The sequence below is a fragment of the Intestinimonas sp. MSJ-38 genome, from assembly GCF_018917925.1.
Lineage (GTDB): Bacteria > Bacillota > Clostridia > Oscillospirales > Butyricicoccaceae > Pseudobutyricicoccus.
Genome location: NZ_JAHLPO010000004.1, coordinates 115,344 through 173,014, shown reverse-complemented (window position 1 = coordinate 173,014; position 57,671 = coordinate 115,344). Strand labels below are relative to the sequence as shown.

The window sequence follows — 57,671 nt, the reverse complement described above, 5'->3', positions numbered from 1 at the left end:
GGTGGTGCCGTCGCCGGCCACATCGTTGGTCTTTGTGGCAACTTCCTTCACCAGCTGAGCGCCCTGGTTCTCGAAGATGTCGTCCAGCTCCACTTCACGGGCGATGGTCACGCCGTCATTGGTGATCTGGGGTGTGCCGTACTTCCGGTCCAGCACCACATTGCGGCCCTTGGGGCCCATGGTCACTTTCACTGTATTGGCCAGCTGATTGATGCCCCGCTCCAGGGCCCGTCTGGCGTCTTCACCATAAAGGATTTCTTTGGACATGATGGTTTTCCTCCTCTATTACTCAACAATGGCGAGAATATCGTTTTCCTTGACAATGATGTACTCACTGCCTTCGATCTTCACTTCGGTGCCGGAGAACTTGCTGGTGATGACTTTATCGCCCACCTTCACCTGCATCTTGCTGTCCTTGACGCCAGGGCCGACAGCGATGACCTCGGCCACCTGGGGCTTCTCCTTGGCGGAGCCGGTCAGGATGATGCCGCTCTTTGTTGTTTCTTCCGCTTCTACCATTTTAATGACCACACGGTCAGCCAGCGGTTGCAGTTTCATATGGGATGACCTCCTCAATGATAATCCATTCAGAAATGGTTTAGCACTCATTACACCGGAGTGCTAACACAAGTATTATAATATGCCACCTGCGGGAGTTTTTCAAGCCCCCATTTTAAAATTTTTTGTGAATGGATGGATGTGGAAGGAAAAAATGCCATCTTGTCTTCCTTCCCTTTCCATGATAAGATGCTCTGCGGAACTCTTTGCAAAAGAAAAACGCCGGTTGGGGGAATGGAGAACCATGAATATTTTCATTGCCATCATGCTGATTCTGGCACTTCTGGGTTTGCTGGACAAAATGGCGGGGGGAAAAATGGGGTTGGGAGCCGAAATCGACCACGGCCTTGCCGCCATGGGCAATCTGGCTTTGTCCCTGGTGGGCATCTATGCCCTAGGCATCACCGCCGTACAGCACAGTGCCGGAGCCATTGCCCATCTGGAAAAACTGCTGCCCTTTGACCCTTCTCTGCTCATCGGCAGCCTGCTGGCTCCCGACCTGGGCGGCTATTCCATCGCCAAGCAGATGGCAGCCACCCCGGCCCTGGGTCTGTTTTCCGGTCTGATCGTGGCCTCCAGCCTGGGCTGCACCATCAGCTTTGTGCTGCCCATCGCCATGTCGGCCATCAAAAAGGAAGACACCCCCGCTATGATGCGGGGCATTGTGCTGGGCATCGTCACGCTGCCCACCGGAGTGGTGCTGGGCGGCCTGCTTCTCCGTCTGCCCCTGCTGACTCTGCTGCGGAACACCGCCCCCATCCTGCTCATCTGCCTGCTTCTGTGCCTGGCCCTGTCCCGTTTTCCCCAAGGCACCACCAAGGCCCTGCTCTGCATCGGCCGCGGCGTGCAGATCCTCAGCTTCACCCTGTTTGCCTTAGTGATGGCCGGGCTGTTCATCCCCGCCTGGCAGGTGGCTTCCCTGGATCTGGTGAACGAAGCACTGGCAGTGGTCATCAAGGTCACCGTCGTCATCTGCGGGGCCATGGCGCTCTCCCATCTGGCCCTCACCCGTTTCAGCCCGCCCATGCACTGGCTGGCCCGGAAGATGCGCATCAACGAACCGGCCGTGGTTGGACTGCTGCTGTGCCTGGCCACCAGTGTTTCCATGCTGCCCCTCTTTGACCGGATGGACAAGCGGGGCAAGGCGGTAAACGCCGCCTTCTCGGTAAGCGGCGCCTTTGTATTTGGCGGACAGCTGGCCTTTGTCTCCAGCCTGGAGCCCTCCCGGGTGGTGGCCATTTATATGATCTCCAAACTGGTGGGCGGCCTGTGCGCCATCGTTGCCGCTCTTCTCACCACCCCCGCCGAAGTGGAAGAATAATGCCTTCCTCTCCCCCTTTCCGCAAGATGGATTTTTCCACAAAGCAGTGCTATACTGTTTCTGTCACCGGAAGGGAATGAATGGATATGTGCGGTGGTATCATCTCCCAAAAGATTGCATAAACCCATGTAAATAGACAAAACACAGAACAATATTTACATGGGAGGACCAAAACATGAAAGAGAACAAATACGATAACGAGATCTTTTTCCAGAAATACAGCCAGATGCTCCGCTCTCAAAAGGGCTTGCAGGGTGCAGGGGAATGGTCAGAACTTGAAAAAATTCTCCCGGATTTCTGTGGAAAAACCGTTCTGGACCTGGGATGCGGCTACGGCTGGCACTGCAAATACGCCGCTGATCACAAGGCCGCATCAGTGCTGGGTACCGACATCTCTCACAGGATGCTCCAAAAGGCCCAGGAGATCAACTCCGCGCCTCAGATCCAGTACCAGTGTGCGGCCATGGAAGATTTGCAGTTTCCCCCTGAGACCTTTGACATCGTCCTCAGCTCCCTGGCTTTCCACTATGTCAAAGACTTCAGGCCATTGGCAGAAAACATTGCCCGTTGGCTGAAAAAAGGCGGTCAGCTGGTCTTTTCCGTAGAGCATCCGGTTTTCACTTCTTCCGGCCCTCAGGACTGGTACTATGATGAGAAGGGGGAAATTCTCCACTTCCCTGTGGATAACTATTACTATCAAGGCCCCCGCAAGGCCGTCTTTTTGGGAGAGCCGGTTGTCAAATACCACCGGACTTTGACCACCTATCTGAACACCTTACTTCAAAATGGACTTACCTTGCAGCATATCATCGAACCTCAACCGCCTGCTGAAATGATGGACATCCCGGGCATGAAGGATGAAATGCGCCGCCCTATGATGCTGCTTGTGTCCGCCATCAAAGACTGATTCTTATCTTTGCATACAAAATCCCGGAACCATCAGGTTCCGGGATTTTGTTATCTTTTTTAATCCACAAACAGTTCCGGTGTTTTGGGCTCCTGGAAATTGGCCTCCAGCCACATCTTAGCCTTATCCAATCCCTCGTCCTCAAAGAACTTGGCGCCCACCGGGCAGTTCTTCACACAGGCAAAGCAGGCCAGACAGCCCTCACCCACCACTTTGGGGTCCTGGGAATCGATAATCCCCATGGGACAAAGGGAGGCACACAAACCACAGCCTGTGCAGCTGTCCTTGGTCTTGGGATGGCGGGAAGCACCGGCGCCCCGCTCTTTGTAGGGATGGTTCCCCGGCACTTTCACCAGGGTTTTGTTCCCTTTCTGCCATTTCTCTGCCGCCTTTTCTCCCAGCTGCCGGGCCAGAGCCAGGTCGCTTTCATCGGGACGGCCTCCGGCCAGGGCGCTGGTGTAGGTGTGCTCTGCCACAAAGGCGCCTGCGGCAATGGGTACAAAGCCCTGCTTCTCCAGCCGCTCCACCCCTTCCAGCAGAGCGTCCTCATAGGCCCGGTTGCCGTAAACCGCCAGAACCACCGCCGGGGTGTTCTCCCCCGCCAGATGGGTCATGGTCTCCTCCAACAGAGCGGGCATCCGGCCGCCATACACCGGACAGGCCAGCACCAGTAAGTCCTCCGGACCGAAATGGTATTGGGCCGCCCGATCATCGGGGCGATTGAGGGACAGCTCACCCACAGCACAACCGGCGGAAAGGGCGATCTGCTTGCCCACTTCCATGGCGGCCTTCCGGCTGCCGCCGGTGGGGCTGAAGCTCATCACATGAACATTTCCCATTGTTCTTCCTGCTTTCTCTATTGATCCTGTTTTTCCACCCGTACCCCTTGGGGCACGATAAACTTCATCCCTTGGCGCAATACTGCCTGCAAACGAGGGGTATAGGCGATCTCTCCGTCCAGATTGACGCACAGATCCTTCCCATCCCGGCGGCGGATCTCTATTTCATGGGCGGGAACTCTTTTGATATACTGGGGATATTGATACCCCAGACCCTTTTTATAGGCCCCTACCACCTTGGCCGCCGTCATACGGCCCACTTTGCTCACCAGAAGCACATCCAGCTGCCCATCCTGAGGGTCCGCATCGGGCACAGGACAGAAGCCTCCTCCATACCACCGGCCATTGGCGGCGAAGATCATGGAATAGTCTCCATCGTAGCTCTTGCCATCGATGATGACCCGATAGCCTTCTCCCAGGCCCCGGACAATGTTTTCCGCCGCCGAGAACACATAGGGCCACTGTCCCCGGCACAGGGGCAGACGCTTGTATTTCCGCATTCCGGCCGCCACCCGGGCGTCGATGCCCACCGACAGCACATTCACTGCACCGCCGCAGTTGGTCTCCACATAATCCACCGGCAGTTCTTCCCCTTTTGTCAGCTCCGGCAGGTGGGAAAACCGGTTCATCTGCCGGCCAAACACCTTGATGAAGTCGTTGCCGGTACCGGCGGGAAAATGACCCACCGCCACATTCCACATCCCAAAGGCCCCCCGGGCCGCTTCGTTCAGGGTACCATCGCCGCCGCAGGCGTAAAACCGCAGATGTTGTCCGCCTCCTTGCAGGCAGGCCTTCCGCACCAGTTCCACCCCGTGGCCCGGGTGCTCGGTGACCAGGATCTCATATTCCAGATTCTGCTCCAGGGCGGCTTTCCGGCACACCCCGGCCAGTTCGGCCTGACGGCCCCGGCTTCCCGCCGCTGGATTGATCAAAAAGATATGTTTCATCTTCTCTTTTCCCGCCCCTCTTCCACAGCCTGTTTATAATACATAAACAGCTGGCATTTGAGCATTCCGTTGTAAAGCTTCCGCCGCTTGTCCGCCTTGGCCCCAAAATAGGTCTCGAACTCCGGATCGGAAGTGATGATATACTTTTTCAGTCCCGGCGTCTGGTGCAGCACCCGGCCCAGCCCGTCATAAAGAGCCCGGGCTTCCTCCTGGGTGGACAGCCGCTGGCCATAGGGGGGATTGGTGAGCAGCACCCCTTTCCGGCCGGTATAGGGCAGGCCCAGGGCATCGGCCCTGCGAATGGTGATCAGATCTTCCACTCCGGCCCGTCGGGCATTCTCCCGGGCCAGTTCCACCGCTTCCCCCGAAATATCGCTGGCGGTGATGGGCAGTTTCTCCCGCACTTCTTCCCCCAAGGCCCGCTGACGCTCTTCCTCCCAGCAAGCGTTATCCTCAAAGAGCCAGTCTTCCCCTTCAAAGCTCCGGCGTGCTCCCGGGGCAATACGGCAGCACACCATGGCCGCCTCGATGGCCAAAGTACCGGAACCGCAGAACGGATCGATCAGCTCTTCCCGGCCACGGTACCGGGTGATCTTCACCAGGCTGGCCGCCAGAGTCTCCCGCAAAGGGGCCTGCTGGGTAGCCAGGCGATATCCCCGTTTATAAAGGGGTGCGCCGGTGGTGTCCAGATAGATCTCTGCCTGATCTTCCAGCAGCGCAAAGCGGATCTGATATTTGACTCCGGTCTCGGGGAACCAGGACAGATTGCAGCGCTCTTTCAGACATTCCACCACTGCCTTTTTGATGATCCGCTGGCAATCGGGAACGCTGTGCAGCTGGGAGCCAACGCAATAGCCCACCACCGGAAAAATGCTGTCGCTTTGCAGATAGTCGGCCCAGGGGATGCTTTTGACCCCCTGGAACAGATCTTCAAAGGTGTAGGCCGGAAAGGAGGCCAGGCGCAAAAGTACCCGTTCTCCGCAGCGCAGACGCAGATTGGCCCGGGCACACTCCGCCATAGGGCCTTCAAAATAGACCCGGCCGTTTTCCGTCCGGACTCCCTCAAAATGCTGGTAGCGCAGCTCGTCGGCCACCAAGCCCTCCACTCCCAAAAGACAGGGAACACAAAAGGTATAGTTCATGGTTTCTCTCTTTCTCCTCTTCCCTGCGGCCTGTGCCGCATCTATTCTTTATTATCGCAGATTTTTTCCCTCCCGGCAATGGCTCCGCGGCCTTTGGAAAAACTTTTTGCGACGAGCCGCCGCTCCCATTCTTTTCTTTGCTCCGGCAGGTTGTATCCGCCCAGGAAAGAATATTTGCTTGCAGCCTCCCGCCATTGGAAAGCGCAAAAAGCGGCGGGCTCTCGCCCGCCGCTCAGACTGTCGAAAAACCTATATAACGAAAAGGGTCGTCCGCCCTACCCCTATCAATCCGCAAAAAGCCGCGACCTGTGCGTGGCTTTTTGCACTTCTCAAGGGGCAAGTGTGCGCCAAAGGCGTGCATACAGCCCCTTGCAAAAACTCGAAAAAGTGGCCTAAGCCACTTTTTCGACACGCTCAGCGGCGGGCTCTCGCCCGCCGCTTTCATGCACTATTTGGTTTATTTGCTGATGATCAGGCCATAGCCGCCGTTCTGACGCTTATAAACCACGCTGTACCGGTCATCCTCCTCGCTGTTGCGGAAGAAGAAGAACTGGTGATCCAGCAGGTTCATCTGCAAAATGGCCTCCTGAACAGTCATGGGTTTGACTTCAAATTCCTTCACCCGGATCACATCATAGATGTCCTCGGGAGCCTGATCCTCGGCCAGCATCTGCAGTTCCGCCGGTTTGTCAAAAGCACCCTGGCGCAGCCGCTTCTCCAAACGGGTCTTGTTTTTCAGAATCTGCCGCTCGATGCTGTCCACGGCGCCATCAATGGAACCATACATATCATGGCTCTGTTCCGAAGCCCGGAAGAGCATCCCGGCATGGACCACGGTGATCTCGGCGATGTACCGGCCCCGCTCCATGGAAAAAGTCACTTTGGCGCTGTTGTCTCTATCAAAGTACCGCTCGAGCTTTTCACATTTTTTGGTGGCATATTCCTTCAGCTCGTCGGAAATGGAAACCTTTCTCTCTGTAAAGGTCATCTTCATAGTCAGCACTCCTTTGTTTTTTGATGCGCTACGCTCTATTCAGTTTTCTTGGTAATATTATAGCACATATCCAGGCAAAAGCGAGGCCCTTTTGTGAATTTTTTCAAAATAAAAATCCCCGCCCGAAGCATTGCTTCCAAGCGGGGACCAAATTTATTCCAGACAGATCAAAGAGTAAACTCCTGGTGACGGGTCACATGGCAGCCGATGTTGACGGCGCAGGGCAGGCCGGCAATATGGGTGCCGAAGGCCATGACCCGCACTTTCAGCGCGGTCACAGTGCCGCCCCAGCCCTGAGGGCCGATACCCAGCTTGTTGGCCTTTTCGGTGATCTCCTTCTCCAGGTCGGCATAAAACTCGTCCTGAGCAGGAGCGTCCAGCGGTGTACACACCGCTTTTTTGGCCAGATAGGCAGCCTTTTCAAAGGTGCCGCCCAGGCCCACACCCACGATCATGGGAGGGCAGGGATTGGAACCGGCCTTGGACATGGTGTCCACGATAAAGCCCACCACATCGTCCCGTGTAGCGGCGGGAGTAAACATCTTGATGGCGCTCATATTTTCGCTGCCAAAGCCCTTGGGGGCCACGGTGATGTGGATCTGATCCCCGGGAACGATGCTGGTATGGATGATGGCAGGGGTGTTGTCATTGGTATTCACCCGGCGCATGGGATCGGAGACCACGCTCAGGCGGAGATAACCGTCCACATAACCCCGGCGGACCCCTTCATTGATGGCGGTTTCAAAGTCACCGTCCACAATGTGGCAATCCTGGCCGATCTCGGCGAAGATCACCGCCATACCGGTATCCTGGCAGACGGGAACTTCCTTTTTGGCGGCCAAGGCGGCGTTGTCCAGCATCTTATCGAAGATCTGACGGCCCAGGGGGGATTTCTCCTCCTCCTTGCCCTTTTTGAAAGACTCGATCACATCATCCGGCAGGCGGCAGTTGGCCGCGATGCAGGCTTCCTTCACCTTTTCTGTGATCAGCTTGGCAGAAATCTCACGCATAACTCACAATCGTCCTTTCCAGCCGGCATAGCCGGGTTTTACATGACAAAATATGACAAAACTTCCTATGGACAACAAGGGTCTCTCATGGTAAGATAAGGCTGTGAGAAGGAGTTCTCACACACCGTTCATATCTTTATCCCCACAACCCTATTCGGCGCGCTTTTCTCTGGAAGGCGCGCCCCTTTTTTGCCCTTTTGGGGCTCATGGGCTATTATACCATAGCGGCAAGTCCATGCAGACTTGCACGCCGCCAATGCGGTGTAAAATCGGCTTTGCCGATTTTGGCTATGGTGTAACATCAACAGCAGTTGTTTTGTGAGCAAAACGACTGAATACACAGTATCCTGCCGCACGTGTGCGGCAACTGTTGATATTATACCATGAAGCAGAAGCGGCATGGCATATTGGCCGTGTTTTCGGTTGTCCCGCTTGCGGGACGAGAAAACGGCCGCAAAAATCCGGTATAATAACCGCTTTGCGGTTATTATACCCCAAACAAAAAGAAAGCGCAACCGCTGGGGCCGCGCTTTTGGGGGACTATCTGCCTCTGCGTCTGGAGCTGCGCTTTTCGCCGAACGCGCGGGAATCGGAGATTCTGCTCTCGCTGGCCTGCATGAAATGCTTGAGCTTATCTTCAAAGGAAAGATCGCTGGTTTTCTGCAATGTGCTGCGCACTGGGGCCGGCACAGCCTGTCGGGGGCGCTGGGGCCGCTCGGGGCGTTTTTCCGGCAAGGCTTTTTTGATGGACAGATTGATCCGCCCCTGCTCGTCGATGGCGATCAATTTGACCTTGACCTCCTGGCCTTCTGTGAGGAACTGCTTGATGTCCTCCACATAGGTGTTGGCGATCTCCGAGATGTGGACCATCCCGCTTTTGCCGCCGGGCAGCGCCACGAAGGCGCCAAACTTGGTGATTCTTGTGACCTTTCCATCATAGATGGTTCCCACTGTTAACTCCATATCCGCTTTGTAACCCTCTCCGTTTTATTTGCTAGCAATGTCCACAAAGACCCGTTCGCCAGGGGAGACATAGCCCAGCTGTTCCCGGGCGATGCGGGCCACATACTGGTCGGAATCCTGGCTTTCCAAAAGAGCCTCTGTTTCGGCGTTGCGAAGCTGCTGCTCTTCCACCTGCTGTTCCAGCTGGGTCTTTTCTTCCTTCTTCTGGCTGATCTGCAGCTGAAGGGACACCATGGTAAAGGTGGCATAGACGGCAAACACCGCCACGGCGATCTTGGTGAGACCGCCCACTTTCTTTTTCTTTTTCATTGGCCATTCCTCAGTCCGGCCGGGGCAAAGGGCGCCCCGATCAATGGATGTTGCGTTCCGGCCCAGGGCCGCATGGAAAAAAGCGCATCCATCCTCCTTGGGAAGATGCACACTATAATAATAAAAAAAATTCACAAAAAAGTCAAATACTTTATTTGGATCTGCGCCGGTGTTTTCCCTGAAAATCCCCGAACTTCCCCTGGAAAAAGGCAAAAAAGCCCTGAATCTTCCCCAGTACTCTATGAACGGAGGGGGAGAACAAAACGGCATACAGCGCCCCGCCCAGGATGGCCCCCAAGGGCAGATATCCCCGGATGACGCCCCTGCTCTCCCCAAAGACCAGCAGGAAAAACCCCGCGGCCCCCATGAGACAGAAAAGCAGATCCAACAAAGCGGTGAGAAACACCCCACCGCCGCCTAAGCGGCGAAAGAAGGCCAGCACATCATACAAAAGCCCCAAAAGCAGTCCCAGCACCGCCGCATGGAGAAAGGCCTGGGTCTGCTGGGCCAGCACCACCTCCATCATTTAAAACAGCCGGGACCAGAAGCCCCGCCGGCGCAGCTGATCTTCCTCATAGACCATGGCCTCAATCTGTCCGGCGATGGCGATCTCCCCCACCTCCAGATTGAGCTTTTCCACATGAAGCTGCTGGCCGCCCACCGTGAGGATGCCCATGCTGGTCACCAGGGACACCTGGTTTTCGTCAAAGCTGATGACTTCCGATACCCCCGACACACTGAGATGCTCCCGGTTTTCCAGGATCACATTGTGCGGTGCCAGGTCCATTCTTCTGTACTCTTCGTTTTTCATATACGGCCGCCCCTTTCCAGATTCATACCACAACTATATGGAACGGAAAGGGCTTTTAGACCTTTTTTCTTTTTACTAGATCTCCTGATACAGCAGCTCGGCCTGATCCTTGCCCACATGCTCCGGCGTCTGGAGCACCTTCACCTTCAGGGTGCGCTGGCCGAAGGCCAGTTCCAGCACATCTCCCACCTTCACCTGGTAGCTGGCTTTGGCCGGCTTGCCGTTGACCATCACCCGCCCCACATCACAGGCGTCGTTGGCCACGGTGCGCCGCTTGATCAGCCGGGCCACCTTGAGATATTTATCCAAACGCATTTTTCTTTCTCCTCTCTGTGCAAAAAGGCAGCCCGGTTTCCCGTGCTGCCTTCTTTTTTGCGGGTTTCTTATTTGGCCACCTGATCCTTCAGAGCCTTGCCGGCCTTGAAAACAGGATACTTGCTGGCCGGGATCTTGATCTCTTCCCGGGTCTTGGGGTTGCGGCCCACACGGGCGGCCCGCTCCTTCACTTCGAAGGAACCAAACCCGATCAGCTGGATCTTGTCGCCCTGCACCAGAGCTTCGGTCACAGCGTCCACCATGGCGTTGAGGGCGGCTTCGGCGTCCTTTTTGGAAAGTTCGGCTTTCTCGGCAATGGCCGCGATCAATTCTGTCTTGTTCATTTTAAAACTCCTCCTTTATGCTTCCGCCTGCTGGTCGGTCTTGCAGACGGTGCTCCCTGTCTCCTGCCACAGCCGGGCCTGCTCCTGAGAAGAAAGCTGGCTCAAAGGGGCTGGAGCAATGTTTTCCAGTTCCTCAAATTTTTCCACAAACCGCCTGGCCTCATATGTCAGCGCTTCTTCGGCGGAAAGTCCCTGCTCTCCGGCCTGAAGGGCCGCCGCAAACAAAAGCCGGCCCAGGGCCTGCTCCGTTTGCTCTCCCTTCCCCAGCTGCTGCATCGCCTGCTCCATCTCCTCCATGGGGCTTTGGATGGACGCCAGGGAAAGGCCGCCTTTTCTGGCCCGGCTCTGAAGCTTCTGTGCATACATCAGGGCAGGCAGGGCCGTGGGCACTTGGCGCAGCGTGTCGGACACACTGTTCTGCCCCTTTTCCTGCCGCTTGATGGCGTCCCAGTTTTTCAGCACCTCTTGGGAAGTATTGGCCGAAACGGTGCCAAAAATGTGGGGATGGCGGCGAATCAATTTCTGACAGACCTCATCCAGCACATCCTCCAGCTCGAACAGCCCTTCCTCCCGGGCGATCTGAGCATGGAAGACCACCTGCATCATCACATCCCCCAATTCTTCCCGAAGGTTCGCTGTGTCCTTATGGTCGATGGCGTCCACCGCCTCATAGACCTCTTCGAGAAAATTGTTCCGGATGCTTTCATGGGTCTGTTCCCTGTCCCAGGGACAACCCTCCGGCGAACGGAGGATCGCCATGATCTCCACCAGATCTTCAAAGCCATAGCGATCTTTTGGATTAAAATTTATCATATTATGCCTTCCTTTGCAAGCATTATTTCCTGATTTTACTGTTTTTTTCCGATTTTGCACGGTTTTTCACAAAAATCCGATGACTGGTCTCCGGTTTATTTGAGGCGGAGAACCTTTGCCAACTTTTTCCCTCCCGGAAGCAGCAGGATGTCCTCCCTGGGCAAAGCTCCCACCGCCAACAGCATCAATCCATAAAAGGCCGCCCCTGAAAGGGTCAGGGCCGCAAATCCCCACCGGGGACCCAAAGCCCCCTCCACCGGCAGGCGGAGAAAGACCAGAAACGCCCCCATCAGCCCTGCGGCTAGTGCCGGCCGGAAAAATGCCTTATCCCAGGAAACTCCCATCCCGGCCCGGTAAAGGGCCCGCAGATTGAGCAGGGTGATCAGTCCATAACAGCACACCGTGCCCCAGGGAGCGCCGCCGATGTGGACGGTGGGTTTTCCCGTGAGCACATAGGTGACACCCAGTTTGCACAGAGCTCCGGCGGCCAGGGTATAAACCGGGGTGCGCACCCGCCCCATGGCCTGCAAAATGGCGTTGGTCATGGTGGTCATGGCCACGAAAAACACCCCAGGCCCCAGAATGACCAAAAGAGGTGCTCCCAGGGCGCAATCCTGGGGCCGGGCAAAATAGATCAGCTCCAGCAAGGGCCGCCCCAGCAGACAAAAGCCCACCCCGGCAGGCAGGGAAAGCAAGGCGGCAAATTCCAGGGCCGAGTCGGAAAGCCTGCGGGCCAGCATCCTGTTTTTCCGGGAAAGTGCTCCACTGAGGGGCGGGATCAGGCTGACTCCCAGAGCCGTGATCAGGGTCTGAGGCAGATGAAACAGGGTGGTCACCATGTTATAAGTGCCATAAAGCCCGCCGGACGCCTGCTGGGAAAAGCCGATGTCCTGCAGCCGGTTCATCACAATGGCCATATCCATCAGATTGGAAAGGCTAAGCACCAAAGAACCAGCCATCACCGGCAGGGAAATGGCCAAAAGCCGAACCAAGCACCTTCCCGCAGACAATCCCCGGCCGCCGATACCTTCCTCCTCTTCCCGAGGATGGAGAAGCAGATACAGACAGCCCAACAGACTGCCCACCGTCACGCCGCCGATGGCCCCGGCGGAGGCCTGGGCCGGAGAGCAGCCCCGGTTGAGCAAAATCACCGCCGCCCCATATCCTACCACCAACTTGCCCACAGCCTCCAGCACCTGGGACACCGCCGTGGGCACCATATCCCCCAGCCCCTGGTGATAGCCCCGGATCACCGCCGCTATGGACACCAAAAACAGGGAGGGGGCCACCGCCCGCACCGCCGGGGCGGCCTGAGGACTGCCCACCAGCGCCGCCACCTGGGGTGATGCCACCCACAACCCGGCGGAAAGGAGCAGTCCCACCAGGGAGAAGGTACCGAGGGCCACCCGAAAGATCCGTTTTCCTTCTCCCGGGCATCCCCAGCCCCTGGCTTCGGCCACCATTTTGGAGATGGCCACCGGCAGCCCGGCGGTGGACAGAAGGAACAGGGCCGAATAAATCTGATAGGCCACGGTGAAGGCCCCCATGCCGCTGCCCCCCAGGAGATTGCCCAACGGGATCTTAAAAAAAGCCCCGATAAGCCGTGTGACCACACCGGATACCCCCAGGATCAGTGCCCCTTCCACAAAGCTGCTTCTTCTTTTTGCCACAGCCACCACTCCCCCGACCACCATCAGGCCTTTTTCACCATTCATAGTCCCGGGGGCTTGTTTTTTATACCTGGCGGCCGGTCATGCGGGGCAGGGCGTAGTTTTTCATCTCGGCCATGGCCCGCTCCACATCGATGGTTTTGAATTCTCCCTTTTCATAGAGGATGCGTCCCCGCACCATGGTCAGGATGACCTCCCGCCCGGTGGCGCTATAGCACAGAGCGGACACCGGAGAGTGAACCGGCTGAGTGGCTACGCCCGACAGATCCACCAGAATCAGGTCGGCGTCCATGCCCTTTTGCAGCATACCGCATTCCTTTTCCCGGCCCTGGGCGAAAGCACCGCCCCGGGTGGCCCAGGACAGAGCCTGCTGGGCGGGCACCAGCCGGGGATCACCCTGGATGCCCTTTTGCAACAGGGCGCTCAGCTTGATCTCTTCAAACAGGTCGTGGCTGTTGTTGCTGGCCACCCCATCGGTGCCCAGGGCCACATTCACTCCTTTTTCCGCCATTCTGGCCGCCGGAGCCACGCCGCTGGCCAGTTTCAGGTTGCTCACCGGGTTATGGGCCACCGTGGCCTTTTTCTCCGCCAGAAGGTCCATATCCTCCTCTGTGATCCACACCCCATGGGCGGCGGTGACCCGGCTTTCAAACACGCCGTGATCGGCGAGAATCCGGGCCGGGGTCTTGCCCCACCGGGCGATGCACTCTTCCTGCTCCTTTTTGGTCTCCGACAGATGGAGATGGATGTTGAGCCCATGCTTCTGGGCATAGGCGGCGTTTTGCTCCCACACCGCCGGGCAGGAGGTATATTCTCCGTGGATGCCCACATCCAGCCGGATGCGGCCCTCATCGACCATGTGCCAGCTTTTCAGCATTTCCTCCATTTCCAGGGTCTCTCCGGCCTTGTGGAAGTCATAGGACGCCGGATCAAAGCACATGGCCCCATTGCATAGATTGGCCTTGACCCCGGCCTGGAAGCAGACCTCCGCCATGGCGGGCATCTTGAAATACATCTCGGTCACTGAAGTGGTGCCGAACCGGATGGATTCCGCCAGCCCCAGCATCATGCCAGCCTGGACACACCGGGCATCCAGCCGTCCTTCTGCCGGGAAGATGTGATCCTGAAGCCACTCCTGAAGGGCATAGTCGTCGGCATAACCCCGCAGCAGGGTCATGGGCAAATGGGTGTGAGCATTGACCAGCCCGGGCATGGCAGCACAGCCCTGGCCGTCCACCACCCGCCCGGCTTTCTCCTCCGGCTCCTTTTCCGAAAGCCAGCAGATCTTCCCCTGATCGATGCCGATAAAACAGTTTTCCACCACCGGATTTTGAGGGTCCATGGTGACGGCGGTAACATTTTTGATGAGCAGTTCCATTTTCCGCTTCCTCCTTCTTCCCTTTCTCTTTTACAGCCGGGGCAAGCAGGCCCGCACCAAAGCGGAGAAGCCGTCCCTGGCCCGCTCTGCCGCCTGGAGCACATCCACCCCATCCAAACGCTGATCCAGCACACCGGCGGCCATGTTGGTCACCAGGGAGAAGCCCAGCACCCGAATGCCGCAGTGGTTGGCGCAAATCACTTCGGGCACGGTGGACATTCCCGCCGCGTCTCCGCCCAGCACCCGAGCGGCCCGGATCTCTGCCGGGGTCTCAAACTGAGGACCGGGGAAATAGAAATAAACGCCCTCCTGCAAGGTCATGCCCAGCTTGTCCGCTTCCTCTTTCGCAATCTTGCGGCAGGCCGGGTCATAGGCATAGGTCATGTCGCAGAACCGTGGGCCGAACTCCGGCAGGTTGGGCCCCACCAGAGGATTGGGATCGAACAGGCGGATATGATCGGAAATGAGCATCACATCCCCCACCTGATAGCTCTTGTTGATGGCGCCGCAGGCGTTGGTAACCACCATGGTCTGCGCCCCCAGCAGCTTTGCCACCCGTACCGGGTAGGCCGCCTGGTAGGCGTCATAGCCTTCGTAGATGTGGAAGCGGCCGTCCATCACCATCACCCGGCGTCCGGCCAGCGTGCCGCACACCAGCCGTCCGGCGTGATCCGGCGCTGTGGAACGGGCAAAGTGGGGGATCTCTCCATAGGGGATGACCACGGCCCCTTCCACTTCACCGGCCAGAAAGCCCAGGCCGGAACCCAGGATCAGCAGCAGCTCCGGCTGAAAATCACCCAGCCGCTTCTGGAGAAAAGCGGCACTTTCTTGATACTGTTCGTATGTAAACATCTTTTTTCTCCTTTTTGTAGTAATATTCCCTTCCAAAACAGAAGAGCAGGGCGCCCCGGGAAGACCGGGGGAACCGGTTCTTTCCCTTCCGGGGCGTCCTGCTCTTGATTGGTTTTCCGATTACAGCCGCTGGCCGCAGAAACGGCAGAAGGCATCTTCCGGCTGGCAAGCTTTGCCGCAGGCGGGGCATCTTTTCCCCGGCCGCTGCCGTTCCAGCTCTTCCTGCAAGCAGCTGAGGCGGGCCACCTTCTCATCGATCTGGGCGATTTTGCCGTCGATCTCCTGAGGGTCCACCGCCTCACCGGTGTGAGCCATGTAAACGCTGCGTCCCACCTCTTTGTACAACGCTTCGATGTCGTTCTTCAGCTCGAAGATCTGCAAATTCACCTTGGTGGAGCTGACCAGCTCATTGGTCTTTTTGCTGGCAGCATTGGCGGCTTTGCCCATGGCCTGAGCAGCCTGGGCGGCGGTTTGGCGCATCCTTTCCAGGACATCATTGACTCTCTGATCCATAACCATCGGTCACTCCCTTCCACAAAATCGGGGGGCCTCCCCCTCTCCTTTTATCCTATTCTCAGTATACCAGAACGGTCCGTCTCTTTCAATCGGACAGCCGATCAAACTCCAGCTCCAGTTTTTGCTTTCCTTTGCAGATGGCATCGCTGTGTTCGATATACTCCTTGGGATATTTGGGGTTTGTCAGCCGGGTGATATTCCGGCCGCCGTCTGCACAGATCTTGGTGACCCCTCCAGCCCCCAAAGCTACCACCGGGCACAGTTCTTCCATCATCAGGATATTATACCGGCAGATGGTGTCCCCTTTGGCAAAGCCCACATTTTCCAGATTGCCGGCGATATACTTCTGCCGGTACAGATAATAGGGAGCGTAGCCCGCCTGTTCCAGCATGGCATAAGCGGCGTCCAGGGTCTCGGCGGGAAGCTGTCCCTGGGGGCCGAACCGAAGGGGCGAGCCCTTCTTCCGGGCCAGACAGTGGATGGTGATGTTCTCCGGCTGCAAATCAATGAGCCGTCTCACGCTTTCCAGCAGTCCCGCTTCGTCATCCCCGGGAAGACCGGCGATCAAATCCATGTTGATCTCAAAATTCCCTGCCTGCCGGGCCATGCGGTAACATTCCTCGATCTGCTGCACGGTGTGAAGTCTTCCTACATTCTGAAGCACTTCATCGTGCATACTCTGGGGATTGATGCTGATGCGTCCCACGCCGTGACGGTGGAGCACCTCCAGCTTCTCTCTGGTGATGGTCTCCGGTCTTCCGGCCTCCACGGTGAATTCCCTGGGATGGGGCAGATGCTGCTGAACCGCCGTCAGCAGACGGTCCATCTGCGGGGCCGTCAGGGTGGTGGGAGTGCCGCCTCCCATATAGATGCTGTCCAGCTTCCAGCCGTTTTGCCGGAAGCCCTCCCCGGTCGCTTCCACTTCACGGCACAGGGCATCCAAATAGGGCGGGATCAGATGGCCCCATTGGGCAGTACTGCCGCTGACAAAGGAGCAATAGACGCATTTGCTGGGGCAGAAGGGGATGCCGATATAAAGGGCCCCCGTCTGTTCCGGCAGACTGCGTTCCAGCTGCTGGGCCTTCTGGGCGCAGCGGATGGCCAGCTTGCGCCGGGATGGAGCAATGAAAAACCGCTCCTTCAAAAAGGCATCGGCCGCTTCTTCCTCGATCCCCTGGGGGAAGGCCTGGCGCAAAGGCTTGGCCGGCTTGACGCCGCTCATGGCGCCCCACACAGGAGGCTGGGGCAAAAAGCCCACCACCGCCCGATAGACGGCAGTTTTCACCGCCCGGGTCTCCACTCGCTTTTGCTCCAGCGGGCTGTCCCCTTCCGGCGGCAGACGGCATTCTTCCGTTCTTTCCTCGCCGCCCCGCACAGCCTGTACCCGGCAAAGGAAGTCTCCCCCCTCCCGTGTGAGAGAGACGGTGACCGTTCCCCCCTCGGCACAGTCTTCCGCAAGGCCGTGGCGCTCTTCGGGAAGCAGACAGACCAAAGTTTCATGCACCGCCGTCTCCAAAGCGGTGCCCTGTAAGATCATTTGCATCGTTTCATCGCATAGGTCATGACCGGATTGGTCTGGCGTTCGTGTTCCAGGGTGGTGGCCTCCTCATGGCCGGGGAAGACCCGGAAGTCCCCCTCCAAGGCCGCCAGGCGGCGGAGGCTGTCATACATCTGATCGGCGTCGCCGCCGTCCAGATCCCACCGGCCGCAGCCGCCGCAGAACAGAGTGTCCCCGGCAAACATGGCGTCCTCGCACAGATAGACGCAGGAGCCCTGGGTGTGACCGGGAGTGAGCATCACCCGTACCGTCAGATTGCCCACCTGCACGGTGTCCCCATCTTCCAGCATCCGGTCGGCCAGAGCCTGCCGGTAACCCCGGGCCGCCAGGGCCTTCCAGGTGCTCTGATATTCTTCGGTGAGCATGGGGGCGTCGTTTTTGTGGATGCAGATTTCAGCACCGGTCTTGTCCTTCACATCCCGCAAAGCCATCACATGGTCAAAATGGCCGTGAGTCAGCAGGATCTTGGTGCATTTCATGCCGAACTCCTCCAGAGCCGGGAAGATCTTCCGCTCGGCCTGAGCGCCGGGATCGATGATGGCGCACTCCCCTGTCTTCTCGTCCCCCAGCAGATAGCAGTTGGTAGCCAGCGGCCCCACCGGGATCACTTGTATCTTCATGGGTATCCCCTCTCTTATTTTTTCTTCATCATCTGGTCGGTGTCCATGATGATGGTCACCGGCCCGTCGTTCACATGGTCGATCTGCATATCGGCGCCAAAGACACCGCTTTCCAAAGGCACCTCCAGCCGCCGCAGCTCCTGGAGGAAAAATTCATACAGCGGCTCCGACTGGGACGGCTTGGCCGCCGCCAGGAAATCCGGTCTTCTGCCGTGGGAACAATCGGCATAGAGGGTAAAGTTGGACACCACCAACATCTGCCCGCCCACATCTTTCAGCGACAGGTTGAGCTTTCCATTTTCATCCTCAAAGATCCGCAATCCTGCGCACTTCTCTGCAAGATATGTGGCTTCCTTCTCCCCGTCTGTCTGGGTCACGCCCAGAAGTACCACCAGCCCCCGGCCGATGCGGGCATGATCCTGCCCGTTCACCCGCAAACTGGCTCCGCTTGTTCGGATAACAACCGCTCGCATGGTTTCCTCCTCTGTTCTTTGCTCAGTTTTTCTCCGCCATGGTGCGGCTCACATCGATGACGCCGCTGACCTTGCGGATCCGATTCATAATATTTTCCAGCTGCTCCCGGTCAGAGACCTCCAGGGTACAAAAATAATTGCCCTGGCCCTGGCTGTCCCGCACATTCATTTCGGTGACATTGATCTTCATCACGCTGCACACCTGGAGAATGTCCGCCAGAATACCCACCCGGGCCTTGGCCCGGATCTGGATACCGGTGCTGAATTTGAACTTGGTATAGGGGTCCCAGGCCACCCGTACCCAGCGGCCATATTCCTCGGTGTTCTCCATACCCTTGGCCACATTGCGGCACTCGGTGCGGTGGATGGACACGCCATAGCCCCGGGTGACAAAACCCACGATGTTGTCGCCGGGAATGGGAGTACAGCACTTGGAGAACTTCACCAGGCAGTTGTCCACCCCTTCCACAATGACACCGCTGTCGCTGGTGGCCCGCTTCCGCTGCAAAGGCATCTTGTTGGGGTCGTTCTTATTTTTCTGCCGGTTGATGTGCTCCACTTCTTCCTGCACCTTGGTGAGGATCTTGGCGCAGCTGACGCCGCCATAGCCGATGCTGGCATAGAGGTCGTCCTTTGCGGCAAAATTGAACCGGCGAAGCACTGGGCCGTACACTTCTTCCCGCTGGAAATCGTTGTAGAGCAGAGTCAGTTTCAGCTCCCGGTCCAGCGCGGCCTGGCCCTGCTGGATGTTCTCTTCCCGCCGCTCTTTTTTGAACCACTGCTTGATCTTGTTGCGGGCCTCAGCGGTTTTGGCGATCTGGAGCCAGTCCCGCTTGGGACCGGCGGTCTCCTTGGAGGTGACCGCTTCCACGATCTCGCCGTTTTTCAGCTCGTAGTCGATGGGCACCAGCCGGCCATTGACTTTGGCTCCCACCATCCGGTTGCCCACCGCCGAATGGATGGCATAGGCAAAATCGATGGGGGTGGCCCCGGCCGGCAGATTGATTACATCCCCCTTGGGGGTAAAGACAAAGACCTCGTCGCTGAACAGATCCACTTTGATGTTCTGGATAAAGTCCTCGGCCTGGGTGTCCTGCTGAGATTCCAGCAGCTGACGGATCCAGGCAAAGGTCTCTTCGTTCTGCTTGCCCTTCAGCCCATCTTTGTATTTCCAGTGGGCGGCCACGCCGTATTCGGCCGTGCGGTCCATCTCCCGAGTGCGGATCTGCACCTCAAAGGGGATGCCTTCCCGGCCGATGACCACGGTGTGCAGCGACTGGTAACCATTGGGCTTGGGGGTGCTGATATAATCCTTGAAGCGCCCCGGCACCGGGCGGTACAGGTCGTGGATGAACCCCAGCACATTATAGCAGTCGGCCAGCTCTTCCACAATGACCCGAACGGCGCAGATATCGTAAATTTCCGAAAGATTCAGATTCTGGGTGTACATCTTCCGGTAAATGCTGTACACATGCTTGACCCGGGCCTTCATCTCACAGGGGATGCCCATGCTCAGCAATTTTTCGCTGATGCGCTTTTTCACCCCTTGGAGGAAGTCCTCATACTGCTGGCCATTGTCGGCCATCTGGCTCATGATCTCCCCATAGCCCACCGGGTCCAGGTACTTGATGGAAATGTCCTCCAGTTCCCACTTGATGTTCTGGATGCCCAGGCGGTGGGCCAGAGGGGCGTAGATCTCCATGGTCTCCAGCGCCTTGTCCCGCTGCTTCTGCTCAGGAAGATATTGGAATGTACGGGCATTGTGGAGGCGGTCGGCCAGCTTGATGATGATGACCCGGATGTCCCGGGCCATGGCGATGAACATCTTCCGCAGGTCCTCCATCTGGGCCTCTTCCTTGCTGCTGTAAACGATCTTGCCCAGGCGGGTGACGCCGTTGACCAGATCGGCCACCGAGCGGCCAAACTCCTTTTCCAGCGTGGTATATGTGGCGCTGGTATCCTCCAGACAGTCATGGAGCAGACCGGCCACGATGGAATCGGTGTCCATGCCCAGCTCGGCCAGGATGCCCGCCACGGTCACCGGATGGATGAAATAGGGCTCGCCACTGCGGCGCTTCTGCCCCTCGTGGGCCTTCTCGGAAAAATGATAGGCCTTTGTGATCTTCTCCATATCGGAAAGGGGCGAGTGCTCCTTCACCTTTTTCAGCAGGGTCTCCAAGCTATAATCCACCTGGCCCAGCGGCTCCTGGCCGCCTTCCAGTTCGCTTTGAAACGGGGCAAAGCCCCCGTTGTTCCGATCCATTTCACTCATATTGCAACCACCTGCTCTATCCCTGGGATTTGCTGGCTTCGGCCAGCCGTTTCAGTATACGGGAGCCGTTGATATCGGCTTTGTCCTTGCGCTCCAGCACCCGGATGTCCACCTGTTCATCTCCACGGGTGCAGGAGAAAATGTCAAATTCTTGGAACACATCCAGGCAGATGAGCAGCTTACCCAAATTCATCCCCCGGCAAGCCTCATAACGCACCTGACGGTACAATGTGCGGGGAGAGCAGCTCAACCCCTGCTCCCCGGCGTGGGCCTTCACATGGCGGAACACTGCCACCAGATCCTGACGGGTGGGGATCAGCCCCAGCGCCTGGCGCGGCTCCAGTGCTCCCCCTTCCTGAAAGGTGCGGTACACCTCCCAGAAATCCCGGTCGGCCCGGTCCTCTTCTCCGGACCAAAGGAGATCCCGCAGCACCAGCTGCACACTCTCCCGTCCCCGGTACCGGTTGATCTCCACCGAAAAGGCGCCGTCCACCTGATCCCCGCAGACAAAGGGACAGTTGGCGCTGCCCATGCCGAACAAAAAGGCACAGAAGCTCTTTCCATCCCGGCCCAGCTGAAGCTTGGTATGCCGGTCCTGGCTGATGGGGGTGATCTCTTCAATTGTCAGCCCCCGCATACAGAACATGGGCTGGGGATTGCCCATGCCGAAAGGCTCCAGCACTTCCAGGGATTCCACCGCCGGAATCGTCAGATCCCCCGGCTCCACCAGACAGTCCACCGGCAAAACAGGCTGCACCTGGTTTTGTTCCATCTGCCGGGCGGCGTAGGCCTCAAACCGGCTTTTGAACTCGTCCAGATGGGCGCGCTGTACCGTCAGTCCCACGGCCAGCTCATGGCCGCCGTATTTTTCCAGCAGGTCGCCGCACTCTTCCAGCCCTCCATAGAGATGAAAGCCGGGAACGCTGCGCCCGGAGCCCTTGCCAGTATCCCCATCCAGAGAAATCAGGATGGCAGGCACGCCGTACCGGTCGGCCAGGCGGGAGGCCACGATGCCCACCACGCCATTGTGCCAGTTTTCGCCCCACAAAACGATGGACTTGTCCCGCTGCGGGTCAAACTGGCTGGAAAGCCGTCCCAGAATCTCCTGGAAGATCTGATTCTCCTCCTGCTGCCGCTGCCGGTTCAGCTGGCACAGCTCCCCGGCCAGTTCTCCGGCCACCCGGCAGGAATCGGTCAAAAACAGCTCCACCGCCTTGTCCGCCCCGCCCATTCTTCCGGCGGCATTGATCCGGGGAGCCATGGTGAAGCTGATGGCCCCGGCGGTCACTCCCTTTTCTTCCACCCCCAGCTTCTGCATCAGGGCGCGCAGGCCAGGGTTCTTGGTGTTTTGCAGATATTGCAGGCCCCAATGGACGATGCTCCGGTTTTCCCCCACCAGGGGCATCACATCGGCCACCGTTCCCACCGCCACCAGATCGGCGTATTGCTTCATCAGCTCTTCCAGGGGACGGCCCTTTTCCATGGTGCAGATCAGCTTGAAGGCCACGCCCACGCCGGCCAGCTCCCGGAAAGGATAAGGGGAATCGCTGCGCCGGGGATTGACCACAGCCAGCGCCTCTGGCAAAACCTCTTTGCATTCGTGATGGTCGGTGATGACCACTCCCATCCCCAGGCTCTGGGCCAGAAGGGTTTCCTCCACGGCGGTGATGCCCGAGTCCACCGTCACCATCAGGCGGCAGCCATCCTCCGCCAACTTGCGGATGGCCCCGGTGTTCAGGCCGTAGCCCTCGTTCATCCGGTCGGGGATATAATACTGACACTCCGCTCCCCGGGAGCGAAGGTACCGGATCAGAATGGCGGTGGCAGTGACGCCGTCCACATCGTAGTCCCCATAGACCGCGATCTTCTCTCCCCGCCCGATGGCTTCCTCCAAAGCGGCCACGGCCTTGTCCATATCAGGCAGCAAAAACGGATCTCCCAACCGATCCAGAGAAGAGTCCAGAAACCGGGCAGCATCCTCTCCACAAAGTCCCCGGGCAGCCAACACCTGAGCTGCCAGATGAGAAAGCCCCAACTGCGTTTCCAGGCGCCGGGCCTCCTCCGGGCAGGGCGGGGCGATATTCCATTGTTTTCTTCTCATAGCCGCTCCCCCTTTTGAATTTTTATTAAAGAGTATTATAACAATTTTAGATGCTGCTTACAACATATCCATGGCAAAATCATGTAAAAAACCGGTTTTCACCGGTAAAAACCGGTTTTTTCCTTACAAAAGAAAAAATTGCGGCGCGGAATGCCGCGCCGCCTGGTTTTTCACACTTCATCCTCTAGGAAGCCGGTTTGTCCCCTTCCTACTCCAGCCCCGGTTCCCGGTGCCCCATCACCTCAGAAAAGACGATCTGGGTCTGGGTCTTGCCGAACTTCTGCACTCTGGCCACAAAAGCATCCAGCTGCTGGGTGTCGGGAAAGCAAACTTTGAGCAGCATGGAAAAAGCCCCTGCCACATGGTAGCACTCCACCACGCCCGGACAGGAACGGACACAGGCATAAAAATCCTCCTGCCGCTCCGGCGGCAGCACCACATTGACAAATGCGGTGATGTGATAGCCCAGCTTTTCCTGGGCCACGGTGACCCGGTAGCCGGTGATGATGCCGCTGCTTTCCATCCGCTCGATGCGGGCCGAAACGGCCGGCGGCGACAAAAACACCTGCTCGGCAATCTTCTTCAAAGGAATCCGGGCATTCTGCCCCAAAAGAGATAAGATTTTTTTATCGATAGCGTCCATAACTCGCTCCCGTTGCCTATGGTTTGGGAAAGTCCTTCCCTTTTGCAACAGTATATCAGTTTCGCCTAATAAAATAAAGTCTCATTTTTGTTTTGCTTTGCAAAATGAAGCCCAGGGGCTAATTTTTTCGATTTCTTCCGTATTTTCTCCCCCCCCCTTTACCCCGGGGGGCAAATCGTGTATCCTTGTGCCCGAAAAGAAAAGCCGCTCCGGCGGCCAATGAATAAAGTGAGGGTCTTTTTTATGAACACAAGAGTCGAAGCCGATTCCATCGGTACCCTGGAAGTGCCTGTTGACGCTTACTATGGCGTCCAGTCCTTGCGCGGCCATCAGAACTTCCCCATCACCGGCCATCCCATGCATGAGCTGCTGATCGTCAGCCTGGCTCAGATCAAGAAGGCCTCTGCCATGGCCAACAAGCATGCCGGCACTCTGGATGCCAAGATCGCCGACGCCATCATCGCCGCCAGCGACGAAGTCATCAACGGCAAGCTCCATGACCAGTTCATCGTCGACGCCATCCAGGGCGGCGCCGGCACCTCTGCCAATATGAACGCCAACGAGGTCATTGCCAACCGGGCCATCGAGATCCTGGGCGGCCAGAAGGGCGATTATTCCATCGTCCATCCCAATGATCATGTGAACATGGCTCAGTCCACCAACGATGTGTATCCCTCCGCCGGCAAGCTGGCCATCCTGGCTCTGCTGCCCGATGCTCTCCATCAGCTGAACCGTCTGTATGAGGCTCTGGAGATCAAGGCCAAGGAATTTGACGATGTGGTCAAGATGGGCCGTACCCAGCTGCAGGACGCCGTGCCCATCCGTCTGGGCCAGTCCTTCCACGCCTATGCCAGCGCCATCCAGCGCGACATCAAGCGTCTGCACAAGGCTTCCAAGGATATGTGCGTTGTGAACATGGGCGCCACCGCCATCGGCACCGCCATCAATGTTTCCGCCGACTACCTGGATCACATTGTGGACGATCTGCGTGAAGTGACCAAGTTCCCCCTGATCCAGTCCGAAGACCTGATCGACGGCACCCAGAACCTGGACGGCTTTGTGAATGTGTCCGGCATCATCAAAACCTGCGCCGTCACCCTGTCCAAGATGTCCAACGACCTGCGGCTGATGTCCAGCGGCCCCCGTACTGGCCTGGCTGAAATCAACCTGCCTCCCAAGCAGAACGGCTCTTCCATCATGCCGGGTAAGGTCAACCCTGTTATCCCCGAAGTGATGAGCCAGGTGGCCTTCAACATCATCGGCAACGATATGTGCATCACCATGGCTGCCGAAGCCGGTCAGCTGGAGCTGAACGCCTTCGAGCCCGTGCTGTTCTACAACCTGTTCGAATCCATCGAGACCCTCACCGGCGGCGTGCGTACCCTGATCGACAACTGCATCCTGGGCATCACCGCCAACAAGGAGCACTGCCTGGAGCTGCTGGAGCACAGCGTGGGCATGATCACCGCCCTCTGCCCCTTCATCGGCTACAAGCGGGCCAGCGAGATCGCTAAGGAATCCCTGAAGACCGGCGTGCCTGTGCGTAAGCTGGTGGTTCAGAAGGGCATCGTCTCCGCCGACGAAGTGGATGAGATCCTCAACCCCTTCAAGCTGACCTTCTCCGAGAAGGAGCGGGAAGAGCTGGAGCAGTTCACAAAGAAGCACCAGAACAAGTAAGTAACCGCTGCAAAAGCTATCAAAGCCCGGAAGCCATGTGCTTCCGGGCTTTCAGACTGTCGAAAAACCTATATAACGAAAAAGGTCGTCCGCCCTACCCCTATAAATCCGCAAAAAGCCGCGACCTGTGCGTGGCTTTTTGCACTTCTCAAGGGGCAAGTGTGCGCCAAAGGCGTGCATACAGCCCCTTGCAAAAACTCGAAAAAGTGGCCTAAGCCACTTTTTCGACACGCTCAAAGCCCGGAAGCCATGTGCTTCCGGGCTTTCTTTTTGCCTGCATCAAAAAAGCACAAAAAGGGGCCGGGAGAACATTCTCCCGGCCCCTTTTTTCACTATGATACTTGCCCGAACTTATTCTTCGGTATCCACGAACTTGCTTTCTTCGATGACCTTCTGCTGTACCGCAGGAGGAGCTTCCTCGTAGCGCTCAAACTTGTAAGTAAACCAGCCCCGGCCCTGGGTGATGGAGCGGAGGGTAATGGCATAGGAACCAACTTCCGCCATGGGCACTTCGGCCACCACTTCCTGCTCGCCGCCTTCGGTGGGGTTCATGCCCAGGATACGGCCGCGGCGCTTGTTCAGATCGCCGATCACATCGCCCATGCAGCTGTCGGGCACATAGACCTTCATCATGCCCATGGGCTCCAGGATGCAGGGATTGGCCTGAGGAATACCGGCCTTGTAAGCCAGACGGGCCGCCATCTTAAAGGAAAGCTCGTTGCTGTCCACATCGTGGTAGGAACCATCGGTGAGGATGGCATGGAGTCCCACCAGGGGATACCCGGCCAGAACGCCGTGCTCCATGGCTTCCTTGATGCCCTTATCCACAGCGGGATGGAAATTCTTCGGCACGCTGCCGCCGAAGGTGCGCTCTTCAAAGAGGTAATCGCCCTCAGCATAAGGCTCAAAGGTCATCTTGACATGACCATACTGGCCATGGCCGCCGGACTGTTTCTTATGCTTGCCTTCCACGCTCACAGACTTACGGATCTTCTCACGATAAGGCACCTTGGGATCCTGGAGGTCCACTTCCACGCCGAACTTACTCTTCAGCTTGGAGCAGATCACATCCAGATGGATATCGCCGGCGCCGGAAATGACCATCTGATGGGTCTCGGTGTTGTTCTGCACAATAAAGGCCGGGTCTTCGTCACGCAGCTTGTTCAGGCCAGCGGCCAGCTTATCTTCGGTGCCCTTCACCTTGGGGGTGATGGCCTGGGAATAGCAGGGTTCGGCAAAATCAATGCCGTCCAGTGTGATATTCACCGAAGGATCGGCCAGAGTGTCGCCGGTCTTGGTGTCAACCAGTTTGGAAACCGCCGCGAAATCGCCGCAGCAGACTTCCTTCACTTCGGTATTCTTCTTGCCGTTGACGGTATAGATATGGCCCATCTTTTCCATGGTGCCGGTGCGCTGGTTCTTCAGCTGCATATCGGCTGTGATCTTGCCGGAGACCACTTTGAAGAAGGAGAAGCGGCCATACTGATCGGCAATGGTCTTAAAGACGATGGCCAGAGGCTTGCCGTTTTCGTCGAACTTCACTTCGGTCTCTTCGCCGTTTTCGTCCACGCCGTGCTCGGTCAGGCCCTCGTAGGGGATGGGAGCGTAGTCGATCAGGGTCTTGATCAGCTGCAAAGAGCCCACGCCGGTGAACGCACTGCCGCAGCACACCGGGGTGATGGCGCCTTCCAGCACGCCCTGATGCAGGCCGTGGATCAGCTCTTCTTCGGTGAACTCCTCACCGGCGAAGTATTTTTCCATCATCTCTTCGGAATTGGTGGCAACGCTTTCCACCAGGGAATCACGGAGACGGTCCACTTTGTCCATCTTTTCCTTGGGCAGCTGGACTTCCACGATCTTGCCGTTTTCCGCTTTATAGGCCTTGCGGGTAACGATATTGATAACGCCTGCGGGACGGTTGCCCTCTTCAAAGAAGGGGAACACAAAGGGAGCGACGCTGTTGCCGAACTGGCCGCGCAGGTTCTCGTATACATTGTCGAAGTTGGCGTTTTCCTCGTCGATCTTGGACACATAGAAGAAGCTGGGCAGCTTCTTGCCGCGAACCATACGCCAGGCTTTTTCGGTGCCCACATTGACGCCGTCCTTGGCGGAGACCACGATCAGGCCGCAGCCGGCCACGCGGAGGGCCTGGGCCACTTCTCCGGCGAAGTCGAAATAGCCCGGGGTGTCCAGAATGTTCAGTTTATAGCCCTGGGTCTCCAGAGTGACCAGTGTGGTCTGAATGGAGATCTTCCGCTTTATCTCTTCCGGGTCGTAATCGCACACCGTGGTGCCGTCGGCGATCTTGCCCAGACGGTCGGTGTTCCCGGTCATATACAACAGGCTCTCCACCAAGGAGGTTTTGCCATCCCCGCCGTGTCCCAGCAGGCAGATATTCCTGATTTTTTCAGTTGTGTAGGCCATGATTGAATCTCTCCTTTATGTGAATATGAACTGCTTCTGTTAGTCATTATACAGTATATTTAACATGTTTACAATGAATTTCTTTGGGCATTTTCACATAAAAATAGAGCGATTTTTTTAATATCTGGACAAAAGGGAGCTGTAGAGCCACACAGGGATATACCACAAAATCAGGTACAAAAGCACATTCCAGGGCCCTGCGGCATGAAGATTGCCTGTGCTGGACAGATAATACATCAGTGCGATGCCGATGACGGAGCACAGAAGAGACACCGTCAGATTGAACCGGACGGCCCGATGGAGACGCCGAGCTCCTGTAACACATTCGCAAAAACTCAGCATGGTATTTCGTGACAGCAGCGCCAGGGGTTTTCCCTTGCCCCGTCCCTCCTCCTGGGCCAGGGCCACCCTCTCCTCCACATCGGGAAAATCGGTGCGGCCGGGGCGGAGGTCAAATTTGTCCTCCACCATCAAAGGAGTCACATTGAAATCCCGGGTGGCCAGCAGCGGACGCAGCCGCCCCACCCGCAGCACCCGGAAGGCGGAATAGCTCTGGGGCGGAGTGCTATACTTCAAAGCAAACACTCCGGCAAAGGCCCCATTCACCGCCACAAAGACGCCGCTTTTGATGCTGCGGCCTTCGCTGACATGGATGCCCATGCGCATCAGGAAGCTGGCCGTGCCACACAAAACGCTGTCCGGGCCGATCTGGGCCGAGATGCCTCCGGTCTCAAAATACTGCACCCGGGCCGGTTCCGGCACAAAGATATATTGCTGTTTGGCAAACTCCAGGAAGGCATGGCTGACGCCGCCTCCCACGGCCCGCAGAGCACCGGCGGCAAAGGCCACCACCTTTTCCATGCTCATGCTCCGGGCGATTTTCATGCCGCTGATGGCCACGCTGCCCGGCGGGAAAATATCGCTGTCGGTGATCACGGCCAGCTCGCCCCAGGCCAGCTCTCTGGCGCTGCGGGCGCTGAGCAAGGCGGAACCGCCGGTGAACAGCTTTTTGGAAATACGCACTCCCGGTGTTGCAGTGGACAAAAGCAGTCCCATGGGAGCCAGCATAGCGGTGATCGCCGCCAAAGCAGGGAAAAACTGCTGCGGCGCTCCGGTGCCGAAGGAGGCCATCACCGAAAGGGCCAGAACGGCCACGATGGCCAGCGGGGCATAGATGCGGGAAAAGGCCATGGTGGCATCAGGGGATTCCACTTGGGACAGGTCGGCCTCCTTGGCCCCTTTGGCCTTATAAACCAAAGTACGCTCTTTCCGGTTTTCCTTGGTGCACACGGCGGCCGGATCGGTGCTCAGGCTGGCAGCCTTATAGGTGCGGCGCAGCATCAAAAGCCGTCCCCGTTTGCTGAGGATGGCAAAAAACAGCGCTCCCTGCGCCACGCAGATATAGGGCATGGCAGCATCTTTTTGCCCGATGCTCCATAGGCCATGGGCCAGGGCCGCCAGGGCCGAAAGCAGCACCGCCGAGTCCAATGTGGGACGCAGACGGCACAGCCGATAGAGTCCGGCAAAGACCACATCCCCGGCGGATGCCATGGAAAAGACCAGCAGCACACACAGGGCGATAAAATAAAAATGAGGTACCGTAGCAAAAGAATAGGCTTCCGGGATGGGAAGGGCCAGATCGGGCAACGCGGTGACGCCCAGTCCCAACATCCAGAAAAAGAAGGCCAGCACTGACCGCAGCCGCAGCCGGCGCAGTTTTTTCCCCAGATTGGTCAGGGTCTTGGGCAGATCCTCCAGATCGGCAGCAAAGAGGAAGTCATAAGGGATCGGCTCTTTGGGCTCCTCTTCTTCGTATTCGTAATCTTCGTAATCCTCATATTCCGGATACTCCGGCTCTTCCACCGGCTTTTTCCTCCGGCCTTTGAAGAAAGAAGGCTTTTCCTTGCCTTTTTCCGGCGGTACATGCTGTTCTTCCGCCGGAACATCCTTCTCCCGGTGCTGAGGCTTTTTCTTTTTTGCCGCTTCCGGCGGCTCTTCCATTTGGTGCGCCGGAGGGCCGGAGGGCTTTCTCCCTCCAGAGCGCGAAGCCTTCCCGCTCTTTTCCTCCTGCTGCACCTTGGCCGCCACCCGGCTGGTGATGTCGATCACCCGGCTCTCTCCCGGCTGAAGCGGTGGAATCGCTGGAGCTTTTTTCTCCGGCTCCTCCTTCGCTTCCTCCTGGACGGTCCCGGCCTCTTCCTTTTCCTCCGGCTCCGGCTCTTGTTCTTTCTCCTCCCGGCTCTCCTCTTCGGTGGGCTCCGGCTGGAGTTTCTTCTCCCGACGGGGCATGGGGATGGGGGCCGGGACCGGCTCTTCCGGCGGCGTAAGCTCATCAAATACAGGGGCGTCCGCTTCCCGCTCCTCTGGCTCCCGCAGCTGGGCATTTTTAAATTCGGCGATGATCTCATCTACCGAATATTCTTCATCTTCCGGCTTCCAGCTCACACTTCGCTCCTTGTCTGCTCCATCCGCTGCCGCACCGCTTCATACAGCAAAATTGCGGCGGCGTTGGAGGCATTGAGGGATGAGATCCGCCCTTTCTGGGGGATCCGCACCACATAATCACATTCTTTTTTCACCAGGGCGGAAATACCTTCCCCCTCGCTGCCAATGACAATGGCCGCAGGCCCTTTCCAATCGGCTTCATACAGCGTCCGATCCCCGTCCATATCGGCGGCAAAGAGGAAAATCCCCTCTTCCTTCAGCCGGGAGATCACCGAAGGCAGGTTGTTGACCTTGGCCACCGGCAAATACTCCAGCGCCCCGGCGGCCGCTTTGGCACAAGCACTGTTCAATGTGGCGCTGCGCCGACGGGGGATGATGACTCCATGGGCCCCGGCCACCTCGGCGGTACGGATGATCGCTCCCAGATTGTGAGGATCGGTAATGCCATCGCACAGCACCAGCAGCGGGTCCTCCCCCCGCTCCCGGGCCAGAGCCAGCATATCCTCCACGCTGCGATAGGGCACAGCGGCACACAGGGCGATGATGCCCTGATGGGAGCCGGTGATGCTCATGGCATCCAGCTTCCGGCGATCGATTTCCTGGGCGGTGATGCCCTGCTTCCGGGCCTGGGCCACCAGATGGCCCAGAGTGCCGATGGCTCCTTGGGCAAAATAGATCTTGTCGATTTCCCGGCCGCTGCGCAGGGCCTCGGTGACGGCGTTGCGCCCCTCCAGCATATTCTCATCGGAGGCGCCGGCGGGGGCTTTCGGCCCTCCACGGAAGGGACGGCCTTTGTTTCCTCCCTTGCCGCGCCAGGCGGGGGCTCCCCGTCCATCCTGCCCTTTGCGTCCTTCCGGCTGTTTGTTCATGCCTCTTTCCTCCATCGTTTCTTCTAATTTATTCCACTTCTCGAGGATTCTTTCCCCGGTATCCCTCATTATAACAGAAAGACCGAAAAAAAATAACCGTTTGCCCTGGGAATTTCGACAAATTTCACATTTTCTTTTTGTCCCAGGATAAAAAAAGCCCCGGAAAGGACGAATCTTTCCGGGGACGAACTATGATAGCTGCTGAAATCTCTGTGAAAAGTTCCTGCAAAAGTTTACCGAAAGAAATCATGCGGTTCCCTTGCAAACCGGCCCGGAACGGGCCAACACGACGGTCCGGGCACCGGACTCAGCGGGCCATGCCGTCCTTCTCTCCGAAAAATTTGTCATGTAGTGCCTGCATGGTTTCCCCATGGGAGGCAACCTCCCCTGGGGGCCCCGATTTGAATAGATCCCTCCGGCAAAGCCGAAGGGATCATACGCCCAACGGGCGCGGGCCCGAGGGCCCGTCAGCGGGCCATGCCGTCCTTCTCTCCGAAAAATTTGTCATGTAGTGCCTGCATGGCCCGCTGAGTATCCTGGCTTTTGATGATCACCGACACCTTGATCTCGCTGGTGGCGATGAACATAATATTGATCCCCGCTTCATACAAAGCCTGGAACATATCGGAAGCCACGCCGCTGCTGCCGGCCATACCGGCTCCCACGATAGAGATCTTGCTCACCTCCGGGTCCATGGACAGGCTGGCATATTCCACATCCTTCTGCTCCCGGATGATGGCCAGCGCCCGCTCTCCCTGACGCTTCTGCACGGTGAAGCAAATATGTTTGCATCCGTTTTCTCCGGCGGACTGGACGATCATATCCACGCTGATCTTTTCCTTGGCCAGCCGGTCAAAAATCTGATAAGCAATGCCGGGCACATCGGCGGTACCGGTCAAACTGATGACCGCCACATCCAGATCCCGGGCAATGCCGCTGACTGTTTTCCGTTCCATGGTCTCCTCCCTCACTGCCGTTCCCGGCGCATCGGTAAAGCTGGAGCGCACCTCCAGGGGCACGCCGTGGCGTTTGGCCATTTCCACCGACCGGTTGTGGAGCACCTGGGCTCCCATGGACGCCAGTTCCAGCATCTCGTCATAAGTGATGTCATCCAGTTTCCGGGCCCCTTCCACCATCCGGGGGTCGGCGGTATAGACCCCATCCACATCGGTATAAATGATGCATTTTTCCCCCCCCAATGCAGCGGCCAGCGCTACCGCCGTGGTGTCCGAGCCGCCCCGGCCGATGGTGGTGATATCCTCTTGTTCATCCAGACCCTGGAAACCGGCCACCACCACGATCTTTCCCTTTTCCAGCTCCTCTTTCAGCCGGGCGTTTTCCACAAAGCGCACCCGGGCCACGGTATGCTGGCTGTCGGTGCGCACCCCGGCCTGCCAGCCGGTGAGGGACACCGCCGGGCATCCCAGCTGATGAAGGGCCATGGCGAGCAGGGCAATGGAAATCTGCTCTCCGGTGGAAAGGAGCATATCCATCTCCCGCAGCGGCAGATCGCTGCCGATCTCCGCTGCTTTTTCCAGCAGTTCATCAGTGGTGTCTCCTTGGGCGGAGACCACTACCACCACCTGATGGCCCTGCTGCCAATTCTTTTTCGCAATGGCGGCCACATGGAACAGGCGCTCTTTGTTCCCCACCGAGGTGCCGCCGAATTTCAATACCATCAAAGACACGCTATCGTCCTCCAATATCTGAGGCGCGGGCCAGAGCCTATGCTCCGGCCTGCTGATTCATTACCAGTATATGAGCCCCCGTGCCAAAGGGCTGCTCTTCCTCTCCACATTTTAAAGGGGCTTCCTGTTTTTTTAAAGGGCAATGTTACATAATATTTTTAAAGCGGTCTGGGCGACTTTTTCCCATTGTCCCGCAAAAGGAGTGAAACCCTGTGCATCTGCATGAAAACCCATCCATTGACCTGCTGCTCAAACTGATCTATCTCTTGCTCATCGCCGGAGGGGTATGGCTGTTTTTCCACTATATCTTCGGCTGGGTGCTGCCGCTGATCATTGCCTACCTGCTTTCCCGTCTGATCCAGAAGCCGGTGGCCTTCCTGCAGCAAAAATGCCGGCTTCCCCGGAATATGGCCGCCTTCCTTTGCACCATCCTCACCGTGGGACTTCTGAGCTGGGTGGTTTACTTTGTGCTGTCCCGCCTTTTCACAGAGGCCTTCGCCCTTTTCCAGGCCCTGCCCGCCTATCTGGACGACCTGCCTCAAAAACTGGACCGTGCCAATCTGGCCTTACGGCAATGGGCCGCCCGATGGCACCTGTCTTTTATCGACCCGGCCCTTTTATCCTTTGAAACTCTTCTGGCCCAGATCAAGCCGCCTTCGGTGGATGTGACCCAGATTCTGAGCACCCTGGGATCGGCGGCCACCGGTCTGCCTTCGGTGCTCCTCACCCTGGCCTTCATCCTGCTGGGCACCTACTTCATGAGCGGAGAACAAAGCAAGATCTCCGGTTTTCTGGCCCAATGCCTGGGGGAAAAGGGCACCCAGCTGGGCCGCCAGCTGCGGGCCTTTCTCTATGAAAGCGTGGGAAAGTGGCTGCGGGCCCAGTGCATCCTCATCTGCATCACCTTCTGCGAGCTTTCGGTGGGCTTTTTTCTGTTAAAGCTGCCCTATGCCGGGCTTCTGGCCCTGCTCATCGCCTTCATCGATGCCTTACCCATTTTGGGAGCGGGCGCCGTGCTGCTGCCCTGGGCTTTGTTTTCCTTTCTCCTGGGGCAAAAGGGCCTGGCCCTGGGGCTGGGGCTGCTTTATGCCGTGATGCTTCTGGTGCGCAGCCTGCTGGAGCCCCGCATCGTGGGAGCCCAGTTGGGGCTGGATCCCTTTGTCACGCTGCTGTGCATCTATTTTGGCTTCCGGATCGCAGGTTTTGCCGGAATGTTCATTCTGCCGGTAGTGGTGCTCACCACATTCAAACTGCGGGAATGGGGCTATGTATCCCTGGAAAGAAACACCGGCTCTTCCCAGGGAAAAGAATAAAGAAAGCCCCTTTCGCCCTGGCGACACCGGACCCGTAGTAACCTGCGCTTTCTGCAGGTGGGTCCGCTCTTCGCTGTTTCAGCGCTTCCAACTTCCGACTCTCCGAAGAGGGCGGGAGGCCTGCAATCCGCAGCGAAATACGCGGTCCCGTTTCGTTACTTTGTGGGTTAAAATAGATCCGGCGCCGCCAGCGCGAAAGGGGCGGCAAACCTTATGATATGGAGAGGAAAAGATCAATATCCCTCTTTCCGGGCTTCTTCTTCCTCTTGTTCTTCGTAATAATCCTCCAGGCGCTGGGAGAAGATCTCAAACACCTTTTCCAGCAGCTCCTCATCTTCCACGGTGGCCAGGATCTCTTCTCCTGTCTGCTCATCGGGCTCCACCCGCAGAATCATCAGTTCGTATTCATCGGACAGGGACATCTCGGCTGGAATGAAGGCCATGTAGGTCTCCCCTTCGTATTCCAGGGTGTCCAGGTGTTCCAGCTCCAGCTGATTGCCCTCGTCATCGGTGAGAGTGAGGAAATCGTTGCCGTAGCCGTCTTGGTTTTGGCTCAGTGTGCTCATAAAGCATCTATCCTGCCGGAAGAGCCGGCTTTTCCTTTCGGTTTCGTTTTTACTATTATACCACAATCGGGGCAAAGAAAAAGAGTTGACACAAAAAGATTTCGCTGGTATACTATCTTTGGTAAAACAAAGCAGGGCTGACCGCCCTCACCCTCATGGCTGACAGAAAGGGTCAAGACTGGGTTTCTCTTTCCTTTTTGGGGAAAGAGCGGTTTTTGTAGCTTAGGCGGTCGCTTTGCGCCTGAGCTTTTTTCATTTTCAAGGAGGTGCTTTTACATTAGCATCATGGAACATCAAATCAACGAGGAAATCCGGGAAAAGGAAGTCCGGCTGATCGACAGCGAGGGCCAGCAGCTGGGGATCATGTCCCTTCAGAAGGCGCTGGATGCCGCCGAAGAAAAGGGACTCGACCTGGTGAACATCTCCCCCAAGGCCAATCCCCCCGTCTGCAAGATCATGGACTATGGCAAGTTCCGCTTTGAGCAGGCTAAAAAAGAGAAGGAAGCCAAGAAAAATCAGCGCATTGTGGAAGTCAAAGAGATCCGCTTTTCTCCGAAGATCGATGTGCATGATTTTGAGGTAAAAGCCCGCAACGCCACCAAGTTCCTCACCGGCGGCGACAAGGTGAAGGTCACCGTCCGCTTCCGCGGCCGGGAAATGGCTCACACCCAGATCGGTATGGATCTGCTGAAGAAGTTCGCCGAAACCTGCAAGGAAGTGGGCAATGTGGAAAAAGAGCCCAAGCTGGAGGGCCGCCAGATGATCATGTTCCTGGCCCCCGTCAAGAAAAAACCATAACGGCTGTGCCGTTTGTTTTAAGAGAGGAGTTTCAAAAGCTATGCCGAAGATCAAAACTCATACAGGCGCCAAAAAAAGATTTAAGCTGACCAAGTCCGGCAAAATCAAGCACGGTTCCATCAACAGACGCCATTTCAACAATGGCCATGGCTACACCGCCAAGAGAAGACGCCAGCTGCGCAAGGCCGACTATGTGGATTCCACCAAGGCCGCCCAGATCAAGCGTCTGCTGCCCTACAACTAATCAAAAGCATACACAGGAGGCTGAAATACAATGGCTAGAGTAAAAGGCGCGATGATGACGCGCAAAAGAAGAAAAAAGACCCTCAAGCTGGCAAAAGGCTATTGGGGCAATAAAAGGAACCATTACAAGGTTGCCAATCAGCAGGTGATGAAGTCTCTGAAGTATGCCTATGTGGGCAGAAAGCTGAAAAAGCGCGACTTCAGAAGACTGTGGATCACCCGTATCTCTGCGGCTTGCGCCCAGAACGACATCAACTATTCCCGTTTCATGAACGGCCTGAAGAAGGCGGGCATCGGCCTGAACCGGAAGATGCTGGCCGAGCTGGCTGTGTCCGACATGGCTGCTTTCACCTCCCTGGTGGAAAAGGCCAAGGCCGCTCTGTAAATTTTATCTTTTCCAAAAAAGCGAGACAAGCGTCTCGCTTTTTTCTTTTGCAAAAACGGGAACTTTTCCCTGAGGCCTTCGTCTAAAGAGGGCATGAAACCCAATGAGACCGAAAGGAGACTGTAACCCATGAACAAAAAGCATTACCTGGCCCGGCCTGCGGCTGCGGCCCTTTCCCTTACCATGCTGTGGAGCGCCGTTGCTGCCGCCCCTCTCAGCGACATCCAGGGCCACTGGGCCGAGAAGAACATCACCCGCTGGGTGGAAGCCGGCAAACTGGGCGGCTATGAGGACGGCACCTTCCGTCCCGACAACAACATCACCCGGGCGGAATTTGCCAACATTCTGGCAAACCTGCTCTCCCAGCCGGCAGAAACTCCCGAAAGCCCCTTCTCCGATGTGAAGGAAGGCGATTGGTATTATTCTGCTGTCACTAAACTGCTGGCCTATGGCGTCGTCTCGGAAGATGAAACCTTCCGCCCCTCCCAGAACATCACCCGCCAGGATGCCATGACCATGGCCGGGCGCGCTTTCTGCATCACCTCGGCCAATGACGAAGTGTTGAATAAGTTCTCTGACGGCGATCAGGTAGCCGCTTATGCCCAGGCTTCTGTGGCCGGCTTTGTGGAAAAAGGCTATCTGGGCGGCTATCCCGACGGTACCCTCCGTCCTCTGGCCAACATCACCCGGGCCGAAAGCGTCAAGCTGCTGGATTCCCTGGGCCTGGTCCACGATGCCGATTCTCTGGAAGGAATCATTGAGCGCACCTATGCCGGTCTGGAAGATCCCGATGTGATCCCCATGGTAACCACCACCCGCATCACCGCTGAGACCGCCGAATACTATCTGGGCCTGAAGGATCTGTCCCAGGTGGAAGAAGCAGTGGCTTCGGAAGCGGCCATCGGCTCCATACCTCACTCGGTGTGCCTGGTGCGGGCCAAGGGCGGCGTGGATGTGGAAGCTCTGAAAGAGAAGATCCGCACCTCGGTGAATCCCCGGAAGTGGATCTGCGTGGGCGTGGAGCGCGAGGACATCGTCATGGCCAGCCAGGGCAATCTGATTCTGATGGTCATCAATCCCGATATTCCTCAGCAGATTGCCGACAGCTTCATGAAGCTGGACCTTTCCCCCAAACTCATCCCGGATGCCGATGGCCTGATCCAGTATGAGGGCTATTACATGGACGACATCGGCACCCTGCGGCCCGATTCGGTGAAAAAATTTGCCGCGAAGATCGAAAACCTGGCTGCCGATCAGCTGAAAAAAGCGGCCAACCTGTACTATTCCGTCATCCCCAGCAAGTCCTATTTTGTCAATGACAAGCTGGAGACCTCCTTTGACTACGGCCAGATGAAGTCCATTCTGGGGGAGAATGTGAAGAGCGCTCAGTACATCGACCTGTTCGGCGCACTCCAGCTGGAGGACTACTACAAGACCGATCCCCACTGGCGCCAGGAATGCCTGCAGGATGTGGTCGATACACTGGGAAAGACCATGGGCTTCTCCGTTGATCTGTCCACCTTCACAGCCAACACCACCACCGAAGGCATCACCGGCCAGCACGGCCAGGGCAAGAAGGGCTTCCCCACTGAGACCCTGACCTATCTCACCTCTGCCGCCATGAAGCAGGTCAAGGTGAACAACTGGGACCAGACCGCTCCCGCTGCCATTTATGATGTGGCTGCTCTGGAAGGAGACTCCCCCTATGATGTGTTCCTCTCCGGCCCCACTCCCCTGGTGACTCTGGAAAACCCCAACGCCACCTCGGGCAAGGAGCTGGTGATCTTCCGGGATTCCTATTCCTGCAGCCTGGCTCCCCTGCTGGTGGAGCAGTACAAGACCGTCACACTGGTGGATCTCCGCTACATGATGAGCAGCCTGCTGCCTCAGTATGTGGACTTTGCCGGGAAGGATGTGCTCTTCCTGTATAACGAGCAGGTGGTCAACCACAGCGAAATGCTGAAGTAAACACCAAAGATACCATATTTCTCTCCCGCCGGGCCTTGGGGCCTGGCGGGAAAACTGCACCGGGGAAAAAAATTTTTCCCCGGTGTTTTTTTGTAAAGTTCCTGCAAAAACAGTGGATATCCCTTGAAAAAGTTTCGAAAATCAAACAACTGGATTTTCCCCGTTTTTGCCCCCCTTGCGGCGGTGCAAGAGGGTATGTTAGTATGGGAGCAAGGGAGCCATTCGCTCCCCTATTAAAAAGGGAAGGATTGGGAAGATGGACAAAAAGCAAGTCAATCGGGATATTTTCAAAATGGTGCTGCCGATCATCATTGAGAATATGCTCCAGATGTCCGCCGGGCTGGTGACCACAGCCATGATCGGACGGCTGATGGCCGATGACATCGCCGCGCAAGGCGTGGGCAACCGGATCATCAACACCTTTTGGGCGCTTTTCAAAGGCATTGGCATCGGCGCCACGGTCATCGTGGCTTTGCGCTATGGCCAGCAAAAATGGGATCAGTGCCGGCGTACGGTGGAGCAGGCCTATGTGACGGTCATCCCTGTGGCCCTTCTCTGTGTGCTGGGCACGCTGATTTTCCTGGACCCGATCCTTCATCTGTTCACCCAGGATCAGGCCTTGCTGGATACCGCCCGTGGCTTTGCACGCATCGCCATTTTCGCCGTGCCCTTTATGGCTCTGTCCAGCCTGAACGCCGCCGCTTTCAACGGCCACGGCAATACCAAAACCCCTATGTACATCGCCTTTTTGATGAACGGGGTCAATATTGTCCTGGGCTTTTTGCTGATCTTCGGCCTCGGCCCGCTGCCGGCCCTGGGACTCACCGGCGCTGCCATCAGCACCGTTTGCTCCTGGATGACAGGAGGGCTCACCGGCCTGTTCCTTCTCTACGCCCCCAAGGGCTATTTCAGCCATGAGATCCACAACCAGCCCTTTTTCTCTCTGGACAAAAGTGTGCTGTCGGAAGTATACAAAACCGGCATCCCGGCCGCTTGTGAAAATGTGTTCTGGCAGCTTTCGGCCATTGTGCTGAGCAATGTGATCCTGGGCTATGGCAGCGCCGCTTTCGCCGCTTATAACCTGGGGCTCCAGGCTGAGACCATCTGCGAAATGCCGGGCATTGGCTTTGTCACCGCCTCCACCTCTTTGGCGGCCCGGGCCATCGGCATGAACGATGACTCCCTGTACCGGCTGTACTTCAAACAGATGCGGAAGTTCTCCTTCTTCACCGGCGTCCTTGCCAGCGTGGCCCTCTTCACCTTTGCCGGCGGCTTTATGACATTGCTCACCGACAAGGCAGAGATCCAGGCCCTGGGCCGGGTGTATGTGTTCATCATGGGCTTTGCCCAGATCCCTCAGGACCTGGCCAAGGTCTATAACGGCACCATTCGCTCGGCAGGTTACCGGAATGTGCCTATGACGGTGTCCTTTGTGGGCATCTGGTGTGTCCGCGTGCCCATGTCGGTGATCTGCGGCAAACTCCTTCACCTGGATCTGTCCTTTATCTGGGTGGCCATTGCCCTGGATCAGATCGTGCGTATTCTGATCAACATGGCTATTTTCCAGAAAAAGCGAGTGATCGATGTGATCTCCGATGGGCGGGCCGCTCGCCTTCAGGGAGAAAAAACCTCTGCATAATGATTGCATAAAAAGCCCTGGCCGCATGGGCAATGTCAGCTTAACTTACTGACATTGCCCATGCGGCCAGGGCTTTTTATATGTTATCCTTTGCCTTCCCGGCGCAGTTTGTCCAGTATCACCTGATCGGCCGGACAGAAGGCATAATTTTCGATTTCTTGCGGGGTGATCCACCGAAGGTCCTGATGCTCCAGCTTTTGGGGGATTCCCCGAACAATGGAAGCGTGAAACAAGGTGAGATGCACCGTGAGGTCGGTATATTCGTGGGTTACCTCCAAAAAGACATCCCCCACCTGAATCTCCACATCCAACTCTTCCCGGCACTCCCGGATCAGAGCCTGCTCCTTGCTTTCCCCCGGTTCGGTCTTTCCGCCTACAAACTCCCACAAAAGTCCCCGGGCCTTGTGCTCCGACCTCTGGCCGATGAGAAACCGGTCGCCTTCCCAGATGAGCGCTGCCACCACCTCTGTCATGTTGTGCTCCTTTCTTTTTACCAAAAAGGGCTTCCCGGTTTGCAGGAAGCCCTTTTTGCTACTTATTTACCCAGCTGCTTGTTCTTCTCCGCAGACCCGGCCACGGCCTGGATACAGGCGCTGCGCAGGCCGCCTTCCTCCAGCTTGGAGATGCCCACGATGGTGGAGCCCCCGGGGGAACAAACGGCGTCCTTCAGCGCACCAGGATGCTGACCGCTTTCCAGCACCAGGGAAGCGGCGCCCAGCACGGCCTGGGCCACATAGGTCATGGCCTTCTGACGGGGCACACCGGCCATAACGGCGCCATCGGCCAGGCCTTCCATAAAGAGGTAGGCAAAGGCGGGTACACAGCCGGAAGCCGCACCGGCAGCATCGGCCAGATTCTCCCCGATCCGGTCAAACCGGCCCGACTGGGCCATAATGGTTTCGAATTCATCCACCAGCTCCGGCTTGCAGCACTCCGGATGGATCAAAGTCATCCCCTTGCCGATGGCCGCGGGGGTGTTGGGCATGATGCGCAGCACAGGCACCCGGTCGGGAAGGTTCAGATGCTGATAAATGCTCTCCATGCTGACTCCGGCGGCCATGGAAACCAGGATCTTTTCTTCTCCCTGGTCGGTGCATTCCTTCACCACCGGGGCGATCTGGCGCAGTACTTCCGGCAGGATGTGAGGCTTGACCCCCAACATGATGAATTTGCTCTGGCGCACCACCTCTTCATTGGTGAGCACCACCTGGCAGCCCACTTCCTTGGCCAGAGCCTGGGCCTTGGCCGGGGTGTGATTGGTCACCACCACCTGCTGAGGGCCGATGCCCTTGCAGGCCGCCCGCACCAGGGCCGCGCCCATGTTTCCTGTACCGATGAATCCTATTGTATACTGGAACATTTGCTTTTTTCCTTTCTTTCCTCTTCCTGCTGCCGGATGGCGCTTTGGGGCACATAGCTGTGGTCATAGAGCACCCGGGCCCGGTTGTGCATCAGGACAGTGTCTTCATAATTTCCTGTTTTTTTGTCCACTTTCCGGCGATAGATGGTGTTATGGCGGTAAAGCTCCGCCCCTTCTTTTTCAAAATACTCGTCCTCCACCCGGATATGCCAGCAATAAGGCAGAGGTTCCTGGCACCGCAGCTGGCCGTGGAGATACTCCCCGTCAATAAAGGTTTTCAGCTGAAAAACCTGCTGGGTGTCATTTCTCACTCGGTAATCCAGGTAATTATAGGCAATGGAGGTTCCCACCCCGAAGGGCACCTGACGGCCAAAATCGGGGAACAGATCCATGCTGTCATGATGGTGATGCTCCAGGATGGTCAAGGGGCTGTGAAGTACCATGAAATGGATGAGGTTTGTAAATTGGCACATTCCGCCGCCCACACCCTGGCCTACCTGTCCCTTGCCGATGGTCATACCCGTCTGATAGCCTTTGCGTCGGGTGCACCGGCCCACCAGATGCCAAAAGGAAAAGGTCTCTCCGGGATAGATCAGAATCCCATCCACCCGTGGAGCGGCCAGGGTCAGATTCACCCTTTTGTTTTGCTGCAAAGCCATATCCACATCCCCCAACCGGCGAAGGATGAGGGATTTGTGGTCATAGATCAGCTGAGGCAATGGTTCTTTCTGGAATGTCTTGACAAAGGGGCCCTGGGAAAGATCTTTCATCTTCCGGCGGAGAATCTCCTTTTCCTGGGAGATGCGATAGGCCCAAGGTCCCCACTGGCAAAAGAGCTTTCTGGCCATAGGCGCCTCCTATTTCTTTTCCCGCACCTCGTATACATCCTCCCGACGGGCGGAAAGCAGCGGCAGCTGCTGGCGCACCTGCTGTACCTGCTCCATGTCCAGCTCCACCACCTGGAAAGTTTCTTCCGCCCCGGCCCGCCACAGCACCTCTCCCCAAGGGGAGACGACAATGGAATTGCCATAGGACACATAACAGCCCTTTTCGTCCCGGGCCGGAGCCACACCCACAGTGTAGCACTGGCCATCCACCGCCCGCTGGCGGAAAAGGAGTTCCCAATGAGCCGGGCCTGTGGTCATGTTGAAGGCCGCGGGCACCACCAGCACCTGGGCCCCTTTGAGTACCATCAGCCGGGAAAGCTCGGGGAAGCGGAAGTCAAAGCAGATGCAAAGGCCGATTTTTCCCCAAGGGGTGTCAAAGACCGTCACCTCATCTCCGGCGGTAAAGGTGTCCGACTCCTTGAAGCTCTGGCCGCCCTTAACATCGATGTCAAACAAATGCATTTTCCGGTGGCGGGCCACCTGGTTTCCCTCCGGATCAAACACAAAGGAAGTGTTGTAAACCTTCCCCGCTTCATCGATCTCCGGGATGGAGCCGCCCACCAGCCACAGCTGATTGTCCTTCGCCATATGAGACAGAGCCTGCCAGCTCTTTTCTTTTGCAGGCTCGGCATACGGACGGAAATAATCGTTGGAATAAGGGCCGTTGAAAATTTCCGGGAGCACGGCGATATCGGCTCCATTCTCTTTGCATTTCTTTACGAATTCTGCCGCACGACAAAGGTTTTTGTCCTTGTCCATTCCGGCTCCCATTTGGATCGATCCGATTTTCATGCTGTCCCTCCCTTGCCCTTTTGTGCCCGGCGCCCGGACAACATGCCCGGGCGCCGGAAAACAGGCTTTTCTCCTCTTTTTATTTCTTTTTGACGATCGCGCCGTCGCAGACTCCCTCCAGGCCGGTGAGAGCCAGGAGCATCAGCAGAGAATGGGCCGGACCGGGGTAATTGGGATCGGGCCGGTACCATTCCTCCGGGTTGTGGCAGTTGCCGCCGGTGCCGCCGTAACCCAGCACAGCAGCGGGAACACCCAGGCTCACCGGCACATTGCAGTCGGTGCTGCCGGCCTCAGAAATGTGCATGGTCTTGCCCATGGCCTCCATCACCTGGGAGAATGTCTCCGCCATGATGCCATCATGGGGCTGAGAACCAGCCGGACGGTCGCCGATCTTCTCAATGATCACATTCACATGATCCTCATGCTTCCAATGATCGGTCTCCTCCTGGGCGGCCTTGCGGGCCATGTCCAGAATGGTGTTCTCCAGCTTCTCCAGCTCCTGGGCGCTGTTGGAGCGGATATCCACCAGCATATGGGTCTCACAGGGGATGGAGTTGATGGAAGTGCCGCCGGAGACCACGCCCACATTAAAGGTGGTCTTGGGCTCTTTCAAGCCGTGAAGCTCCGAAATAGCGGCAATGGCCCGGCCCATGGCATGGATGGGATTGGGCTTGCCGAAAGCGCCGAAGCTGTGGCCGCCTTCGGCGGTATAGGTGATCTTGTACCGCTTGCTGCCGGTGGCATCCAGCAAAATCTCCTCCACACCCCAGTGATCCAGGGACACAAAGGCATCGATGGGCAGAGTGCGGAACAGCTCCTTGGTGCCCCGCAGATCGCCCAGGCCCTCTTCGCCCACATTGCCGCAGAGCAGCAAATTGGCTTTGGGTTTCAGACCGGTCTCCTTGAAGGCCCGGGCCAGGCTGAGCACTTCGGCCAAAGCACGGGTGTCGTCACAGATGCCGGGGCAGTGGTAAACGCCGTCCTTCTCCTTCACTTCCAAAGGCAGAGTGCGGGGGAAAACGGTGTCCAGATGCCCAGCCGCCATCACAGTGGGAGCTTCCGGATCGGCGCCGGGGATTTTGGCATACACATTGCCCACTTTGTCGATGACGGGCTCATAGCCCATTTCCCGCAGACGGCGGGCAAAATCCTCCGTCCGCTCCCCTTCGTCATTGGAGGGGGCCGGGATGGTGACGATCTCCAGCTGTTCTTTCAGGATATTGCCTGCATCCTGTTTCAGATAATCCAGAGCCTTCTGGACCTTTTCCTCCCCCAGGAGTTTCTGCACATTGTTCATGTTTCTTTCTCCCCTTTCCATAGTCTGCACAGCCCGCCGGGGCGGACTGTTTCTTCCTTGACGCAGTTTTTATGCTTTCCTTTTAGATGTAGTTCTGGGCACACAGCAGCTCGGCCAGCAGCACAGCGCCGCCTGCTGCGCCCCGCAGGGTGTTGTGGGACAGGCAGACAAACTTATAGTCATACTGGCAGTCGGGGCGCAGACGGCCTACCGAAACCGCCATGCCATGTTCCAGCAGCCGGTCCAGACGAGGCTGAGGACGATCGGGCTCTGTGAAATAGTGGATGAACTGCTTGGGGGCCGAAGGCAGCTCCAGCCGCTGGGGCTCACCGGCAAAGTTCTTCCAATCCTCCAGAATCTGCTCCATGGTGGGCTTATTCTCAAAACGGACGAACACCGCGGCCAGGTGGCCGTCGGACACCGGCACCCGGATACACTGGGAAGTGATGGAGGGAGAGGTAGCGTTGACAATTTTGTCCCCATCCACCTTGCCCCAGATCTTGAGAGGCTCCTGTTCGCTCTTTCCCTCTTCCCCGCCGATGTAGGGATTCACATTGTCCAACATCTCCGGCCAGGTCTCAAAGGTCTTGCCAGCGCCGGAAATGGCCTGATAGGTGCAGGCCAGCACATCCTTCACCCCATACTTCATCAGGGGATGGATGGCGGGCACATAGCTTTGCAAAGAGCAGTTGGACTTCACCGCCACAAAGCCCCGCTGGGTGCCCAGACGGCGGCGCTGGGCATGGATGATCTCAGTATGCTCCGGATTGATCTCCGGGATGACCATGGGCACATCCGGGGTGCCCCGGTGTGCGCTGTTGTTGGACACCACCGGCACTTCGGCCTTGGCATAGGCCTCCTCCAGCGCCCGGATCTCTTCCTTCTTCATGTCCACGGCACAAAAGACGAAATCTACTTCCGCCTTCATGCCTTCCACATCCTGGGCGTCTTTCACGATGATATCCCGCATATTGGCAGGCACAGGGGTATCCATAAACCACCGGCCTTCCACCGCCTGGGCATAGGTCTTTCCCGCGCTGCGGCCAGAGGCGGCAATAGCGGTTACATGGAACCAAGGATGATTTTCCAGCAGTGTGGCAAAGCGCTGGCCCACCATACCGGTGCCGCCTACAATACCCACCCGATAGCTTTTGTTCACAGTCGATCCACTCCTTTATTGCATCTTGGCTAAGTGCTCATGCTTCACATACTATATGCGTCCTCCCCGGGACGCGACCCCTTTCCGGGGGATTTTTCCCTTCTTCTTTCTCGTTTCAGTATAGCATAGCACCCCCTTGCTTTCAAGCGCCGCAGGGTTTTGCTTTGCTTCCCGGAATTTCGACAAAAAATTTGGAGTTTATCCTATTTACTCTAAAACTTTTTTATTATTAGTGAAAATATATGAAATATTTTTATACTCTTCCCTCTTTTTCCCACATCTGCAATCTTTTCATTCTGAAAGCCATACAGTATAATATTTGCAGTTGGAAACACCGGGGCGAAGGAGGCCTTCACACCCGGTTTTTGGGAGGAAGAAGCCTATGGATCAGCACATCGATCATCAGGAGCTTTTGGACATCGCGACCCGGGTGGGAGTTTCCCTTCTGCAAAACGGAGCGGAGATCTACCGGGTGGAAGATTCCATCCAGCGGATCGTGGCGGCCTATGGGGTCAAAGAGGTGGATGTTTTCGCCGTCCCCACCACCATCATCGTCACCATCAATCCTCCCGGAGGCAAAACGCTCACCAAAACCAAGCGGATCTACAGCCGCTCCACCGATCTGGACCGGATCTACCGGCTCAATGACCTGTCTTTTGACATTGTGGAGGAACGGCCCACCTTTGAGGAGATCGAACAGCGGCTGAAAGCCATTGCATCCCAGCCGGTCTATCCTCTGCCTGTCCAGGTTTTTGCCTGCGCCCTGGCCGCCTTCGGCTTCACTTTGTTTTTCGGCGGCAATCTGATGGACGCCATTTGCTCCCTCACTTTGGGCGCGGCCATCCGGCTCATCGGCTACGGCATGGATCTGTTCCACACCAACGGCTTTTTTATCAACACCATCTCCAGCGCCGTCACCGCTTTTCTGGCGGTGTTCTGGGTGGAAATCGGCGTGGCCGATCACATCGACAAGATGGTCATCGGCGCCATTATGAACCTGGTGCCCGGCGTAGCCATCACCAACTCCATGCGGGATATCATCGCCGGCGATCTGCTGGCCGGTCAGGCCAAACTGGTGGAGGCCCTTTTCATTGCCACCGCCATTGCTCTTGGCGCCGGTATGGTGCTCTCCCTCCATCGGCTGTTTTTCTAACCAAAAGAAAGGAGCCTTCTTATGCCCATTCATGAAATATTGCTGGCTTTCCTGTATGCCTATGTGGCCTGCCTGGCCTTTACCCTGATTTACAACATGCGGGGCAAATTCATTTTCCTGGCCCCTTTGGGCGGGTCCATTTGCTGGATCGCCTATAACCTTCTGAATTTCACCGGCAACGATATTCTGCAAAACTTTGTGGCCACCATGGCCGTGGCCCTTTATTCTGAGATTCTGGCCCGCATTTACAAAGCCCCGGTGCCCATGTTCCTCATCGTGGGCATCCTACCTCTGGTCCCTGGCGCTGGCATCTACTACACCATGGAATATTGTGTGTCGGGCAATCAGATCGCCTTCGGCCAATCGCTGGTGCACACTCTGGCCGTGGCCGGTGCTCTGGCCCTGGGCATTGTGCTCATTTCCTCTCTGTTCCGCTTCTGCATGCTCTTCTGGTACCACCGGAAAAAGAAGAAACAGTGCAAAAAAGCCTGACAGCAAAGCCGCCTTCCCAAGTGGAAGGCGGCTTTTTTGCACCCTTCCCCACATTCCACATAGAATAGAGGGAAAAGGAGGAATGAACAGTGGCCTATTCGGACAGGGAGCTTTTGGCCCGATTGGTCCAGTGCGAAGCAGGAGGCGAAGGGGAAAACGGCATGAAAGCAGTGGCTTCGGTGGTGATGAACCGGGTCCACACTCCCGGCGGAGAATATGCCCGGGTAGGCCAAGGCAGCCTGCGGAACATTATTTTTCAGCCCGGCCAGTTCGTCTGTGCCTCTGAAACGGAAAATGGCCAATACAACTCCCAAAACATCTACAATATGCGCCCGGAGGCCATTCATTATGAGATCGCCGACTGGGCCATGGCGGGCAACCGTCTCTCCCCATTGGGTCAGGCGCTGTGGTTTTATAACCCCTATTCCCCTCTCTGCCGGGAGAACTTCCCCAGTGAAGTGGGAATTTTCACCCATCGCATCGGTGACCACTGCTTCTATGACCCGCTGGATGCCTATTTTCAAACATAACAACGGAAACACGGGAGGTACTTACTATGTTTTATGACACATCCTATGGCGGCACAACTTCCCAAGGGCTGCATATGGACCCGGACGAACCGATGAATCAGGTACTGGACCCCCAGTCCAACGCCGATGTGACCCGAGGCTCCATGCTTCAGGACCTGGCCGACAACCTGGGCTATTATGTGGAGATCGACTTTCTCATCGGCACCCAGAATATCGTCACCCGTGGCGGCATCCTCTATGCCGTGGGCAACAACTATGTGACATTGTATCAGGATCTGGAGGACCGGTATGTGGTGTGCGATCTCTATTCCATCAAGTTCGTCACCTTTTACAATACCCGCTCCACCCCTCGTGGCCGGGGCACCATCAACGCTCCGACCGGCAATGCCGGCTCCCGCTCCATGTAACAGATTGCAAGGAAAAAGCCGTCCCCAGGGACGGCTTTTTCTATGAAATCGTTTATTTTTTCCAGCTGATATTTTCGATGCGCAAATCACCGGCATCGTTAATCGTAACGCCTTCCAGATCCGCATTAAAAGCCCGCAGACTGATGGTCTGATATAGCGGCGCCTGGGAGCAGATCTGATTGAGCATGGCAGCACACTGGGTGGTCAGAGCTTCCCGCTCCTCCTTATCAATGGTCTTACTGGCCTGATCGATCAAAGCATCAATCTCTGGATTATTCATCCGAGATTTATTGGAAGCATTGATGGATTTGCTGTGGAACACACCGTTAAAATAGGAAATGGTATCGCTCATGCCATAACCACCGATGGCTGCCACAAAATCTCCTTCGGCCGTGGCACTGAGATAGGTGGCCAAGTCCATGGATTCCAAAGTACATTCAATCCCGATCTCCTTCAAATTGGCCTGCACCACTTCACCAGCCCGCTTTTTGGTATCATCGGAGCAAATAATGGAGAATTTGATCTCTGCCGGGTCCACTCCGGATTTTTCCAACCACTCTTTGGCTTTTTCCACATCATACTGGTCCGCATTTTCTTCTGTCACACCTGGGATATTGGTGGGCATCTGCGCCAAGGCCGGCTTACCCAACCCATTCAGAGCTACCGTGACCACACTTTCTTTGTCGATGGCACAGTTGATTGCATGGCGGATATTCTCGTTATCCATAAACTGCTTTTCATTGTTAAGCATAACCCATGTTACGCTGGTGGGCATATATTGAATGGTGGCCAGCTTGTCATTTTCCTGGATGCGTTCTACATCCATCGCTTCCACCTCAATCACCAGATCCACTTCTCCGGCTTCCAGCGCAATGGTACGGGAAGAACCTTCCGGGATAATCTTCCAGGTTACATGTTTAATAGAAGGCTCACCCAGATAGTAGTCTTCAAAAGCTTCAAACTCCACTTGATCACCGCGAGTCCAGCTGACAAACTTATAAGGACCGGTGCCAATGGGCTGAGTATTAAAATCATGGCCTTCGTCAATCAGCTTTTTGGGGACGATGGCATTACCGTGTTGTGTCAGATTGAACAGCAACACCGGAGAGGGAGTGGGGGTGGTGATGCGTACGGTGTAATCATCCACCACTTCCACCGACTGAATATTATCGTTATACAGGGAAACCTCGGCAAAGCCCTTGGCCCATTCCAGCGATGCTTTGACATCTTCTGCTTTCATAGAAGTGCCATCGTGAAATTTTACATCCTGACGCAGCTTAAACTCCCATTCCGTATCGCTGATTGCTTCATAACTTTCTGCCAGATCAGGCACTGGATTCAGATCCTCATCCAGACGCATGAGACAAGTGAAGTTCATCAAATTCATGTAATAACCCGCAGTGGCATTGTGCTCCACCGGGCTGAGAGTAGGAGTTTCTGCCATGGTGGCTACCACCAGAGTGTCCTTCGTCCCGCTGAAGTTTTTCCCCTGGGAACCTCCATCCTTGCCGCATCCGGCCACCAGGCCCAGACACAGCATTCCCGCCATCAAAAGTGCTGTCAATCGTTTTGTTGGCTTCTTCACAATTCTTCTCCTCCTGTCTCAATAGAATGACTTCATTCTATTCCTCTGGTTTTTCCTTGTCAATAGCGTCAGCAAGAATGTGCAGCCCGGGAATCTGTGCAGTACAAAGAACATTTTGTTTTTTCTTTGTATGAAAAACAACACTCCTGCTGTTGTTTTCCCCTGAAATACACCCTGCTGAAAACAGGAGCAATTTTATTTATTCTGCTTATTTTTTTGGCCAAACTGACTTTTCCCTATTTTTGTTTCATTTTGTGTTATCCAAATGCAACCATTTTCCCAATAAGAAATCCCAGGAAATATACTTCCTGGGATTTCTTGTTGATCCTGATTTCATTTGATCATTCTATTTTTACTTTTCACGATCTTTTGCGCCTATTCTTTGTGTTTCTTTACAATTTACTGTGGACACTGCCTTGGAAAGCGGCCCCCATGGCCGCAGCCCAGGGCCCCAGACTTCCCAGCTCCACCCGGGTGGGAATGGGAGTCAACACCCCCACCACTGCCCGGATATCCGGCAGCACCGGCTTCATATACTGGGCCACGATACCGCCGATGACCACCACCTCCGGGTTGAGCATGCTGGCAATATTGGCAATCACCCGGGCCAGATCCCGGATAAAATAGGTCACCGCTCCCCGTGCCGGCTCCTTCCCCTGCACATAGGCCTGGAACATCTGCTCCAGATTCAATCCACAGCTGGTGAGAGTACTCCAGATCTTCCGTTCCATTACTCCCGGCTCGCCCAGCACATTCCGGTTGCTCATCTCCTGATCGATCTCACCCAACAGATAACCGATCTCTCCGGCCCGGCAGGCCGCGCCATAAATCAGCTCGCCATCGCAAATAATCGCACTGCCTACCCCCCGGCCGATGGCAATGTAGCAAAGATCGTCCGCTCGAGCGCCGGTACCCTTCCAGCGCTCTCCCAATGCGGCACAGTTGGCCTCGTTGTTGATCTCCACCGGAAAGGGCAGCAGCCGTCCCAGTTCTTCTGCCAAAGAATAATTCTGCCACCCCAGGCTGTTGGCCCGGATAACCCGTCCCCGCCGATCCACCGTTCCCGGCAGGCTGACGCCCAGGCCGATGGTTTTTTCCTGGGTCATCCCCGCCTTTTCCACGCACTTGCGGGCCAGGGCCGCCATGGGCTCAGGAGAAGGGTCCATGGCGGTTTCGGTACGATAGAGGACCCGGCCATCCAGATCGGTGACCACGGCCAATGCGTGATCCGGGTGAATATCGATGCCCACGCCGCAGGCCGAAAGGGGATTGAATCCCAGCATTTTGGACGGGCGTCCACTTCCCTTTTCCGGCCCTTTCTCCCCCAGATCGATGACCATCCGGCTGCGCAGCAGCTCGTCACAAATGGCGCTGACGGTGGTTTTGCTCAAAGAAAGCTCCCGGGCAATGCGGGCACGGCTGATGGGCTGCTGGCTTTTAATGGTCTCCAGCACCAGCTGTCGATTGATCTTTTTGATCATCTCCAGGCTGCCGGTTCTGCTTTTCATAACGGTCTCTCCTTTATTTTGCTGAAAAAACGCCTGGGAGGCAGAAAATTGTCCTCCCAACAGGGAATTTCGTTTGACACTGACCATCTTACCATATATCATGTAGATAGGGCAAATCTCTTTTCGGGAAAAAGCCCCAATTTTGAAAGAAACGCAGGTGGACACCTTGAAACTGAACAAAAATCTCACCATGCTCACCGATTTTTACGAATTTACCATGGCCAATGGCTATTACAAAAAGGGCATGGGAGATACTATCGCCTATTTTGATATGTTCTACCGGAATGTGCCTGACAATGCCGGCTATTCCATCATGGCCGGCGTGGAGCAGCTGGTGGACTATTTGAAAAACCTCCACTTTACCCAGGAGGATCTGGAATATCTTCACAGCAAAGGCTGCTTCTGCCCGGAATTTCTGGACTATCTGAAAAACTTCAAATTTGCCTGTGATGTATGGTGCATCGCCGAAGGCACTCCCATTTTCCCCGGCGAACCCATCGTCACCGTGCGTGGCCCGGTGGCCCAGGCCCAGTTTATCGAAACCATGGTGCTGCTCACCATCAACCACCAGAGCCTGATCGCCACCAAAGCCAACCGGATGGTGCGGGCGGCTCAGGGGCGGACGGTGCTGGAATTCGGCTCCCGCCGTGCCCAGGGCGGCGATGGCGCCGTTTTGGGCGCCAGAGCGGCCTATATCGGCGGCTGTGCCGGCACGGCCTGCGTCATGACCGACCGGGATTACGGCGTACCGGCGGCAGGCACCATGGCCCATAGCTGGGTGCAGATGTTCCCCACGGAATACGACGCCTTCAAGGCCTATGCGGAGATCTATCCCCGGGACTGCACTCTGCTCATCGACACATACAGCGTCATGAAATACGGCCTTCCCAATGCCATCCGCATCGCCAAGGAAGTGCTGGAGCCCCAGGGCTGCCGGCTGAAAGGCGTGCGCATCGACAGCGGCGACATCGCCTATGTGAGCAAGAAGATCCGGGCCAAGCTGGATGAGGAAGGGCTGACCGATTGCAAGATCGTGGTTTCCAATTCCATGGACGAAGTGCTCATCCGTGACCTGATCATGCAGGGGGCCCAGATCGACACCTTCGGCATCGGCGAGCGGCTGATCACCTCCCGCAGCGCACCGATCTTCGGCGGCGTCTATAAGCTGGCCGCCATCGAGGACAATGACGGCCACATCATCCCCAAGATCAAGATCAGTGAGAATGTGGAAAAAATCACCACACCTCATTTCAAGCAGATATGGCGTTTTTACGACAAAGAAACCGGCCTGGCCTCTGCCGATGTGGTGGCCCTCCATGAGGAGGAAATGCCTCAGGGCGAGCCCTACACCATTTTCGACCCCACTTATACCTGGAAGAAAAAGACCCTCACCGATTACACTGCGGTGCCCCTGCTGCAGCCCATCTTCCAAAAGGGCAAATGCGTCTATGAAAAACGCCCCATCCAGGAGATCCAGGCGTTCTGCCGTCAGCAAGTGGGAACGCTGTGGCCCGAGGTCAAGCGGTTCGAAAATCCCCATTCCTATATCGTGGATCTCTCCCCCAAACTGTGGAAGATCAAACAGGATCTGCTGGAACAATATTAAACCTTTCCAAAGCCGCCGGAAAACCGGCGGCTTTGTTATTTTGTTGCAAAACCTTGAAAAAATGGCCGGTTAATGTTATAATTACATTACATATCGGAACCACCATGACCCAGGAGGGGATACCCATGAATCACAAAAAATCCACCATACGCCTTTGCGCTTTGAGCCTTTCGGCGGTAATGCTGCTGGGGCTGTTCGGCTGCAACAAGCAGGAAGAGCCTTCCAAGGCGGAAAAAGAAGCGCAGCAGACGGAAAACACCACAGATACCCCGGACAACACAGAAAAGCAGGAAGAAACTCCCCTGCCCGATGTGACCCAGCCGCTGAGCGAAGAGGAATATCTGACCGTTTGCCAGCAATATTATGACGAGCTGATGATGGCCAGCAACGAGGCCTCCCGCAAGCTGGACGAAGCCATGAGTGCGACCGCCAAAACCGAGGCAGAAAAAAAGGCCCAGCAGAACAAAATCGATGTGGCTATGGGTCTGATCAGCAATATGCGGCCCATGTACGAGCGTTTTGCCGAGCTGCAGGCGCCGGAAAGCTATGCGGAAGCCCATGAGCTGGTGAAAACCGGAGCCACGGCCTCCAGCGAAGTGCTGCGGCTGACGGTGGAGATCGCCGAGGCCGCCAAAAAGGAGGACGGTGCTGCGGAAGCTCTGGTGCTCCAGGCGGAAATGGAGGAATATACCTCCGATGCCCAGAATTTTTCCAAGGGTTTGGAGATGGTGCTGGGCGATGTGGTGGGCACCGGCACTGAAACGGGATCAACACAGCCGTAACTCCTTGGCAGCGTGACGCTGCCCAGGCACTGGGCCTTGACACAAAGGGAAATCTTGCAGTATAATAAAGACAGAAAAGGGCGCTGCCGGTAAGTCGGTTAGTCCCCCTGATTTGGTGTAAGAAGTAACCGCATCAGTTGGGCCTGGGGCGGTTACTTCTTTTTATTACCGGCCTGGATGACCAGACTAATAACGCCTATGATCACAAGGCAGAAAGTGAGCAAATCACTTAATGTCACATATGTAACCATGGTCATCCCCCCGAGCCAGAATCCTCGCTGCGGCGAGGATCACAAAGACCCCACGGAAAATTCCGTGGGGTCTTTGCATTGGCGGCGCGTTATTTCGGCGCATAGCCGAAATAACCAGCATCCCGCTAAGCGACGCCGCCGCTGGCTCTCGGGGACAAACTAGTTTTTCCCCGACCCTTTTCCAGCCTCCCGGCGGGGTCCCCATCGGTTCCAAGTGGACACGACCAGCGGCCTATGCTATAATGAAGAAAAAAGACGAAAACAGCACAAAGGAAGATGACAATGTACCAAAAGCGGATCAACGAATATGGAATCACAGTGGGCAGCCTGCCCCGGGGCCAGCGGAACAAGATCACCGATGTGGAAGGTGTTCAGGTGGGGCACTGCACCATTGACAACGGGGAAAACAAAACCGGCGTGACGGTGATCCTCCCCGGGCCGGGGAACCTGTTTGCCCAGAAGCTGCCCGCGGCCAGCTTTGTCTGGAACGGCTTCGGCAAGACAGCGGGCCTTTTGCAGGTGGATGAGCTGGGCACCCTGGAGACCCCCATCGCCCTGACCAACACCCTGAATGTGGGCTTGGTGCACGACGCCCTGGTGGAATACACTTTGGAACAGTGCGAAAAGGACGGCGTGGAAATGCGGAGCCTGAACCCGGTGGTGGGCGAATGCAACGACAGCAGGATCAACCGCATCGGTCATCGGGCCGTGGGGAAAAAGGAAGTCTTTGCCGCCATCGAAAATGCGTCGCTGGATTTTGACGAAGGGGATGTGGGGGCCGGAAAGGGCACCATCTGCCATGGGCTGAAGGGCGGCATCGGTTCGGCCTCCCGGCGGATCTTGCTGGACGGCAAAAGTTACACCCTGGGGGTGCTGGTGCAGAGCAACCACGGCAAGCTGGAAGACCTGACGGTGGACGGCATCTGCCTGGGGGGAGGGCTTGCGGTGCGCAGCCTGGGGGACACCCCGGTGGATCAAGGGAGCATCATGATGGTGGTTGCCACCGACCTGCCCTGCTCCACCCGGCAGCTGAAGCGCATCCTCAAGCGGTGCAGCGTGGGCCTGGCCCGGCTGGGCAGCTTTGTGGGCCACGGCAGCGGCGAAATCATGATCGGCTTTTCCACCGCCCGGCGCATCCCCCACGCCCCCACCCAGGACATTCTGGATCGCCAGGAGATCAGCGAAGAGCGGCTGGACCTTTGCTTCCGCGCAGTGGCGGAGGCCACGGAAGAGGCTGTGCTGAACAGCATGGTGTGCGCCAGCCCCAGCCAGCGGCTGGACGGTCAGGTCGTCCACAGCCTGCGGGAATTCCTCTAACCTAAGAAAACCGAACAGAGCAAAAGCCCCGGAAACATTTCCGGGGCTTTTCTTCTGTCCAACCGAGGGCAAAGGATAGAAAAAGGGACGGCCGAAGCCGTCCCTTTTGTTTAGCTTTCGCTATTCACTGTAATTCCGGTGAGGGAAATTACTGAGCCAGGTTAGCAATATCGTTGCCGTTGACTTCAACAACCACGATCTTCGCAGTGTTCACATTGTCAACCACATCACACAGAACGATGGCATTCTTGTAGGTGCTCTCAGAAGCCTTAGCCATGGAGCCATCTTTAGCCACAGAAGCATTAGCAGTTGTGTTAGTCTTAGTGATGTAGATGTACTTAGTATTGCTGTTCACAGTGTAGAACACTTTGTCAGAAGTGGCAGTACCATAGATAGTAGTGTCGTTGTAATCCTCCACAGTGATAGCAGTCCACTGGTCATCAGTCTGGGCCGCAGTATTCGTCACCGGAGTCAAGGCATTCTTGGAAACATACTCGCCAGACAGCTTGTAGGAAACCAGCTTATTTCTATTGGCATTCAGAGTATCCATGACCTTCATAGCATCGGTCTTGCCGATCTTAAAGGTCAGTTCGCTCACATCGACACCAGCAACAGGCAGAGTCACCTTATAGTTGTTGCTATCGATATCACCAACGATGCTGGCAGTGCCAGTCACGACAGCATACTTCTCGCCAGAAGCAGCATTGGGCAGATCAGCTGCACCAAAGTCCAGAACACCAAATACCATTACAGGCATACCAGTAGCTTCGCTATAGGCATACTGCTTACCATTCATATTGGTATTGCCGCTAGTACCATTGACACCATAGGTCAGCTCGCTGCCCTTGAGAGCAACATACTTGACAGTAGAAGTAGTAGCATCTGTGTACTTCACGAAATACAGAGAATCCGCAGAGTTCATTGCCTTCACGGTATCGATCTTGACCTGCTTATTAGCCTTGTCATACTCCAAGGCAGCAGTAGCAGTGCCAGTAACGGTCTTGCCGGAGTTGGCCAGCTCCTTCAGATACACATTCTCGCCGTCCATGACATACTCATAGACCGTATCCTTAGCAGAATCCAAGTCGCTAGTTGTCTTAGCACCGGAAGGCAGATCAGCTTCAGCAACATAAGACAAAGTCTTAACGCCATCAGCAGTCAGAACCTTAACCTTACCATTCTGCCAAACATCAGACCTATTAACATCAATCAGATAAGCCAGATTGGTGGAGAAGGTAGAAGCTTTACCAGTAGCATAGATAACATACTTGCCATCGGTGTAGAAGTTCTTTGCCTCGTGCAGATTAACATCATCTTCATCGCTGGCCTTGTAGCCCTTCATCACAGTCTCGTTGTTAGCATTGATAGCACCAACCTTGTAGCTTGTGCCACCAACTGTGATCTCGGCATAGTGATAATAATCTTTAGAAGTAGGAGCAGTAACGTTGTACTTGTCGCCAACCTTGTAGCCGCTCACAGTACCAGTGAAGGAGTCAGCCTTGACAACATCAAAAACAACATTGCCAGAGGTATAATTGGGGGTGATGCGAACAACATCATCCACAGCCAGATCTTTAGCCAGGTTCAGATACTTCCAATTTTCAGCACTGCTGCTGTTGAATGTCAGATCAGCAGTACCGGTGCTACCGTTGGAAACAGTGCCATCCTTCTGCAGGAACATATTGTTCCTAGCAGCGTCCTTCAGGGTCAGCTTAGTCTTTGCAACATCGATACCCTTAACGATAGCAAAGGTGCTCTTAGTGACAAAGGCAGAATCGATAAAGCCGTCGTTGTTCACATCGACCAGCTTCACAGCACTATTGTTGTTAGTACCAAAGCCGATATTCTTCAGCTCAGTAGCAGAAGTGATCTCAACAGATGTAGTAGCGTTTTTCACGAAGTTCTCGTAAACAGTGATGGTCTTCTTACCGTAATCCTTCTCAGCATAGCCTTCGAAAGAAATCTTTGTACCATCAACCTTCACATCGCCCAGTGTGGTGTTGTACACAGCGGAACGAGCGGGGAGAACAGCATAGATCTTGTCAGCAGTTGTGGTGCTAGCAGGTGTGCTACCCTTCTTGTAGTACACATTAACAATCTCACCCAGCAGATTAGCAGAGACATCAAAGTCCACATCGCCAGCTTCAGTATTTGTAACACCAGAAACAGCAGCAATCTTAGCGACATTATCGCTATTGGTGCCCTTCACAATATTAGTAGCACTAGTATCATCGTACTTCATGGTCTTGGTCTCAGTCAGCTGGCCCATGGCAATTTCCAGGCCCAGATACTGCTTACCATAGCTCATAGTAGAGTCGTTAGCGTTGCCGAACTGCAACTCACCTCTGTTGTAAGAAACATAGGGAGCGTTGATGGCGTTGGTCATCAGGCGGGCAGTCCACTGACGGGGAGTGGCAGCGTAGACAGAAGGCTTAAATTCAACGGACAGGCCGGAAGTAGCGGCGTCGACCAGAACTTTGGTCTGCCAGCCGTTGCCGGTGTAGCCCTGCACATCAGCCTTGTAGCCGATCATGCACAGCAGCATCTTCATCAGCTCAACGCCGGTGACATTGCCGTTGGGATCGAACTTCTGCACATTGCCTTCCTTCCAGCCACCCATGTAGCCCAGGTTGGTGCAGTAGTTGATGTAGCCCTCAGCCCAGTGGCCAACGGGAACATCGGCATACTTGGATACGCCCTGGAAAGCAACAGCGCCGTCATCGACACCGTTGTTCTTCAGAACATAGATCATCTTGGCAGCTTCAGACCGCTTCACATTGACTGTGGGGTTGAAGTTACCATTCTCGTCGCCCTTGAAGACGCCGAGAGCTGTCAGCAGCTGGATGTCGTTGGTCAGAGCAGAATCAATCTTGTTCTGATCCTTGAACGCAGCACCAGCCATCATGGTGAAAGCCATGGCAAACACCAGGGACAGCGCAAGAACTTTTTTCAGAGTTCTCATGTGGTTCATTCCTCCTATAAAATTTTTGGGCACATCGTACCCTTCGTAATGCATGATACCAAAAGCCGATTTTTTTTGCAAGACTTTGCAGGGGATTGTAACATAAGTGTAACACTGTCGCCAGAATACCTGCTGCGGCAGGGCGGCGAGCCGCCGCTCCCATACTGTGCTCCCGCACCCGGTCATGCAGCCTGGCTAACTGGTGCGCTGGG

The 57,671-nt window shown here is 56.2% G+C and carries 54 protein-coding genes and 1 other RNA gene (1 of these 55 only partly in view); 16 read left to right on the top strand and 39 right to left on the bottom strand.

Features of this window, described 5'->3' with window-relative positions; all coding sequences use genetic code 11:
- Nucleotides 1-267, bottom strand: the beginning of a protein-coding gene (gene groL, locus KQI26_RS04380) for a chaperonin GroEL (RefSeq protein WP_216503367.1). 1,356 nt of this gene lie to the left of the window's left edge; the window shows 267 of its 1,623 coding nt (coding positions 1-267); it begins with the start codon at nt 265-267; the stop codon falls past the left edge of the window.
- Nucleotides 268-285: 18 nt separating this feature from the next.
- Nucleotides 286-558, bottom strand: coding sequence for a co-chaperone GroES (groES, locus tag KQI26_RS04375; protein ID WP_216503366.1), 273 nt, complete (start codon nt 556-558; stop codon nt 286-288).
- Between the two features lie 244 nt (nt 559-802).
- Here groES and eutH point away from each other — a divergent pair, with 244 nt between their 5' ends.
- Nucleotides 803-1,879, top strand: coding sequence for an ethanolamine utilization protein EutH (gene eutH / locus KQI26_RS04370; RefSeq protein ID WP_216503365.1), 1,077 nt, complete (start codon nt 803-805; stop codon nt 1,877-1,879).
- A gap of 175 nt (nt 1,880-2,054) precedes the next feature.
- Nucleotides 2,055-2,786 (top strand): bifunctional 2-polyprenyl-6-hydroxyphenol methylase/3-demethylubiquinol 3-O-methyltransferase UbiG, encoded by a 732-nt coding sequence (locus tag KQI26_RS04365; protein WP_216503364.1) that lies wholly within the window; start codon nt 2,055-2,057, stop codon nt 2,784-2,786.
- Nucleotides 2,787-2,845: 59 nt separating this feature from the next.
- On the opposite strand, the gene KQI26_RS04360 is transcribed toward KQI26_RS04365, so the two are convergent.
- The 22 genes from KQI26_RS04360 to KQI26_RS04255 all read right to left on the bottom strand — a co-directional run bounded on the left by KQI26_RS04360 (nt 2,846) and on the right by KQI26_RS04255 (nt 23,356).
- On the bottom strand, nt 2,846-3,625 hold the full coding sequence (locus KQI26_RS04360) for a 4Fe-4S dicluster domain-containing protein (RefSeq protein WP_216503363.1): 780 nt from the start codon (nt 3,623-3,625) through the stop codon (nt 2,846-2,848).
- Nucleotides 3,626-3,642: 17 nt separating this feature from the next.
- Complete coding sequence (locus KQI26_RS04355) at nt 3,643-4,572, bottom strand: diacylglycerol kinase family protein (protein WP_216503362.1); 930 nt, start codon at nt 4,570-4,572, stop codon at nt 3,643-3,645.
- A complete protein-coding gene (locus KQI26_RS04350) occupies nt 4,569-5,714 on the bottom strand; it encodes a class I SAM-dependent RNA methyltransferase (RefSeq protein ID WP_118747190.1) in 1,146 nt (381 codons plus the stop codon). Before KQI26_RS04350 ends, KQI26_RS04355 begins: the two co-directional genes overlap by 4 nt.
- Before the next feature lie 457 nt (nt 5,715-6,171).
- A complete protein-coding gene (hpf, locus tag KQI26_RS04345) occupies nt 6,172-6,708 on the bottom strand; it encodes a ribosome hibernation-promoting factor, HPF/YfiA family (protein ID WP_118747191.1) in 537 nt (178 codons plus the stop codon).
- A gap of 167 nt (nt 6,709-6,875) precedes the next feature.
- Entirely contained in the window at nt 6,876-7,718 is an 843-nt protein-coding gene (locus tag KQI26_RS04340; protein WP_118427782.1) for a fumarate hydratase, read from the bottom strand.
- Between the two features lie 540 nt (nt 7,719-8,258).
- Nucleotides 8,259-8,681 carry a S1 RNA-binding domain-containing protein gene (locus tag KQI26_RS04335; RefSeq protein ID WP_216503361.1) on the bottom strand — a complete coding sequence of 141 codons (423 nt, stop codon included), beginning with the start codon at nt 8,679-8,681 and terminating at the stop codon, nt 8,259-8,261.
- Between the two features lie 24 nt (nt 8,682-8,705).
- A complete protein-coding gene (locus tag KQI26_RS04330) occupies nt 8,706-8,990 on the bottom strand; it encodes a septum formation initiator family protein (RefSeq protein ID WP_177613965.1) in 285 nt (94 codons plus the stop codon).
- A 151-nt stretch (nt 8,991-9,141) separates the two neighbouring features.
- Nucleotides 9,142-9,516: a spore cortex biosynthesis protein YabQ gene (gene yabQ / locus KQI26_RS04325; protein ID WP_216503360.1), complete on the bottom strand. Its 375-nt coding sequence runs from the start codon at nt 9,514-9,516 to the stop codon at nt 9,142-9,144.
- Nucleotides 9,517-9,801, bottom strand: coding sequence for a sporulation protein YabP (gene yabP / locus KQI26_RS04320; RefSeq protein WP_118427778.1), 285 nt, complete (start codon nt 9,799-9,801; stop codon nt 9,517-9,519).
- 75 nt (nt 9,802-9,876) lie between these two features.
- Complete coding sequence (locus KQI26_RS04315) at nt 9,877-10,116, bottom strand: RNA-binding S4 domain-containing protein (protein WP_216503359.1); 240 nt, start codon at nt 10,114-10,116, stop codon at nt 9,877-9,879.
- 68 nt (nt 10,117-10,184) lie between these two features.
- Nucleotides 10,185-10,460 carry an HU family DNA-binding protein gene (locus KQI26_RS04310; protein WP_118427776.1) on the bottom strand — a complete coding sequence of 92 codons (276 nt, stop codon included), beginning with the start codon at nt 10,458-10,460 and terminating at the stop codon, nt 10,185-10,187.
- Nucleotides 10,461-10,475: 15 nt separating this feature from the next.
- Nucleotides 10,476-11,273, bottom strand: a complete 798-nt coding sequence (gene mazG / locus KQI26_RS04305; protein ID WP_216503358.1) for a nucleoside triphosphate pyrophosphohydrolase — start codon at nt 11,271-11,273, stop codon at nt 10,476-10,478.
- 95 nt (nt 11,274-11,368) lie between these two features.
- Nucleotides 11,369-12,943, bottom strand: coding sequence for a polysaccharide biosynthesis protein (locus KQI26_RS04300; protein WP_216503357.1), 1,575 nt, complete (start codon nt 12,941-12,943; stop codon nt 11,369-11,371).
- A 64-nt stretch (nt 12,944-13,007) separates the two neighbouring features.
- Complete coding sequence (locus KQI26_RS04295; RefSeq protein WP_216503356.1) at nt 13,008-14,321, bottom strand: amidohydrolase family protein; 1,314 nt, start codon at nt 14,319-14,321, stop codon at nt 13,008-13,010.
- 30 nt (nt 14,322-14,351) lie between these two features.
- Nucleotides 14,352-15,173 carry a purine-nucleoside phosphorylase gene (locus KQI26_RS04290; protein ID WP_216503355.1) on the bottom strand — a complete coding sequence of 274 codons (822 nt, stop codon included), beginning with the start codon at nt 15,171-15,173 and terminating at the stop codon, nt 14,352-14,354.
- A gap of 120 nt (nt 15,174-15,293) precedes the next feature.
- Nucleotides 15,294-15,686 (bottom strand): zinc ribbon domain-containing protein, encoded by a 393-nt coding sequence (locus KQI26_RS04285; RefSeq protein WP_216503354.1) that lies wholly within the window; start codon nt 15,684-15,686, stop codon nt 15,294-15,296.
- Nucleotides 15,687-15,774: 88 nt separating this feature from the next.
- Nucleotides 15,775-17,232, bottom strand: coding sequence for a coproporphyrinogen dehydrogenase HemZ (gene hemZ, locus KQI26_RS04280; protein ID WP_216503353.1), 1,458 nt, complete (start codon nt 17,230-17,232; stop codon nt 15,775-15,777).
- The gene (locus KQI26_RS04275; protein ID WP_118747202.1) at nt 17,223-17,867 is read right to left on the bottom strand and encodes an MBL fold metallo-hydrolase; all 645 of its coding nucleotides are present in this window, start codon (nt 17,865-17,867) and stop codon (nt 17,223-17,225) included. The genes hemZ and KQI26_RS04275 overlap by 10 nt, the downstream gene beginning before the upstream one ends.
- 14 nt (nt 17,868-17,881) lie before the next feature.
- Nucleotides 17,882-18,340 (bottom strand): D-aminoacyl-tRNA deacylase, encoded by a 459-nt coding sequence (dtd, locus tag KQI26_RS04270; RefSeq protein ID WP_118427768.1) that lies wholly within the window; start codon nt 18,338-18,340, stop codon nt 17,882-17,884.
- Between the two features lie 22 nt (nt 18,341-18,362).
- Complete coding sequence (locus KQI26_RS04265) at nt 18,363-20,471, bottom strand: bifunctional (p)ppGpp synthetase/guanosine-3',5'-bis(diphosphate) 3'-pyrophosphohydrolase (RefSeq protein WP_253292673.1); 2,109 nt, start codon at nt 20,469-20,471, stop codon at nt 18,363-18,365.
- Nucleotides 20,472-20,628: 157 nt separating this feature from the next.
- A complete protein-coding gene (gene recJ / locus KQI26_RS04260; protein WP_216503352.1) occupies nt 20,629-22,713 on the bottom strand; it encodes a single-stranded-DNA-specific exonuclease RecJ in 2,085 nt (694 codons plus the stop codon).
- Between the two features lie 208 nt (nt 22,714-22,921).
- Nucleotides 22,922-23,356, bottom strand: a complete 435-nt coding sequence (locus KQI26_RS04255; protein WP_118427766.1) for an Lrp/AsnC family transcriptional regulator — start codon at nt 23,354-23,356, stop codon at nt 22,922-22,924.
- A 243-nt stretch (nt 23,357-23,599) separates the two neighbouring features.
- On the opposite strand from KQI26_RS04255, the gene KQI26_RS04250 reads away from it, so the two are divergent.
- On the top strand, nt 23,600-25,033 hold the full coding sequence (locus KQI26_RS04250) for an aspartate ammonia-lyase (RefSeq protein ID WP_216503351.1): 1,434 nt from the start codon (nt 23,600-23,602) through the stop codon (nt 25,031-25,033).
- Between the two features lie 351 nt (nt 25,034-25,384).
- On the opposite strand, the gene KQI26_RS04245 is transcribed toward KQI26_RS04250, so the two are convergent.
- From KQI26_RS04245 to KQI26_RS04230, 4 genes are all read right to left on the bottom strand, one after another.
- Nucleotides 25,385-27,457 (bottom strand): translation factor GTPase family protein, encoded by a 2,073-nt coding sequence (locus tag KQI26_RS04245; RefSeq protein WP_216503350.1) that lies wholly within the window; start codon nt 27,455-27,457, stop codon nt 25,385-25,387.
- A gap of 117 nt (nt 27,458-27,574) precedes the next feature.
- Nucleotides 27,575-29,902 carry a hypothetical protein gene (locus tag KQI26_RS04240; RefSeq protein WP_216503349.1) on the bottom strand — a complete coding sequence of 776 codons (2,328 nt, stop codon included), beginning with the start codon at nt 29,900-29,902 and terminating at the stop codon, nt 27,575-27,577.
- Nucleotides 29,899-30,771, bottom strand: coding sequence for a 23S rRNA (guanosine(2251)-2'-O)-methyltransferase RlmB (rlmB, locus tag KQI26_RS04235; protein ID WP_118427762.1), 873 nt, complete (start codon nt 30,769-30,771; stop codon nt 29,899-29,901). The genes KQI26_RS04240 and rlmB overlap by 4 nt, the downstream gene beginning before the upstream one ends.
- A gap of 467 nt (nt 30,772-31,238) precedes the next feature.
- Nucleotides 31,239-32,459 carry an aspartate kinase gene (locus KQI26_RS04230; RefSeq protein WP_216503348.1) on the bottom strand — a complete coding sequence of 407 codons (1,221 nt, stop codon included), beginning with the start codon at nt 32,457-32,459 and terminating at the stop codon, nt 31,239-31,241.
- Nucleotides 32,460-32,671: 212 nt separating this feature from the next.
- Here KQI26_RS04230 and ytvI point away from each other — a divergent pair, with 212 nt between their 5' ends.
- Complete coding sequence (ytvI, locus tag KQI26_RS04225) at nt 32,672-33,772, top strand: sporulation integral membrane protein YtvI (protein ID WP_216503347.1); 1,101 nt, start codon at nt 32,672-32,674, stop codon at nt 33,770-33,772.
- Here the strand turns inward: ytvI and ssrS are convergent.
- Nucleotides 33,773-33,979: non-coding RNA, 6S RNA (gene ssrS / locus KQI26_RS04220), on the bottom strand. It abuts the gene before it with no gap.
- A gap of 26 nt (nt 33,980-34,005) precedes the next feature.
- Entirely contained in the window at nt 34,006-34,338 is a 333-nt protein-coding gene (locus KQI26_RS04215) for a DUF1292 domain-containing protein (RefSeq protein WP_118427759.1), read from the bottom strand.
- 285 nt (nt 34,339-34,623) lie between these two features.
- On the opposite strand from KQI26_RS04215, the gene infC reads away from it, so the two are divergent.
- The 5 genes from infC to KQI26_RS04190 all read left to right on the top strand — a co-directional run bounded on the left by infC (nt 34,624) and on the right by KQI26_RS04190 (nt 39,371).
- Complete coding sequence (gene infC / locus KQI26_RS04210) at nt 34,624-35,136, top strand: translation initiation factor IF-3 (RefSeq protein WP_118427758.1); 513 nt, start codon at nt 34,624-34,626, stop codon at nt 35,134-35,136.
- 40 nt (nt 35,137-35,176) lie between these two features.
- On the top strand, nt 35,177-35,380 hold the full coding sequence (gene rpmI / locus KQI26_RS04205; protein ID WP_118427757.1) for a 50S ribosomal protein L35: 204 nt from the start codon (nt 35,177-35,179) through the stop codon (nt 35,378-35,380).
- Between the two features lie 30 nt (nt 35,381-35,410).
- The gene (gene rplT / locus KQI26_RS04200; protein ID WP_216503346.1) at nt 35,411-35,764 is read left to right on the top strand and encodes a 50S ribosomal protein L20; all 354 of its coding nucleotides are present in this window, start codon (nt 35,411-35,413) and stop codon (nt 35,762-35,764) included.
- Nucleotides 35,765-35,893: 129 nt separating this feature from the next.
- Nucleotides 35,894-37,732: a DHHW family protein gene (locus KQI26_RS04195; RefSeq protein ID WP_216503345.1), complete on the top strand. Its 1,839-nt coding sequence runs from the start codon at nt 35,894-35,896 to the stop codon at nt 37,730-37,732.
- A gap of 256 nt (nt 37,733-37,988) precedes the next feature.
- Nucleotides 37,989-39,371 carry an MATE family efflux transporter gene (locus tag KQI26_RS04190; RefSeq protein WP_216503344.1) on the top strand — a complete coding sequence of 461 codons (1,383 nt, stop codon included), beginning with the start codon at nt 37,989-37,991 and terminating at the stop codon, nt 39,369-39,371.
- Nucleotides 39,372-39,454: 83 nt separating this feature from the next.
- Here KQI26_RS04190 and KQI26_RS04185 read toward each other — a convergent pair whose 3' ends face one another.
- The 6 genes from KQI26_RS04185 to asd form a co-directional block, all read right to left on the bottom strand.
- Nucleotides 39,455-39,844, bottom strand: a complete 390-nt coding sequence (locus tag KQI26_RS04185; protein ID WP_216503385.1) for a (deoxy)nucleoside triphosphate pyrophosphohydrolase — start codon at nt 39,842-39,844, stop codon at nt 39,455-39,457.
- 62 nt (nt 39,845-39,906) lie between these two features.
- Complete coding sequence (gene proC / locus KQI26_RS04180) at nt 39,907-40,731, bottom strand: pyrroline-5-carboxylate reductase (protein ID WP_216503343.1); 825 nt, start codon at nt 40,729-40,731, stop codon at nt 39,907-39,909.
- On the bottom strand, nt 40,713-41,579 hold the full coding sequence (locus KQI26_RS04175) for a VanW family protein (protein ID WP_216503342.1): 867 nt from the start codon (nt 41,577-41,579) through the stop codon (nt 40,713-40,715). Before KQI26_RS04175 ends, proC begins: the two co-directional genes overlap by 19 nt.
- Before the next feature lie 9 nt (nt 41,580-41,588).
- A complete protein-coding gene (locus tag KQI26_RS04170) occupies nt 41,589-42,410 on the bottom strand; it encodes a carbon-nitrogen hydrolase family protein (protein WP_216503341.1) in 822 nt (273 codons plus the stop codon).
- Between the two features lie 79 nt (nt 42,411-42,489).
- Nucleotides 42,490-43,707: a M20/M25/M40 family metallo-hydrolase gene (locus KQI26_RS04165; RefSeq protein WP_216503340.1), complete on the bottom strand. Its 1,218-nt coding sequence runs from the start codon at nt 43,705-43,707 to the stop codon at nt 42,490-42,492.
- A gap of 82 nt (nt 43,708-43,789) precedes the next feature.
- Nucleotides 43,790-44,866, bottom strand: a complete 1,077-nt coding sequence (asd, locus tag KQI26_RS04160) for an aspartate-semialdehyde dehydrogenase (protein WP_371744077.1) — start codon at nt 44,864-44,866, stop codon at nt 43,790-43,792.
- A gap of 382 nt (nt 44,867-45,248) precedes the next feature.
- On the opposite strand from asd, the gene KQI26_RS04155 reads away from it, so the two are divergent.
- From KQI26_RS04155 to KQI26_RS04140, 4 genes are all read left to right on the top strand, one after another.
- Nucleotides 45,249-46,019, top strand: a complete 771-nt coding sequence (locus tag KQI26_RS04155; RefSeq protein ID WP_216503339.1) for a threonine/serine exporter family protein — start codon at nt 45,249-45,251, stop codon at nt 46,017-46,019.
- Between the two features lie 21 nt (nt 46,020-46,040).
- Nucleotides 46,041-46,511, top strand: a complete 471-nt coding sequence (locus KQI26_RS04150) for a threonine/serine exporter family protein (RefSeq protein ID WP_216503338.1) — start codon at nt 46,041-46,043, stop codon at nt 46,509-46,511.
- 89 nt (nt 46,512-46,600) lie between these two features.
- Nucleotides 46,601-47,041 carry a cell wall hydrolase gene (locus KQI26_RS04145; protein WP_216503337.1) on the top strand — a complete coding sequence of 147 codons (441 nt, stop codon included), beginning with the start codon at nt 46,601-46,603 and terminating at the stop codon, nt 47,039-47,041.
- Nucleotides 47,042-47,067: 26 nt separating this feature from the next.
- The gene (locus tag KQI26_RS04140) at nt 47,068-47,448 is read left to right on the top strand and encodes a hypothetical protein (protein WP_216503336.1); all 381 of its coding nucleotides are present in this window, start codon (nt 47,068-47,070) and stop codon (nt 47,446-47,448) included.
- 52 nt (nt 47,449-47,500) lie between these two features.
- Here KQI26_RS04140 and KQI26_RS04135 read toward each other — a convergent pair whose 3' ends face one another.
- A complete protein-coding gene (locus tag KQI26_RS04135; RefSeq protein ID WP_216503335.1) occupies nt 47,501-49,033 on the bottom strand; it encodes an ABC transporter substrate-binding protein in 1,533 nt (510 codons plus the stop codon).
- A gap of 392 nt (nt 49,034-49,425) precedes the next feature.
- Nucleotides 49,426-50,541: an ROK family transcriptional regulator gene (locus KQI26_RS04130; protein ID WP_216503334.1), complete on the bottom strand. Its 1,116-nt coding sequence runs from the start codon at nt 50,539-50,541 to the stop codon at nt 49,426-49,428.
- 166 nt (nt 50,542-50,707) lie between these two features.
- On the opposite strand from KQI26_RS04130, the gene KQI26_RS04125 reads away from it, so the two are divergent.
- The 3 genes from KQI26_RS04125 (at nt 50,708) to KQI26_RS04115 (ending at nt 54,497) form a co-directional block, all read left to right on the top strand.
- Nucleotides 50,708-52,147: a nicotinate phosphoribosyltransferase gene (locus KQI26_RS04125; protein ID WP_371744076.1), complete on the top strand. Its 1,440-nt coding sequence runs from the start codon at nt 50,708-50,710 to the stop codon at nt 52,145-52,147.
- A 125-nt stretch (nt 52,148-52,272) separates the two neighbouring features.
- Complete coding sequence (locus KQI26_RS04120; protein ID WP_216503333.1) at nt 52,273-52,929, top strand: hypothetical protein; 657 nt, start codon at nt 52,273-52,275, stop codon at nt 52,927-52,929.
- A gap of 533 nt (nt 52,930-53,462) precedes the next feature.
- Entirely contained in the window at nt 53,463-54,497 is a 1,035-nt protein-coding gene (locus KQI26_RS04115) for a P1 family peptidase (protein ID WP_216503332.1), read from the top strand.
- A 148-nt stretch (nt 54,498-54,645) separates the two neighbouring features.
- Here the strand turns inward: KQI26_RS04115 and KQI26_RS04110 are convergent, their stop codons facing one another.
- Complete coding sequence (locus KQI26_RS04110) at nt 54,646-57,459, bottom strand: S-layer homology domain-containing protein (RefSeq protein ID WP_216503331.1); 2,814 nt, start codon at nt 57,457-57,459, stop codon at nt 54,646-54,648.
- Between the last annotated feature and the right edge of the window lie 212 nt (nt 57,460-57,671).

Coding starts and splice junctions, on each gene's coding strand:
- groES (WP_216503366.1), bottom strand. CDS start 558: ATGAAACTGCAACCGCTGGCTGACCGTGTGGTCATTAAAATGGTAGAA.
- eutH (WP_216503365.1), top strand. CDS start 803: ATGAATATTTTCATTGCCATCATGCTGATTCTGGCACTTCTGGGTTTG.
- KQI26_RS04365 (WP_216503364.1), top strand. CDS start 2,055: ATGAAAGAGAACAAATACGATAACGAGATCTTTTTCCAGAAATACAGC.
- KQI26_RS04360 (WP_216503363.1), bottom strand. CDS start 3,625: ATGGGAAATGTTCATGTGATGAGCTTCAGCCCCACCGGCGGCAGCCGG.
- KQI26_RS04355 (WP_216503362.1), bottom strand. CDS start 4,572: ATGAAACATATCTTTTTGATCAATCCAGCGGCGGGAAGCCGGGGCCGT.
- KQI26_RS04350 (WP_118747190.1), bottom strand. CDS start 5,714: ATGAACTATACCTTTTGTGTTCCCTGTCTTTTGGGAGTGGAGGGCTTG.
- hpf (WP_118747191.1), bottom strand. CDS start 6,708: ATGAAGATGACCTTTACAGAGAGAAAGGTTTCCATTTCCGACGAGCTG.
- KQI26_RS04340 (WP_118427782.1), bottom strand. CDS start 7,718: ATGCGTGAGATTTCTGCCAAGCTGATCACAGAAAAGGTGAAGGAAGCC.
- KQI26_RS04335 (WP_216503361.1), bottom strand. CDS start 8,681: ATGGAGTTAACAGTGGGAACCATCTATGATGGAAAGGTCACAAGAATC.
- KQI26_RS04330 (WP_177613965.1), bottom strand. CDS start 8,990: ATGAAAAAGAAAAAGAAAGTGGGCGGTCTCACCAAGATCGCCGTGGCG.
- yabQ (WP_216503360.1), bottom strand. CDS start 9,516: ATGATGGAGGTGGTGCTGGCCCAGCAGACCCAGGCCTTTCTCCATGCG.
- yabP (WP_118427778.1), bottom strand. CDS start 9,801: ATGAAAAACGAAGAGTACAGAAGAATGGACCTGGCACCGCACAATGTG.
- KQI26_RS04315 (WP_216503359.1), bottom strand. CDS start 10,116: ATGCGTTTGGATAAATATCTCAAGGTGGCCCGGCTGATCAAGCGGCGC.
- KQI26_RS04310 (WP_118427776.1), bottom strand. CDS start 10,460: ATGAACAAGACAGAATTGATCGCGGCCATTGCCGAGAAAGCCGAACTT.
- mazG (WP_216503358.1), bottom strand. CDS start 11,273: ATGATAAATTTTAATCCAAAAGATCGCTATGGCTTTGAAGATCTGGTG.
- KQI26_RS04295 (WP_216503356.1), bottom strand. CDS start 14,321: ATGGAACTGCTCATCAAAAATGTTACCGCCGTCACCATGGACCCTCAA.
- KQI26_RS04290 (WP_216503355.1), bottom strand. CDS start 15,173: ATGTTTACATACGAACAGTATCAAGAAAGTGCCGCTTTTCTCCAGAAG.
- KQI26_RS04285 (WP_216503354.1), bottom strand. CDS start 15,686: ATGGATCAGAGAGTCAATGATGTCCTGGAAAGGATGCGCCAAACCGCC.
- hemZ (WP_216503353.1), bottom strand. CDS start 17,232: ATGCAAATGATCTTACAGGGCACCGCTTTGGAGACGGCGGTGCATGAA.
- KQI26_RS04275 (WP_118747202.1), bottom strand. CDS start 17,867: ATGAAGATACAAGTGATCCCGGTGGGGCCGCTGGCTACCAACTGCTAT.
- dtd (WP_118427768.1), bottom strand. CDS start 18,340: ATGCGAGCGGTTGTTATCCGAACAAGCGGAGCCAGTTTGCGGGTGAAC.
- KQI26_RS04265 (WP_253292673.1), bottom strand. CDS start 20,471: ATGGAGAAGATCACAAAGGCCTATCATTTTTCCGAGAAGGCCCACGAG.
- recJ (WP_216503352.1), bottom strand. CDS start 22,713: ATGAGAAGAAAACAATGGAATATCGCCCCGCCCTGCCCGGAGGAGGCC.
- KQI26_RS04255 (WP_118427766.1), bottom strand. CDS start 23,356: ATGGACGCTATCGATAAAAAAATCTTATCTCTTTTGGGGCAGAATGCC.
- KQI26_RS04250 (WP_216503351.1), top strand. CDS start 23,600: ATGAACACAAGAGTCGAAGCCGATTCCATCGGTACCCTGGAAGTGCCT.
- KQI26_RS04245 (WP_216503350.1), bottom strand. CDS start 27,457: ATGGCCTACACAACTGAAAAAATCAGGAATATCTGCCTGCTGGGACAC.
- rlmB (WP_118427762.1), bottom strand. CDS start 30,771: ATGAACAAACAGCCGGAAGGACGCAAAGGGCAGGATGGACGGGGAGCC.
- KQI26_RS04215 (WP_118427759.1), bottom strand. CDS start 34,338: ATGAGCACACTGAGCCAAAACCAAGACGGCTACGGCAACGATTTCCTC.
- infC (WP_118427758.1), top strand. CDS start 34,624: ATGGAACATCAAATCAACGAGGAAATCCGGGAAAAGGAAGTCCGGCTG.
- rpmI (WP_118427757.1), top strand. CDS start 35,177: ATGCCGAAGATCAAAACTCATACAGGCGCCAAAAAAAGATTTAAGCTG.
- rplT (WP_216503346.1), top strand. CDS start 35,411: ATGGCTAGAGTAAAAGGCGCGATGATGACGCGCAAAAGAAGAAAAAAG.
- KQI26_RS04195 (WP_216503345.1), top strand. CDS start 35,894: ATGAACAAAAAGCATTACCTGGCCCGGCCTGCGGCTGCGGCCCTTTCC.
- KQI26_RS04190 (WP_216503344.1), top strand. CDS start 37,989: ATGGACAAAAAGCAAGTCAATCGGGATATTTTCAAAATGGTGCTGCCG.
- KQI26_RS04185 (WP_216503385.1), bottom strand. CDS start 39,844: ATGACAGAGGTGGTGGCAGCGCTCATCTGGGAAGGCGACCGGTTTCTC.
- proC (WP_216503343.1), bottom strand. CDS start 40,731: ATGTTCCAGTATACAATAGGATTCATCGGTACAGGAAACATGGGCGCG.
- KQI26_RS04175 (WP_216503342.1), bottom strand. CDS start 41,579: ATGGCCAGAAAGCTCTTTTGCCAGTGGGGACCTTGGGCCTATCGCATC.
- KQI26_RS04170 (WP_216503341.1), bottom strand. CDS start 42,410: ATGAAAATCGGATCGATCCAAATGGGAGCCGGAATGGACAAGGACAAA.
- KQI26_RS04165 (WP_216503340.1), bottom strand. CDS start 43,707: ATGAACAATGTGCAGAAACTCCTGGGGGAGGAAAAGGTCCAGAAGGCT.
- KQI26_RS04155 (WP_216503339.1), top strand. CDS start 45,249: ATGGATCAGCACATCGATCATCAGGAGCTTTTGGACATCGCGACCCGG.
- KQI26_RS04150 (WP_216503338.1), top strand. CDS start 46,041: ATGCCCATTCATGAAATATTGCTGGCTTTCCTGTATGCCTATGTGGCC.
- KQI26_RS04140 (WP_216503336.1), top strand. CDS start 47,068: ATGTTTTATGACACATCCTATGGCGGCACAACTTCCCAAGGGCTGCAT.
- KQI26_RS04130 (WP_216503334.1), bottom strand. CDS start 50,541: ATGAAAAGCAGAACCGGCAGCCTGGAGATGATCAAAAAGATCAATCGA.
- KQI26_RS04120 (WP_216503333.1), top strand. CDS start 52,273: ATGAATCACAAAAAATCCACCATACGCCTTTGCGCTTTGAGCCTTTCG.
- KQI26_RS04115 (WP_216503332.1), top strand. CDS start 53,463: ATGTACCAAAAGCGGATCAACGAATATGGAATCACAGTGGGCAGCCTG.
- KQI26_RS04110 (WP_216503331.1), bottom strand. CDS start 57,459: ATGAGAACTCTGAAAAAAGTTCTTGCGCTGTCCCTGGTGTTTGCCATG.